Genomic DNA, 57,138 nt, shown 5'->3' with positions numbered 1-57,138 from the left:
AACACGTCGCCGGAATAGCCGAACGCTACGCAGACATCGCCGTTCGCAAGGTCAGAGACGTACTTGGAGGAGTGGAAGTAGGTGATATAGGGGCGCAGTTCGAGCAGGCGGGCCTCGGCCTTGGCGTAGTCGCCCGGTTTTTCGCTGCGCGGGTCCATGCCCAGGTAGTTGAGCACGGCCGGGAACAGCTCGTCAGGCGAGTCCATGAATGCCACGCCGCACTGCTTGAGCTTTTTCAGGTTCTCGGGCTCGAACAGCACCGCCCATGAGTCGATATGGTCCACACCCAGTGCCGCCTTGACCTTGTCGACGTTGTAGCCGATGCCATTGGTGCCCCACAGGTAAGGCACGGCGTACTGGTTGCCGGGGTCGTTCTGTTCAAGTTGCTTGAGCAGTTTGGGGTCCAGGTGCTGCCAGTTCGGCAGCTTGCTGCGGTCCAGCGGCAGGAAGGCGCCGGCCTGGGCCTGGCGGGCGAGGAAGTGGTTGGACGGTACCACCACGTCATAACCCGTACGCCCGGCCAACAGCTTGCCTTCAAGGGTTTCGTTGGAGTCGAACACGTCATAGACCACCTTGATTCCGCTGCTGGCCTGGAAGTCGGCCAGGGTGGTGTCACCGATGTAGTCGGTCCAGTTGTACACACTGACCGTGGGCGCGGCCTGGGTGGTGGTGGTGGCGAACAGCAGGGTGAATGCAGCGGGGATCAGGGCTTGCAGATGACGCATGGGAACACCTCGTTGGTCTTGTTCTTGGAGTTCAGAGCAGGCTTGCCTGTGCATGGGGTGCAAAGCACCCCTCGCGGTGGATCAGACACTCAGCATCAGGAATTCACGCTCCCATGAGCTGATGACGCGCTTGTAGTTCTCGTGCTCGGCGCGCTTGACCGCCACGTAGCCCTGGACGAACTGCTTGCCCAGGTACTGCTGCACGGTTTCGCAGTCTTCCATGTGCTGCAGCGCATCCTCGATGGTGATCGGCAGGCGCAGGTTGCGTCGCTCATAGGCGCGGCCCTGCACCGGTGCGCTAGGGTCGATCTGCTCGACCATGCCCAGGTAGCCGCACAGCAGGCTGGCAGCGATGGCCAGGTAAGGGTTGGCATCGGCGCCCGGCAGACGGTTTTCCACCCGCATCGCCTCAGGGCTGGACGTGGGCACACGCAGGCCGGCTGTGCGGTTTTCTTCGCCCCACTCGACGTTGACCGGTGCCGAGGTATCCGGCAGGAAGCGGCGGAACGAGTTGACGTTGGGCGCGAACATCGGCAGCAGCTTGGGGATGTACTTCTGCAAGCCGCCGATGTGATGCAGAAACAGCGGGCTCATGCTGCCGTCTTCGTTGGCGAAGATCGGTTTGCCAGTGGCGATGTCGACCACGCTCTGGTGCAGGTGCATGGCACTGCCTGGTTCATCGGTGATCGGCTTGGCCATGAACGTGGCGGCCACGTTGTGCTTGAGCGCGGCCTCGCGCATGGTGCGCTTGAACACGGTGATCTGGTCGGCCAGGTCCAGCGCGTCGCCGTGACGGAAGTTGATTTCCATCTGCGCCGGGCCGTCTTCGTGAATCAGCGTATCCAGGTCCAGGCCTTGGATCTCGCACCAGTCGTAGACGTCTTCGAATAGGGGGTCGAATTCGTTGGCGGCGTCGATCGAGAACGACTGACGGCCACTTTCAGCACGACCGGAACGCCCCAGTGGCACCTGCAGTGGCAAATCCGGGTCTTCGCAGCGCTTGGTCAGGTAGAACTCCATCTCGGGCGCGACGATCGGCTGCCAGCCCTTGTCGGCGTACAGCTTGAGCACCTTCTTCAGCACGTTGCGTGGCGAAAGCTCGATAGGGTTGCCTTGCTTGTCGAAGGTGTCATGGATCACGATCGCGGTTGGCTCGATCGCCCACGGTATCTGGTAAACGGCGGTGGGATCGGGGCGGCAGACCATGTCGATGTCGGCGGCGTCGAGCAGGTTGTAATAGATGTCATCGTCGACGTAGTCGCCGGTGACCGTCTGCAGCAGCACGCTTTCTGGCAGGCGCATGCCTCGCTCATGGAGGAACTTGGCGGTGGGCGCAATCTTGCCGCGGGCGATGCCGGTCAAGTCGCTGATCACGCATTCGACTTCGGTGATCCGGTGTTCTTTCAGCCAGGTGGACAGCTGATCGAAGGGGGCGTTCATACAGACCTCTTGGTTGGGTTTTAGTGGGGGAGCGTGGGCGCTTGCGAAAACCGTTGAACAGTTGCGAAGGCGTTACGCTTCCCAGGTGACGCGCTGCAGACTATCTTGGTCGCAGTCCCCCGGGGCAATCTATCCACTTTCTTCAGTATCGAATGCACCAAAAGAGTGCATACAGGACGATGTGTGACAACCGCCAATGCGTTGAAGGTCCAGGCTTTCCACACCACTGATGTCACCGAGCAAGTGCGCGCCACCCCTGGCTGGCAGCAGCAGTACCGGCAGATGTCGCCCGGCTACTTCAGCGGTGAGCTGCGTTGTCTGGGGCTGGAGGGTGTGGAGGTGTACGAAGAGCGCCTGAACACCCGGGTGGAGCAGTTTTTCCGCGCGCCAAGCGGCTCGCTGGCGTTTTGCTTCGACCGCAGCGAGAACAGCCTGTACCTGCTGAACGAACAAAGCCGCAATATCTGGATTACGCCGGAGAACTACCACGAAGTGGCGGTCGTGTTCGACCAGGCGTTCCTGGCCCGCCATGGGCTAGACCCGCAGCGTCTGGAAGGGTTGTTCATGGTGCCATTGGGTAGCGGCCAGAATGCGCTGTTCGGCAGCTGGCTCAGCGCCACCTTGACCCGGCTGGGCGAGGAGGGTTGCCCGTCGCAAGGGCAGGCCCTGGCTGAGCAGTTGCTGGAGGACTGTCTGTTCATTCTCGACAACGCCAGCCAGCGTTTACAGGGCGTGGCCTTGGGGCGGCGGGACGAGGAAAGGGCGATCATGCACCGGGTCAGCGAATGGGCGGCCGACTGCCCGGAAGAGACGCTGAACCTGCTTGAGCTGGCAGATGTGGCTGGCGTTTCCCTGCGCCAGTTGCAGCAGGCGTTCAAGGCGTTTACCGGCATGCCGCCGGCGCACTGGCTGCGCCTGCGCCGGCTCAACGGTGCGCGGCGTGATTTGTTGCGCGGTGGCGGCGTGACCGTGGCCGAGGTGGCGATGCGTTGGTCGTTCTGGCATTTAGGAAGGTTTTCAGAGAGTTACCGGCAGTTGTTCAAGGAGTTTCCCAGTGAAACATTGAAGCGCTGCAGGGTTTGAGGTGGAGGCGGGGCTGCCGGCCTCTTCGCGGGCTCGCCCGCTCCCACAGCGCCAGCATGGTTACGTGAATCGCACGTAGCCTGGGGGGCGGGCAAGTCCGCGAAGAAGCCAGCCCAGGCAACACTGAGCCCAGCATTCCACGCCGAAAGTTGCTATCGTGCCGCCCTGATTTCACCCGAGGTGCCGATGTTCTACCTGCCTTTGCCCTGCGACCAGGCCGACCGCCTCGCCAGCGCGGCCGTTACCGAGTTCTTCACCACCGCCAGTGTTGTCGATGCCGCTACCGTGCTGTTCGTGCAAAATCTGCCACGCCAGCCTGCCACCGCGTCGGCCGACGCGCAGGAGCGTCGTTTCGCCGAAATCGTGCGCATCGCAAACGAAGTCGAAGGTGTCGCCCCCGGGCGCTTCCAGGCCCAGGTAGCGCAGCAATTCGATCGCGAAGCGTTCGCCATGGGCCTGGGCATGCTGGGCGAAAATGGCATTGCACTGCTGTCGGCCGAAGTGGAGTACCAGGCGGACGAATGGCTGGACGACGAAGGCCAGTGGAACTTCCAGTTCGCCGACCGCTACCGCCAACGGGCCACGCCGCTGCACCCAGTGTACCTGCCGTCGCTGGCCAGTGACTTGATGCTCAGCGACCAGCAGAACCGCCTGCTGCGTGAATTCCTCAGTGGCGTCGACGAGTCGGTGGCTGTGCAAGGTTTCGCCGGCACCGGCAAGACCTTCCTGATTCACCAGTTCGCCCGGCTGCTGGAGCCACAGCGCACCTTGCTGCTGGCCTTGACCGAAGGGCAGTTGCGCGCGCTGCAGGCGCGGGTCAAGGACGCTGCCGCCTATACCGCGCTGACCTTCGGCCAACTGGCTGACGAGCTGCTCAACCGTGACCTCACCAGCAACGGCTGGCGATTGCGCGATCCATACCGCACCAAGCTGTCCTGGCGCCCCCAGGAAGCGCAAGTGGTGCGCTGGCTGGCCATCCCTGATATCGGCCCGCTCGCAGCGCGTGACGTGGTTGCCTTGTGCATCCGCGCCGTGCGCACGTTCTGCCACAGTGCCGATACCCAGCTTCAGCTGCACCACTTGCCCTGGGCCGGGCCTGGCACCTCGCCGCTGGATCAGGAGGTGCTGCTGGAAAAGGCGCGTCTGTACTGGCAAGAGCTGATTCGCCCGTCGGCGCGGGACATTCAGCTACCGGTGCGTGACTACCACCGGGTCAAGCTGCTGTCGCTGACCGAGCATGTGATCGACAGCCGTTACACCCATGTCATCGTCGACGAGGCCCACGAGCTGTCGGCACCGATGCTGGCGGTACTCGATCGCAGTCCGCAGTCGATCATTACCCTGGGTGACGAACTGCAAAACCTCAACGGCCTGAGCCCGCACCATGGCAGCTTCATCCGGCAACGCTGCATTGACCATTCACTGCGCGCCGGGCCGGCAATGGACAACGTGCTCAACCCGCTGATCCAGGCGCACCCGGCCACGATCCAGGCGGCCTTCAGTGGCAACGCCGAGCACTACACCCGGGTCAGTTTCTTCGATACGGTGATGGTGCCGGAACAGCCCACGGCGCTTATCGTCGATGATGAATGGGGCCTGTTTGGCTGGTTCCAGCGCCTGACGCATCAGGGGGTGCCGTTCTTGTTGCTGAAAAGCGCTCGCAAGGACTTTGAGCTGTTCGTCGAGGACTGCATCGAGCTGTACCGCTACGGCACCCGACCGCGCCACCCGATGCTGTTCCGCTATGCCAGCTGGCAGGCGCTGGAACAGGACAAGGGCGATGACAAAGCGTTCGTCGCCGTGGCCAATATGCTGCGCAAGGGCTACACGCCGGAGCACTTTGCCAAGGCCAAGAGCCGTTACCGCTGGGACAAGGCGCCGAAGCTGTTTCTGGGGCGAGTACGGGATGTGAAGAACATGGAGTTTGCCCGGGTGATGGTGTCGCCGGAGCTGATGGTGGCGCCACAGGTGGCGGGTAACCGCAATGAGCGGGCGCGTATGCTGGCGGGGTTGTATACCGCCTGTTCGCGGGCGCGGCATGAACTGATCGTGCCGGGGGGGATGCTGGACTGGGTCAAGGACCAGGTTCGGGATTGACGCAGCTGGGGCTGCAAAGCAGCCCCAGGGTCATGAATCAGTTACGGTCCAGCCACACCGTCTGGGCATTGGTGAACTCACGCACACCAAAGTGCGACAGCTCACGGCCGAAACCACTCTTCTTCACGCCGCCAAACGCCACGCGGGGGTCGGAAGCGCAGTAGCCGTTGATGAACACGCCACCGGTATCCAGCGCGGCGGTCATGCGTTCGGCCAGCGCATAGTCGGCTGTGTAGATGGTCGAGGCCAGGCCAAACTCGCTGTCGTTGGCCAGCTCCACGGCATGGTCGGCATCGCGTGCAGTGATGATCGCCGCTACCGGGCCGAACAGCTCCTGCTTGAACGCGGTCATGTCCGGGGTGACATTGGCGAACACGGTCGGCGCGTAGAAGTTGGCCACGCCTTCGACCTTGTTGCCGCCCAGCAGCAACGTGGCGCCTTCGGCCAACGTCGCCTGAACCTGGCCGTCCAACTCGTCGCGCAGGTCATAGCGGGCCATCGGGCCGATATAGGTGTCGTCCTCCAGCGGGTTGCCGATTTTCAACTGGCGAGTGGCTTCAACGAACTTGTGGGTGAACGCGTCGACGATGCTGGCTTCCACGATCAGGCGCTTGGCGGCGGCGCACACCTGGCCGGTGTTCTGGTAGCGGCCTATCACCGCGGCCTGGACGGCAGCATCCAGGTCGGCATCGGCCAGCACGATGAAGGGATCGGAGCCACCCAGCTCCAACACGCACTTCTTCAGCGCGGCACCGGCCTGTGCACCAATCGCCATGCCGGCACGCACGCTGCCGGTCAGGGTCACGGCGGCGATGCGCGGATCGTTGATGGCGCGGGTGACGCCATCCGGGGTCACGTTCAACACTTCGAACACGCCTTCCGGCAGGCCGGCATCCTTGAACAGCTCACCCATCAGGTAGGCGCTGCCCATTACGTTCGGTGCGTGCTTGAGCACGTAGGTGTTACCCGCCAGAAGCGCCGGCACGGCGCCGCGCAGCACCTGCCAGACCGGGAAGTTCCACGGCATCACGGCCAGGATCGGGCCCAGCGGGCGGTATTCGATACGGGCTTTTTCGACCTGGGTTGGCTCGGCGGCGAGCATGGCCGGGCCGTGCTCGGCGTACCAGCGGCACAAGCCAACGCATTTGGCGACTTCACCACGGGCCTGGGCGATCGGCTTGCCAATTTCACGGCTGATCATGTGCGCGAAAGCTTCAGCCTTGGCTTCGAGGGTGCCGGCCAGGGCCAGCAGGTACTCGCTGCGCTGACCCAGCGACACCTGGCGCCACTGGCGATAGCCAACCTTGGCACGTTGCAGCGCCGCTTCCAGTGCGGCGTCGGTGTCGAACGGGTAGGCGCCAATCTGCTCGCCGCTGTACGGGTCGAGGGAGATGGCGTGGGTCAGGCTGCTGATCGCGCTCATGGCGGGACACTCTCGTTGTTGTTAATCAATGAGGCCAGACTAGTGGGCTATGGCTTTAATGAAAACTGAATAATAATGAGCGAAACATTCACGTTTGGAGAATGCCTGTGGACCTGGTGCAACTGGAGATCTTCAAGGCCGTGGCAGAGCAGGGCAGCATCAGCGCCGCCGCCCAGCACATCCATCGGGTGCCGTCGAACCTGACCACGCGCATCAAGCAACTGGAGGAGGACTTGGGTGTAGAACTGTTCATTCGGGAGAAGAGCCGCCTGCGCCTGTCGCCTGCGGGTTGGAACTTCCTCGAATACACCCGGCGCATCCTCGACCTGGTCCATGAGGCGCGGCTGACCGTGGCGGGTGAAGACCCGCAGGGCACCTTTGCCCTCGGATCGCTGGAAAGCACGGCGGCGGTGCGCATCCCGGCGCTGCTGGCCGCCTACAACCAACGCTACCCCAAGGTTGACCTTGACCTGTCCACCGGGCCCTCCGGGACCATGCTCGAAGGCGTGCTGTCTGGCCGCCTGGTGGCCGCGTTCGTCGACGGCCCGGTGCTGCACCCGACGCTGGAGGGCATACCGGTGTTCGAGGAAGAGATGATGGTCATTGCGCCGCTCAACCATACACCGGTGACCCGCGCCCAGGACGTGAACGGTGAAAGCATCTACGCCTTCCGTGCCAACTGTTCATACCGCCATCACTTCGAAAACTGGTTCGTGCAGGACCAGGCGGTACCGGGCAAGATCCACGAAATGGAGTCGTACCACGGCATGTTGGCCTGCGTCAGTGCGGGTGCCGGCCTGGCCATGCTGCCACGCAGCATGCTCGACAATATGCCCGGGTGCAGCACCGTCAGCGCCTGGCCAATGTCGGAGGACTTCCGCTATCTGAAAACCTGGCTGGTATGGCGACGGGGTACGGTCTCGCGCAGTTTGAGCATGTTCGTGAAGTTGCTTGAAGAAGGCCGCGCAAGCTGATGTTTTCACTCGATAACCTGATTATCTGAAGTGAATTTCATCTCCATGACCAGGCATCAGCACGAACACCCCTTCGCTGGGAGGATCAAATGCTAGGTAAGCCATCCTCGAAAGGAGGGTCGTACCATGCGTAACCATCACTATGCGCTCGGCGCAGCCTTACTGATCACCCTGGCCCTGCCATGGACCCTGGCCGCCGCCGCCGACCTCAATGCCCCCATCGACATGCAGGCCGTGCAGTTGCAACCGCAGGAGCAGAATGGCGTGCGCTACCTGCAGGGCGGTATCGGCCAGGACGAGGCCAATGCCCTGCGCAAGACCACGGGTTATGACCTGCACGTAGAGCTTTCGACCGGCCCGGAAGGCAAGTTCCAGAGCGGGGCCACCGTCGATATCCAGACTGCCCAGGGCCAGCCCGTGATCAGCGTCAGCGATGCCGGGCCACTGCTGTATGTGCAGCTGCCTCCCGGCAAATACAAGGTCATTGGCAATGCCCAAGGTCAGGCGGTGCAGCAGTGGGCGGCCGTCACGGGCAAGGCCCCCACGACCGTTAGCCTTAATTGGCGTTGATGAAGAGGCAGGCAGGAGTACGGATGTACTCCTGCCTGGGGTAAGGTCACGCCTCGCGAATGCCTGTGCCCGGCAAGCACATCTTTACCGAGTGTTTTAGCCAATAGTGGCAATACACTTCCAACTTTCTGATTATCTGGACAATAATCAGAAAAGTATTACTTCGTATGACCGGTCTGGATGCACCGGTCAGCGCAAACATCGAGGGGCCCAAGCCCCCGCTTGCCGTGTAGACCATCAGGAGAGTCGTTGATGAAAACCCGTCTAGCCGCTTCGCTGGCCGTTGCAGTGCTGGCCTTTGCCGGGGCCGATCTGGTTCAGGCTGCGCAGATATCAGGCGCCGTGGGCGCCACTGGCCAAGGTGACATGACGTACCGTATCGGCCTGTCGTTCGACTGGGACAAGACATGGCTGGAAAGCAGCGCCGGCCATGTGAGCGGTTACTGGGATGCGGCCTACACCTATTGGGAAGGTGGCGATGCCAGTGGTGCGCACTCGCTGTCGTTCAGCCCGGTGTTCACGTATGAGTTCAGCGGCTTTACCTACACGCCTTACATCGAGGCAGGTATTGGCCTGGCAGCGTTTTCAAAGACCGACGTGGGCGACCAGCGACTGGGGTCGGCGGTCAACTTTGAAGACCGTATCGGCTTTGGCCTGAAGTTGCCGGGAGAACAGAAGGTAGGCATCCGTGCCATGCACTACTCCAACGCCGGTATAAAGCAGCCAAACGACGGCATAGAGTCGTACTCGCTGTTCTACAGCACAGCGTTCTGACATGACGGGGCCGCGGCGCGGCCCCGGCAATTCAGAAGGTATACGAAACGCCGGCCTGCACCGTGCGCGGTGCGCCGGGGTATACGTAGCTGTTGAACGCCCCTTCGTCATACCCCTTGTTGAACACGTTTTTCACGTCCAGGTTCAACCGCACGTGTTCGTTGACCTTGTAGAAGCTCAACAGGTCGACCACGCTGTAGCGTTCCATCGTGTAGGTGGCTGCCGATGTCTGCCCGGCACGGTCGTCTACATACTTAACGCCTACGCCCAGGCCAAGGCCTTTGACCAGGCCATCCTGGAACTCGTAAGTGTTCAGCAGGCTAAAGGTGCTGCGCGGGATATTGGCCAGGCGCGTTCCCTTGGGCAGGGTGGTGTCCTTGGTGACTTCGGCGTCCACGTAGGCATAGCCACCGATCATGCGCCATTCGGGGGTGAGGTTGCCGGCGACGTTGATGTCCAGGCCACGGCTGCGCACCTCGCCGGCCGCGATCTTGTAAGTACCAGTAAGGTCGCTCGGGTCGTTGGTCAGTACGTTTTCCTTGACGATGTGGTAGATCGCCGCGTCGACACTCAACTGGCGGTCGAGTGACTCCCATTTCACACCCAGCTCATAGGACTTGCCCTTTTCCGGGTCGAAACCACCGCCACTGGCCGGCGTGCCCGTATTGGGTTTGAACGAGCGTGCGGTGTTGGCGTAGACCGCCAGGGTATCGGTCAGGTCATAGATCAAGCCAAGGCGGGGTGTGACGCCGTTTTCGCCCTTGCTGAAATCGCCGGCATTGTTCAGCTTGTTGTCATAGTCATGCTCGAAACGCTCGAAGCGCACGCCTGCCAATGCCTTCAACCGCTCGGTCAGGGCCACTTGGTCCTGAATGAAGAACGCCCACGTCTGCAGGTTTTCCTTGTCCCAGGTGGTGGTGCGGTTCAGGGCCGGACGCGGCTGGCCCAGTACCGGGTTGTAGATGTCGATCGGGTAGGCTGCCGAGGAACGCTGGATGATCGAGTTGTAGTCGTAGTTCTCGTATTCGACCCCGGTCAACAAGGTATGGCTGAAATTGCCGGTGTCAAAATGCCCGGTCAGGTTCAGCTGCCAGTCGCGGTCGGTCCACTCCAGCTTGCGGTAGTTGAAGTTGCGCTGCAGCGTGCGTCCATCTGCCGGTGCGCCGTCGGCTTCGACAGCGTTGCCCTTGAGCGAGCCATCGAGGAACTGGAACCCGCCAGCCAGCGACCAGTTGTCATTGAGCAGGTGCTCGAAGCGCACCTGCGCCATGTTGTTGTCATTGTGCAGCAGGTTGTCGCTGCCTTTTTCCCAGATATAGGTATCGCGCGAGGCGCTGCCGGTCTGGGTGGGGTAGCGGGTCAGGCCGCGATCGAGGGGGTGGTTGTTGCGCATGAAATCGCCTTCGAAGGTGATCTTCGTGGCGTCATTGACCTGCCAGCTGATGACCGGAGCGACATCGTAGCGCTCGCTTTCGACATCGTCGCGGAAGCTGTCGCCGCCTTCGCCCAGTACGTTCAGGCGGTAGGCCAGCGAGCCGTCCTGGCTCAGCGGCCCGGTGGCATCAAGGGTGGCACGGTGCATGCCCTGGTCGTCGAACTGGCTGCCAAGGGTGACCTTGGACTCGGGCAACGGCTGCTTGCTGACCACGTTGAACGTACCGCCGGGGTCGCCACGGCCGTACAGGCTGCTGGCCGGGCCACGGATGACCTCCAGGCGCTCGACGGTGTTGGCATCCGGAGCATTGGGGTAACCGCGGTTGATCGGAAAGCCGTTGCGATAGAACTCCCCGGTCGTGAAGCCACGCACGGTGAACGTTGTCAGGCCCTGGCCGCCGAAGTTGTTGGCGCGGCCGACACCCCCGGCGTAGTCCAGGCCGTCCTGCAGGCGCGTGGCGCCCGTGTCTACCAGCACATCCTTGGGCACCACGCTGACCGATTGCGGGGTTTCGTGCAGCGCCGTGTCGGTGCGGGTGGCACTGGCCGAGCGGGTGGCCTTGTAGCCTTCGACCGGGCCGTCGGCGCGTTCACCGTCGGCAGTACTGGTGATGCTCAGGGCCTGGAGTTCGATCGGGTTAGGGTCGTTGAGCGGTTCAGGCTCGGCAAAGGCCAGCGGGGAGACAGCATGAAGCACACAAAGCGAGACGAACGTGCGGCGCATCGACGGTACGGTCCTTGAATAGGGCGCTAAGGGCTGGGTCGGGAAATGCCGCGAACATACTACGAATCATTATCAAATGCATTAATTTTGAGTGGCACTGGTGTACCAGATACCAGCGAAGATAAAGCGTCAGTGACAACAGTGCCTGCAGGGCACTGCGAAGGGGCCGACAGGTTAGAAGCTGCTCTGTGGGTGCAAGTGCCTCTTCGCAGTACAAGGTTATTCCTGCCTGGCCCCTGGGCAGGCTGCTGAAGCTCAGCGAACAGCCTTGATCGCCAGCACATTGCACAGCGGGTGTTCCAGCACATGCGCCGTTGTCCCGCCCAGGAATGTCTGCATGGCGTCATGCCTATGGCTGCCCATGACGATCACGTCCACCCGGTTGTGGCCGACGAACTGGGCAATGGCCCTGATCGCGGCCCCTTCGAGGAAGTGCCGGCGCTCCAGCGGGATCTGGTGATGGTCGCCCAGGCGGTTGAACGCCGCCCGCTGCGCGGTTCGCACACTGCTGTCGAAGCCGGGCATGGTGACCGTACCGGCGCCGAAGTCGGCGATGTGGGTCTTGGCCGCGTCGCACACATGCAGCAGGTGCAGTTCGGCGTTGCACTGCAGGGCCAGGTCATGGGCGCAGTGGATGACCTGCTCGTCCAGGTGCTCGCCAGCGCCATGGCTGTTCAGGTCCACCGCAGCAGCGATCTGCCGTGGCAGGGGCAGGCGAATGTCGCTGACCAGGTGCACGGCGACCGGGCTGTCCTTGAGCAACTGCCAGTCCAGCGGCGTGACCAGCAGGCGTTTGAGTACGGGCTCGTGCTGTACGTCCTTGACCAGCAGATCGCAGCCCAGCCGTTCGACCCGTTCCAGTACGCTGCCCAGCGGGTCGCGGGTCAACAACAGCTCGGTGGACACGTCCACGCCGGCATCGCTCAGCTGTTCGGCCTCATCCGCCAGCCATTGGCGGTTGTCGCTGAGCAGCCGCTCACGCTCACGACCATCGCTCATCAAGCCAAAAGTGTCGACGTCGTCGACGAACACATTGATATCCAGCAGGGCACCGCTGGACTCTGCCAACGCCGCCGCGCGTTGCAGCGCAGGCGTATGACGCATTTGCGGGCCGAGCATGACGAACAGACGTTTGAACTGGCTCATCGCACACCTCCACGTGTGGCAGCCCCCCGGTGACCTGATCAGTTTCAGTCTAGACTGCCGCAGCGTACACCGGGGCGATGTGTCGGGTATGATGCGTGCCCCATCATTGTCACGAGGCCCGTCCCATGTCCCTGAGTGCTGAACAGATCGTTGAGTATCGCGCCTTTGCCGAGCAATTGGCCGATGCTGCCGCTGCAGCGATCGCGCCGTACTTCCGCGCCAGCCTGGATGTCGAGGACAAGGGCGGGCGTCTGTACGACCCGGTGACCGTGGCCGACAAGGCCGCTGAAGACGCCATGCGTGAGTTGATCCAGGCACGTTACCCCGAGCACGGCATTCTTGGCGAAGAGGCCGGCGTTGCAGTGGGCAGCAGCCCGTTGACCTGGGTGCTCGACCCGATCGATGGCACCCGCGCCTTCATTACTGGCTTGCCACTATGGGGCACGTTGATCGCGCTGAACGACGGCACGCAGCCGGTGGTGGGGGTGATGAACCAGCCGTTCACCGGCGAACGTTTCGTCGGCACCCCGGAAGGCGCCTGGCGCAGCGGCACACCGCTGCAGACCCGTGCCTGCGCCGACCTGGCGTCGGCCACGCTGATGTGCACCACGCCGGACATGTTCGACACCGCCGAGCGCAAGGCGGCATTCGAAGCGGTCGCCGGCAAGGCGCGATTGATGCGGTACGGCGGTGATTGCTATGCCTACTGCATGCTGGCCTCGGGCTTTGTCGACGTGATTGTCGAAGCGAGCCTTCAGCCGTATGACGTACAGGCACTGATGCCGATCATCGAAGGGGCGGGTGGCGTGATCACGGCGTGGGATGGCAGTTCGGCGCAGGATGGCGGGTGCGTGGTGGCCTGTGGTGACCCTGCGCTGCATGCGCAGGTGCTGGAGATGCTGCGCCACGCCATGTGATCCGGGCTCGTCGGCCCTGGCCTCTNGGAGCGGGTTCACCCGCGAAGAGGCCGCCACAGGTTTGCATTCTCTCCAGCCACCGCACTTTTTCCCATTTTCGGGCTCTATGCTTGGCCAGGCCGCGCTGACTCCCAGCGCAGCCGCCGAATATCGACCCGGTGCCGATGGTTGCAAGCTACCCGAATTTCCTCCCCCGCCTGCTTCTGACAAGTGCCCTGGCATGCCTGTGCGCCTGTACGCAGCAGCAGGGCCGTGACATGGTCAACCAGCTCGGCAACGGTAAACCCAGCGAGCTGTTCCAGACCAGCGTCGACCGCCTGGCCACGCTGTCGATGCGCGACAACCTGCAAAGCCTGTACCTGCTGATGAACAAGCTGTACCTGCGCAACCCCAGCCAGTGGAAGATGTCTGGTTACCTGGACGCCGCCACTGCCGAGCGACAGATCCGCATTGCCATCGAACAGCGCCGGCCGCTGCCACAACTGGGCAACCGCCGTGACCTTGCAGCCTTGAGCTACGCCCTGAGCCCCGAGTTTCGCGGGGACCGGGTCGGCGCCTTCATCTACGCCATTGGCAGCATGCTGATCACCGCGCATGGCGGGCGTACCGAGTTCTACATGACCGATACCATCGACCCCCTGTTCGTCAACAACGCCGCGCGCAATATCGAGAAGGCAACATGGATGCTCAGCCAGCGGCAAGATGCCAATGGGGTGTTGCTGCTGTTCTCGAACGAGATCTCGGAGGAGGGCAGCAACCTGAGTTTTGCCGTTGAATTCGGCAAGATCGTCGCGCGGCTGGACTTGCTGGCCGAGTTGCTGGATGAGCGTTATCGGCGCATAGGCTTGAATTACGCGCAGAGCCTGTTGCTGATGAACTTCCTGCCGGTGCAGTGAATGACGGTCGTTGCAGGAGCGCTTGTTCCGCCGTCACGTGCAGGCCACGCGAGTACCGGAAGATACTGTTCGATAAACGAACACGCATGACGCCTGACCTGTCCGCTATCCGCCCAGCCAATCCCATCGTTGCATTGCCCAACCCCCGCCTTTTTGCTGTAGTGTCCCCTATCCGCCGGCTGTCGCCTGCCCCTGCGACGCGCTGCCAGCCCGATAGAATGACCGTGATGACCGCAACCACAGCCCACAAGGCGGTAGGGCGCGGCGACCAGAACAATAACGATACCGAGTGCCTTGCCTATGGAAAGCCGCCTGCTGAGCGAGCGCAGTAGCGTGTTTCACCACGCCGACCCTTACGCTGTGTCCGATTATGTGAACCAGCATGTAGGCCAGCATTGCATCGGTTTGTCCCGCACCACCCACCCCCAGGCCAGCCTCAGCCATCGCAAGTTCGCCGAGCTCGACCTGTGCCGTATCAGCTATGGCGGCAGTGTTCGCGTGACGTCGCCTGCGCTGGAAACCATCTACCACCTGCAAGTCTTGCTCAATGGCAACTGCCTGTGGCGCGGGCACAAGCGCGAGCAGCACCTGGTGCCGGGCGAATTGCTGCTGATCAACCCGGACGACCCGGTTGACCTGACTTACTCAGAAGACTGCGAGAAGTTCATCCTCAAGGTGCCAACCCGGCTGCTGGACTCGATCTGCGATGAACAGCGCTGGCAGCGGCCTGATGGGGGCGTGCGGTTCTTGCGCAATCATTACCGGCTGGAGGAGCTGGATGGCTTCGTCAACCTGCTGGCCATGGTTTGCCACGAGGCGGAAGTGAGCGATTCGCTGCCAAGAGTGCAGGGCCATTACAGCCAGATTGTCGCCAGCAAGCTGCTGACCCTGATGAGCACCAACATCCGCCGGGAGAGCCTCAGCTCACCGGGTGCAAGCCTGGAGCGGATCATCGACTACATCGACCGCAACCTTAAGTTCGAGCTGACAGCGGAGGCGCTGGCGGAGCAGGCGTGCATGAGCCTGCGCTCGTTGTATGCGCTGTTCGACCGGCACCTGCAGACCACACCCAAGCAGTACGTGCGACAACGCAAGCTGGAACAGGTGCGTGCCTGCCTGGGCGATGCCAGTTGCTCGGTACGTAGCGTGACCGAACTGGCCATGGATTATGGTTTTCTGCACCTCGGGCGCTTCTCCGAGGTGTATCGACAGCAGTTTGGCGAATTGCCGTCCGAAACCTTGCGCAACCGGCGTTAAACCGTACCGGTCTCTCGCGGGTACGCCCGCGAAGAGACGCTTGAACCTGTCACCTCAACCTGCACAAAACGGATAGCACCCCGCACAAACCGGATATTGCGACCCAATCCCAGCCTCTAACCTGACCAGGTCTAAACAATAACAAGGGAGACCCTGGCCATGTCCCTGGGATTCGACTACCTCAATGCCATGCTCGAGGACGACCGTGAAAAGGGCATCTACCGCTGCAAGCGGGAGATGTTCACCGACCCACGGTTGTTCGACCTGGAAATGAAACACATCTTCGAGGGCAACTGGATCTACCTGGCCCACGAAAGCCAGATCCCCGAGAAGAATGACTTCCTCACCCTGACCATGGGGCGCCAGCCAATTTTCATCGCGCGCAACAAGGACGGTGAGCTCAATGCCTTCCTCAACGCCTGCAGTCACCGCGGTGCCATGCTGTGCCGGCACAAGCGCGGCAACCGTTCCAGCTATACCTGCCCGTTCCACGGCTGGACGTTCAACAACAGCGGCAAACTGCTGAAGGTGAAAGACCCCAGCAACGCCGGCTACCCCGACAGCTTCAACTGCGACGGCTCCCACGACCTGACCAAGGTGGCACGCTTCGAGTCGTACCGGGGCTTTTTGTTCGGCAGCCTGAACGCCGACGTGAAACCGCTGGTCGAGCACCTGGGCGAGTCAGCGAAGATCATCGACATGATCGTCGATCAGTCGCCTGAAGGCCTGGAAGTGCTGCGCGGTGCCAGCTCGTACATCTACGAAGGCAACTGGAAGCTCACCGCCGAAAACGGCGCTGACGGCTACCACGTAAGCTCCGTGCACTGGAACTACGCCGCCACCCAGAACCAGCGCAAGCAGCGCGAGGCGGGTGACGAGATCAAGACCATGAGTGCGGGTGCCTGGGCCAAGCAGGGCGGCGGTTTCTATTCCTTCGACCACGGCCACCTGCTGCTGTGGACCCGCTGGGCCAACCCGGAAGACCGCCCGGCCTATGAGCGCCGCGACCAACTGGCCGCCGACTTCGGCCAGGCACGCGCCGACTGGATGATCGAAAACTCGCGCAACCTGTGCCTGTACCCCAACGTGTACCTGATGGACCAGTTCAGCTCGCAGATCCGCGTCGCCCGGCCCATTTCGGTGAACAAGACCGAAATCACCATCTACTGCATCGCGCCGAAAGGCGAGAGCGCCGATGCCCGCGCCAAGCGTATCCGCCAGTACGAAGACTTCTTCAACGTCAGCGGCATGGCCACCCCGGACGACCTGGAAGAATTCCGCTCGTGCCAGACCGGCTATGGCGGCGGCACCGGCTGGAACGACATGTCCCGCGGCGCCAAACACTGGGTCGAAGGCGCCGATGAGGCAGCCAAGGAGATTGAACTCGAACCCCTGCTGTCGGGCGTGCGCACCGAGGACGAAGGCCTGTTCGTGCTGCAGCACAAGTACTGGCAGGACACCATGATCCAGGCCCTCAAGGACGAACAGCAGCTGATCCCCGTGGAGGCCGTGCAATGAGCCTGTATGAAACCGTGCGCGACTTCCTGTACCGCGAAGCGCGCTACCTGGACGATGCCCAGTGGGACCAGTGGCTGGAACTGTACGCCAGCGATGCCAGCTTCTGGATGCCGAGCTGGGACGATGACGACACCCTCACCGAAGACCCACAAAGCGAAATTTCGCTGATTTGGTACGGCAACCGTGGCGGCCTGGAAGACCGCGTGTTCCGCATCAAGACCGAGCGCTCCAGTGCGACCGTGCCCGACACCCGCACCTCGCACAACATCAGCAACATCGAGATCGTCGAGCAGGGCGAGGGCAGCTGCCAGGTGCGTTTCAACTGGCACACCCTGAGCTTCCGCTACAAGACCACCGACAGTTACTTCGGCACCAGCTTCTACACCCTCGACCTGCGCGGCGAGCAGCCGCTGATCAAGGCCAAGAAGGTGGTGCTGAAGAACGACTACGTCCGCCAGGTCATCGACATCTACCACATCTGATACTGGGTTTTGCGAGCATTGCCCGGTGCGTCTTGTGACGCGCCGTGGCCCGGCTCGCCCGCGAGGTGCAACATGAGCTACCAGATCGCACTGAATTTCGAAGACGGGGTTACCCGTTTCATTGAGGCCACCGGTCAGGAAACCGTGGCCGACGCCGCTTACCGCCAAGGCATAAACATTCCGCTGGACTGCCGTGACGGCGCTTGCGGGACCTGCAAGTGCAAGGCTGAGTCCGGTCATTATGACCTTGGCGACAACTTCATCGAAGACGCCTTGAGCGAAGACGAAATCGCCGAAGGCTACGTGCTGACGTGCCAGATGCGCGCCGAAAGCGACTGCGTCATCCGCATCCCGGCTTCGTCGCAGCTGTGCAAGACCGAGCAGGCCAGTTTCGAGGCCGCCATCAGCGATGTCCGCCAGCTGTCAGTCAGCACCATTGCCCTGTCGATCAAGGGGGAGGCCCTGAGCCGTCTGGCCTTCCTGCCGGGGCAGTATGTCAACCTCAAGGTGCCGGGCAGCGAGCAGAGCCGGGCCTACTCGTTCAGCTCGCTGCAGAAGGACGGCGAAGTCAGCTTCCTGATCCGCAACGTACCAGGTGGGCTAATGAGCAGCTTCCTGACCAACCTTGCCAAAGCCGGCGACAACCTGAGCCTGGCCGGACCGTTGGGCAGCTTCTATCTGCGGCCAATCCAGCGCCCGCTGTTGCTGTTGGCCGGTGGTACCGGGCTGGCACCGTTCACCGCAATGCTGGAAAAGATCGCCGAGCAGGGCAGTGAGCACCCGTTGCACCTGATCTACGGCGTGACCAACGACTTTGACCTGGTCGAACTCGACCGCCTGCAAGCGCTGGCGGCACGTATCCCCAACTTCACCTACAGCGCCTGCGTCGCCAACCCGGACAGCCAGTACCCGCAAAAGGGCTATGTCACCCAGCACATCGAGCCACGCCACCTCAATGACGGCGATGTGGACGTCTACCTGTGCGGGCCGCCCCCCATGGTGGAAGCGGTCAGCCAGTACGTGCGCGAACAGGGCATTACCCCGGCCAACTTCTACTACGAGAAGTTTGCGGCTGCGGCCTGACAGCCCCTCTGATTCAAAGCAATACGCCGACCCTGTGGGAGCGGGCGAGCCCGCGAAGCAGGCAGCGCGGTGGATGGCACGGGTTTCGCCCGTGTTCGCGGGCATGCCCGCTCCCACAGTGATCGCGCAGCCTTTCCGGCTTTGAGCAAGACAATTGCTGCCACAGGGTCTCTCGCGAACTGGAGATTTGCATATGAACAACAGATTCCAAGGCAAGGTCGCCCTGGTCACCGGTGCCGCTCAAGGCATCGGCCGGGGTGTGTGCTGGCGGCTCAAGGCCGAAGGTGCGCAAGTGGTGGCCGTAGACCGTTCCGAACTGGTCCACGAGCTGGCCGGCGAAGGCATGCTCACCCTCACCGCCGACCTGGAGCAACACACCGATTGCGCCCGGGTCATGGCCAGTGCGGTGGAAACCTTCGGCCGCCTCGACATCTTGGTCAACAACGTCGGCGGCACCATCTGGGCCAAGCCTTTCGAGCACTACGATGTCGAGCAGATCGAGGCCGAAGTGCGCCGTTCGCTATTCCCGACACTGTGGTGCTGCCATGCCGCGCTGCCCTACATGCTTGAGCGTGGCAGCGGCGTCATCGTCAACGTTTCGTCCATCGCCACCCGTGGCGTCAACCGTGTGCCCTATGGCGCGGCCAAAGGCGGCGTCAATGCGCTCACCGCCTGCCTGGCCTTCGAAACGGCTGGCCGTGGGATCCGTGTCAACGCCACCGCGCCGGGTGGCACCGAAGCGCCGCCCCGGCGCGTACCCCGCAACAGTGCAGCGCAAACCGAGCAGGAAAAGCACTGGTACCAGCAGATCGTCGACCAGACCCTCGACAGCAGCCTGATGCACCGCTACGGCAGCATCGACGAGCAGGTGGGGGCCATTCTGTTCCTCGCGTCCGACGAAGCCTCGTACATCACCGGCGTGACCCTCCCGGTTGGGGGCGGCGACCTCGGCTGAACTGCAACCTCAAGGCAAAAGCTTTCTTCCAAAACAAAAACAAGAGCGACAGATGCCATGCGAACCCTTGATGTACACCCGATCATCGACAATGCGCGCTTTTCCCCGTTTCACTGGATGGTCATGGCCTGGTGCGGCCTGCTGCTGATTTTCGACGGCTATGACCTGTTCATCTACGGTGTGGTACTGCCGGTCATCATGAAAGAGTGGGGCCTGACCCCGTTGCAGGCTGGTGCACTGGGCAGCTATGCGCTGTTCGGCATGATGTTCGGCGCCCTGGCCTTCGGCAGCCTGGCCGACCGCATCGGGCGCAAGAAGGGCATTGCCATCTGTTTCGCCTTGTTCTCGGGGGCGACCATCCTCAACGGCTTTGCCAGCAGCCCGAGCGAGTTTGGCATCTACCGCTTCATCGCCGGCCTGGGCTGTGGTGGCCTGATGCCCAACGCCGTGGCACTGATGAACGAATACGCGCCCAAGCGCCTGCGCAGCACGCTGGTGGCGATCATGTTCAGTGGCTATTCGCTGGGCGGCATGCTGTCGGCAGGTGTCGGCATTTTCATGCTGCCGCGTTTTGGCTGGGAGTCGATGTTCTTCGCCGCAGCGGTGCCTCTGCTGCTGTTACCAGTGATTCTTTACTACCTGCCTGAATCCATCGGCTTCTTGGTGCGCCAAGGCCGTATCGAGGAAGCACGCACATTGCTCAAACGGCTGGACCCGGACTGCGATGTCCAGGCCGATGATGTGCTTCAGGCGGCCGACCGCAAAGGCAGCGGCGCTTCGGTGCTGGAACTGTTCCGCAATGGCCTGGCGATTCGCACCCTGGCGCTGTGGGTTGCGTTCTTCTGCTGCCTGCTGATGGTCTACGCCCTGAGTTCCTGGCTGCCAAAGCTGATGGCCAACGCCGGCTACAGCCTGGGCTCAAGCCTGTCATTCCTGCTGGCCCTGAACTTTGGCGGCATGGCCGGGGCAATCCTCGGCGGCGGGCTGGGCGACCGCTACAACCTGGTCAAGGTGAAGGTGGCGTTCTTCATTGCCGCCGCACTGTCGATCAGCCTGCTGGGGGTGAACAGCCCGATGCCGGTGCTGTACCTGCTGATCTTCATTGCCGGCGCCACCACCATTGGTACGCAGATTCTGCTGTATGCCGGCGCGGCGCAGATGTACGGCCTGTCGGTGCGCTCTACCGGCCTGGGCTGGGCCTCGGGCATCGGCCGTAATGGCGCCATCGTCGGCCCGCTGCTGGGCGGTGCGCTGATGGGCATCAACCTGCCACTTCAACTCAATTTCATCGCCTTCGCCATTCCTGGCGCCATCGCCGCGCTGGCCATGGCCGTGCACCTGGCCAGTGGTCGGCGCCACGCCCAGGCCCTGGCGGCGCAGGCCTGAACCGAACAGAACAAGACGAGGTAACCCCCATGACCGTGAACATTTCCCATACTGCCGAGGTACAGCAGTTCTTCGAGCAGGCCGCAGGCTTTGGTAATGCGGCCGGCAACCCACGCCTCAAACGCATCGTGCAGCGCCTGCTGCAGGATACCGCGCGGCTGATCGAAGACCTGGACATCAGCGAAGACGAGTTCTGGCACGCCGTCGACTACCTCAACCGCCTGGGCGGTCGTGGCGAGGCTGGGCTGCTGGTGGCGGGGCTGGGCATCGAACACTTCCTCGACCTGCTGCAGGATGCCAAGGACCAGGAGGCAGGGCGCGTTGGCGGTACCCCACGCACCATCGAAGGCCCGTTGTACGTGGCTGGCGCACCGATTGCCCAAGGTGAAGTGCGCATGGACGACGGCAGCGAGGAGGGCGTGGCCACGGTGATGTTCCTGGAAGGCCAGGTGCTGGGCCCGCACGGACACCCGCTGCCGGGTGCCACGGTCGACCTGTGGCATGCCAATACCCGTGGTACCTATTCGTTCTTCGACCCAAGCCAGTCGGCGTACAACCTGCGTCGGCGCATCGTTACCGATGCCCAAGGGCGTTACCGCGCGCGCTCCATCGTGCCATCGGGCTATGGCTGCGACCCGCAGGGGCCAACCCAGGAGTGCCTGGACCTGCTGGGCCGTCATGGCCAGCGCCCGGCGCATGTGCACTTCTTTATCTCGGCGCCCGGGTACCGGCACCTGACCACGCAGATAAACCTGTCGGGGGACAAGTACCTGTGGGATGACTTTGCCTGTGCCACACGGGACGGGCTGGTCGGGGAGGTGGTGTTCGTCGAAGGGCCGGAGGGTCGGCATGCCGAGCTGAAGTTCGATTTCCAGTTGCAGCAGGCCCAGGGCGGTGCCGATGAGCAGCGCAGCGGGCGGCCGCGGGCTTTGCAGGAGGCCTGATCCACCGAGTGGGCTTTTCGCGGGCATGCCCGCTCCCACAGGNGGGAGCGGGCAAGCCCGCGAAGCAGCCAACACCCAAACAAGAGCCCGCCACAAAGGCCGGCCGCTGGCTTGCGAGAAGCTTCATGAAAACGCTGATCAAGGACTGCTCTGTGTCGGCCATCGTCGCCGGTAGCATTGCCACGACGATCTCTTACGCCGGCCCGTTGGTGATCATTTTCCACGCCGCCGAAGCGGCCGGCCTGTCGCACCAGCAGTTGTCATCCTGGGTCTGGGCCGTGTCCATGGGCAGTGCGGTGCTCGGTGCGCTGCTCAGCCTGCGCTACCGCGTGCCGGTAGTGATCGCCTGGTCGATCCCGGGGTCGGCGCTGTTGGTCACCGCCTTGCCGCAACTGGGCCTGGCGCAGGCCGTGGGCGCCTACCTGGTGGCCAACCTGGTCCTGCTGCTGATCGGCATCAGCGGGGCCTTCGACCGCATCATCGCGCGCCTGCCGGGTTCTATCGCTGCCGGTATGCAGGCCGGGATCCTGTTCAGTTTTGGCATCGAGGTGTTCCGCGCCTTGCCGGTGCAACCGCTGCTGGTACTGGCGATGTTCGTCACCTACGTGCTGATGCGTCGGGTGCAGCCGCGCTATGCCGTGGCTGCGGTGCTGGGCGTGGGCATGCTGGTGACCGTGGCCGGCGGTACGTTGCGCAGCGAGGCACTGGTGCTGGAACTGGCCTCACCCCAGTGGGTCACCCCCCAGTTCAGCCTGTCGGCGGTATTCAGCCTGGCGCTGCCGATGGTGCTGGTGGCGCTGACCGGGCAATTCATGCCGGGTATGGCGGTACTGCGCAACGCTGGCTACCCCACGCCGGCCAGCCCGCTGATCAGCGCCAGTGCCCTGGCTGGGGCGCTTCTGGCGCCGTTCGGTTGCCACGGGCTGAACCTGGCGGCGGTTACCGCCAGCCTGTGCACCGGCCATGAAGCCCATGAAAACCCGCAACGGCGCTATGTGGCCGCGGTGGCTGGCAGTGTGTTGTACCTGCTACTGGGCATTGCCGGGGCCACCTTGATGTCGCTGTTCGCCGCCTTTCCCGCCGTCCTGATCGCGGCCCTGGCCGGTTTGGCCCTGTATGGCGCCATCAGCGAAGCCCTGGTCCGCAGCCTGGCAGAACCGGCCGAGCGCGACGCCGGGCTGTTCACCTTCCTGGTCACCGCTTCGGGGGTGGCTTTCCTGGGCCTGTCGGCGGCGTTCTGGGGGCTGCTGTTCGGCCTGCTGGCGCACGCGCTGCTGAGGCTGCGCCAACCACGTGCCCGGGAGGTGCTGCGCCGTACCCCATGAACTGCCGTTTTTCCAACGCTTTACCCATAAAAACAAGATCAAGAGAGCTTCGGAATGAACCACACCCCTTGCGTTGCCCTGGGCCTGACACTGCTCAGCCAGCCACTGCTGGCTGCCGAAGGCGGCTTCTTCGAGGACTCGAAGGCCACCCTGAGTGCCCGTAACTACTACTTCAGCCGCGATTTTTCCGACATTGTCGGGGCCAACAAACAGTCCAAGGCCGAGGAGTGGGCCCAGGGTTTCATCCTCGACTTCAAAAGTGGCTACACCCCGGGCCCGGTCGGCTTTGGCGTGGACGCCCTGGGCTTGCTGGGGATCAAGCTGGACAGCAGTCCAGACCGCACCAACACCGGCCTGTTGCCGGTGCATGGCGACGGCCGTGCTGCCGATGAGTACAGCCGCCTGGCGCCGACCTTCAAGGCGCGGATATCAAAAACCGAACTGCGTGCAGGTGAACTGCAACCGAACCTGCCGGTGCTGACCTTCAGTGATATTCGCCTGTTGCCACCCACCTATCAGGGCGTGAGTTTGAGTTCGGCAGAAATCGACGGGCTGACTATGCAGGCCGGGCACTTGAAAAGCACCCACCTGCGCAACGAAGGTGGCGACGGCAAGATGAACGCGATGCTCGGCCATGTGCCGATGCGACAGGCCGAAAGCGACGCGTTCAACTATGTGGGAGGGGACTATGCGTTCAATGCCAACCAGAGCAGCGTCAGCCTTTGGTACGGTCAGCTGGAGGACATCTACCAACAAGGCTTTGTTGGCCTGAAGCACAGCAAACCCGTCGGGGACTGGGTACTCAGCGCCAACCTGGGTTATTTCACCGCGCGTGAGCAAGGCGATGCGCTGCTGGGCAACATCGACAACCAGGCGTTCTTCTCGCTGTTCACTGCCCGGCATGGCGGGCACAGCTTCCACGCCGGCTACCAGGGCATTTATGGCGATAGCCCGTTCCCACGGGTATTCGCCAACATCTCGCCGCTGGGCAACGAGGTGCCGACCTATGAGTTTGCCTACACCGACGAACGTTCGTACCAGGTGCGTTACGACTACAACTTCGCCGCCATGGGCGTGCCGGGCCTGACAGCGACTGTGCGCTACATAACCGGTAACAATGTCGACACCGGGCTGGGTTACGAAGGGCGTGACCGCGAGCGTGACCTGGATATCGGCTATGCGGTGCAGAGCGGGGCACTGAAAGGGTTGGGGATACGGGTGAGGAACGCCATGGCGCGCTCCAACTACCGCAGTGATATCGACGAGAACCGCCTGACGCTGGTGTACACCTGGCAGCTGTTCTGAGCCTTCCAGGAGAATTGCGCATCAGGGGTGTATGGGGGTAGCGTGCGGAAACGACTCTTTCAGGAATCCCCACCTTGGACTCCATCACCCAAGCCGTACTCGGCGCGGCGCTGCAAGGGACCGTGCTCGGGCGCATCCAGGGCCGACGCTCGCTGCTGTATGGTGCAGCACTGGGCACGCTGCCGGACCTGGATGTGATCATTCGCTATGCCGACCCGGTGTCGCAGATGACTTATCATCGCGGCTTCTCTCACTCGTTGTTCGTGCTCACCGGCCTGGCCTTGCTGTTGGCCTGGCTGGTCAACAGGCGCTGGCCCGGCAAGGGGTATACCTTGCCCAGGCTTTTTTTGGCGTTCTGGCTGGTATTGGTAACCCATCCGGTGCTCGACGCCTTCACGGTTTACGGCACGCAGTTGTTCTGGCCTTTGCACACCACCCCGGAAAGCTGGGCGGCGGTGTTCATTATCGACCCGGTCTACACCGTGCCGCTGCTGGCTGCGGTGGTCTTCACCCTCATGAAGGGCGTGACCCGCAGGGCTACCCGCCTGCTGACCATGGCCCTGGTGTTCAGTACCTGCTACCTGGGTTTCGGCCTGGCGGGGCGCATGGCTGCCGAGCAGCGCTTCCAGTCGGCACTGGACCAGCAAGGTATCGTCGTGAGCGAGGTACGTGCCGTGCCGATGGCATTCAACAGCCTGGTCTGGCGGGTGTTGGCCAAGGCCCCGGATGGCGATTACTACGAAGGCATCAGCAGCGTGCTCGACCAGCAACCACCCGAAATGCAACGCTTGTCGCGCAATCTGGAACTGGCGCAAGCACTGAACAATGACCCTTTGCACCAGCGCTTGCGCTGGTTCACCGATGACTGGCTGCGTTATGACCAGATTGGCGACGCACTGGTGGTCACCGACCTGCGCATGGGTATCCCGGGGAATTACACCTTCCGTTTCAACATGGCTCAGCGCGATCATCAAGGGCAGTGGAGGGTCGGTGTCCCTTCGCCGTGGCGAGGCAGCGGGCCTGGCTCGCTGTTCAACGCTCAAGAGCTGATGCTTATCTGGCGACGCATTGTCGACCAGCAGCCGCCACTGCCGCTGGCTAACTGGACCGATCGCTACCTCGGGCAAACGGAAGCTGCAAGGCAGCCCCACTAGATCAGGAACCTTGCATTGCCTGAAATCGCACCCATCTATGGCGGTTCGATCAGCGTCAGGAAAACACCATGGAACCCAACCGCTTCGGCGACATCGCCGCTTTCGTCAGCGCCGCGAAGGCCGGTAGCTTCACCGCTGCGGCTGCCAGCCTGGGCCTGACGCGTTCAGCGGTGGGCAAGAGCATCGCCCGCCTGGAAGCCCGCATGGCGGTGCGCCTGCTCAACCGCACTACGCGCAAGCTGAGCCTGACCGATGAAGGCCTGGTGGCGTTCGAGCGCTGGCGGCAGATTCTGGATGACCTGGACGAGGTCGAAAGCACCATGGCCCTGCGCCGCGGCAAGCCCACTGGCACCCTGCGCCTGACCGCACCGCTGTCGCTCGGGCAGCGCCATGTATTGCCTATCCTCGACCAGTACCTCAAGCAATGGCCCGAACTACGGGCGGATATCCGCTTCACCGACCGTTTCGTTGATCTGGTCGAAGAGGGCGTGGACGTCGCCGTGCGTATCGGTGCACCCAAGGAAGATTCGCAATTGCTGACGCGCACCGTCGCCTGGCAGCAGTTCGTGACCTGTGCTTCGCCTGCGTATCTGGAGAAGCGCGGTGTACCGCAGATGCCCGGCGACCTCTATGGCCATGACAAGATCGCCTTCCTGGCGGGCGAGAAGGCCATGCCCTGGCGCTTTCACACAGAAGCCGGGCTGCACCTGTGCGAAGATCCCGGGCGGCTGAACATCGACAGTTCCGAAGCCATGCTTGACGGCGCCCGGGCCGGTTTTGGCCTGATTCACCTGCCTACCTATATCACCGGTGACGACCTGCGCGCTGGCAATCTGGTGGAAGTACTGCACGCTTACCGCCCCCCGGCAGACCCCATTCGCATCGTCTACCCAAGCAAGCGCCACCTGTCCCCTCGGGTACGCGGCTTCATCGACTTGTTGGTGGCCAGCTGGGAGCCGGGCGTGCCTTGGGAATACTGATTGGGGAATGCCAGGCCCCTATGCCGGGCCTGAAATTGGGTTTATCGCTGGCGGCGCAGCATGGAAACTGGCAGCCACTGATAATCCCTCTGGAGACCCCATGACTGCACTGTCCGTACTGGATCTGGTCATGATCGGCGAAGGCAAGACCTTCGCCGATGCGATCGAAGAATCCCGCCAGCTGGCGCGGCATGTCGAGCAACAGCACTACCGCCGCTACTGGATCGCCGAACACCATGACATGCCGGGCATTGGCTCGGCTGCCACTTCGCTGGTGATCAACGAAATCGCCAACGCCACCCGACACATTCGTGTGGGGGCTGGCGGCATCATGCTGCCCAACCATGCGCCGTTGGTGGTGGCCGAACAGTTTGGCACCCTCGATACATTGCACCCGGGCCGTATCGACCTGGGCCTGGGCCGTGCGCCAGGCACGTCCGGGCCGACCGTGCGTGCATTGCGCGGCGCCGCGCCAGAGCGAGATTTCAGCCAGGACATCGCCGAGCTGCGTGATTACCTGGCGGACAACGGCAAACGCCGGGTGCGCGGCGTACCGGGTGCGCACGATGTGCCGGTGTGGATCCTCGGTTCCAGCCTGTTCGGTGCTGACCTGGCGGCGAAGCTGGGCCTGCCTTATGCCTTCGCCTCGCACTTTGCCCCGCGTTACCTGCTGCAGGCCATTGCCCATTACCGCGCCAACTTCCAGCCTTCCGCGCAACTGGCCAAACCGTATGTGATGGTTGGCATGAACCTGTTCGCCGCTGCCAGCGATGCTGAGGCGGACTACCTGGCCAGCTCCCACCGCAAGTGGATGCTGGACCTGCATGTCGGGCGCTTTGGCTTGCTGCCCAAGCCGCAAGAGGGTTACATCGAACGCTTGCCGGACCACGAGCGCGCCGTGCTCGAGCAGGTGATGGCCTGCACCGTAGCCGGAGGGCCTGAACGGGTGAGGGAAGGGCTGCGCTCGCTGATCGAGCAGACCGGGGCGGACGAGCTGATGATCGACTGCCGCATCCATGACCCGCTGGCGCGGCAGCGGTCACATGCCTATGCCGCGCAGGCGCTGGCTGAACTGGGCTGACACGACAAAAACCGGGCGCCCGCAAGAGCGCCCGTTTTTGCATCAAGCCTGCTTCAGGAACGGATAATCCGTATACCCTTCAGGCCCATTGGCATAATCGAACTTCGCCCGGTGCTCATTCAGCGGCGCTTGCAGCCGCAGACGCTCCACCAGATCGGGGTTGGCAATGTAGGCGCGCCCGAACGCCACGGCATCGATCAAACCCCGCCCGATGAGGTCTTCGCCTTTCTCGGCGGTATAGGCACCGGCCGCGATGATCACCCCGGGGTAGGCGGCGCGAATGGCCTGGCGGAACTCGTCACGCAGTGGCTTGCCGCCGGCCCAGTCCGGCTCGGACAGGTGCAGGTAGGCGAGGTTGCGCTTGGCCAGTTCGCGGATCAGGTACAGGCCGGCGGCCTCCTGGTCTTCGCCATTGTCCACACCATTGAAACCACCCAGCGGGAACACGCGAATACCGACCCGGTCGGCGCTCCAGTTGGCAATGGCCGCATCCACCGCCTCCAGCACAATGCGCGCACGGTTTTCAACGCTGCCGCCGTAGCGGTCTTCGCGCTGGTTGGCACTGGGGGTGAGGAACTGGTGCAGCAGGTAACCGTGGGCGGCGTGCAACTCGATGAAGTCGAAACCGGCTTCACAGGCATTGATCGCGGCCTGGCCAAAGTCAGCGACGATGTCAGCGATCTCCGCTTCGCTGAGCGCCCGGGGTGCGGAGGTTTCCACGCGCGTCAGGTTGCCTTGCGCGTCACGCAGGGTGGTGCGTGCGTCCGCCGGCAGCGCCGAAGGGGCCACGGGTGCCTCGCCGCCAGGTTGCAGCGAGGTATGCGACACCCGCCCGGTGTGCCACACCTGCACGGCGCTGTGGCCGCCATCGGCATGGATGCCTTGGTTGATGTGCTTCCAGGCAGCGATCTGTTCGGCGCTGTGAATGCCGGGCGAGCCAGAATAGCCCTTGGCCTGGAAGGAGATTTGCGTGGCTTCAGTGATGATCAGGCCAGCACTGGCGCGCTGACGGTAGTACTCGGCCATCAGCGCGGTGGGTACATCACCCGGCTCCAAGCTGCGCAGGCGGGTGAGGGGGGCCATGAATACGCGGTTGGGCAGGGTGAGTGGGCCGATTTGCAGCGGTTGCAAGAGTTTCATTGCAGCTCCAGAGGTGGAAAACCAATGGTGCGCACGATACCGAGGTGATTGGGGAAAGGGGGGACCGGGAGCCCGGCTCAGGGCTCCCCAATGCGTCAGCTGCGCGCCAGCCGCCCACTCACATAATGCGCCACGTCATTGAAGCCCGGCGTGGACGCATGCCCTGGCGTTACCAACGAATCGATGAACGCCTCATCCTCCGCGGTAATCTTCACCGCCAATGCGCCGCCATAGGTATCCCACTGCTCCTCGGTCCGCGGCCCGACAATCGCCGAACTGACCCATTGGTTATTCAACACCCAGGCAATGGCGAATTCGACAATACCCACCCCCTTGGCCTCTGCGTACGTCTGAATCTGCCGGGCAATGGTCAGCGACTCCTGGCGCCACTCCACTTCCATGATGCGTTTGTCCTGCCGCCCAGCGCGGCTGCCGGCGTCCGGCACCGCGCCCGGCGCATACTTGCCACTGAGCACGCCCCGGGCCAGCGGGCTGAAGGGTACGACGCCCAGACCATGGGCGGCGGCGGCCGTGAGCTGTTCGGGCTCGGCCTGGCGGTTGACGATGTTGTACAGCGGCTGGCTGACTACCGGCCTGGGCACACCAAGGCGCTCGGCAACATGGCAGGCCTCGGCAATGCGCCAGCCACGGAAATTGGACACCCCCCAGTAGCGGATCTTGCCCTGGTGCAACAAGTCGCCAATGGCCTGCACGGTCTCCTCCAGCGGTACCTTGTGGTCTTCGCGGTGCAGGTAGTAGATGTCCAGGTAGTCCATGCCCATGCGGGTCAGTGTGGCATCCACGGCATTGAAGATGTGCTTGCGCGACAACCCGCTGCGGTTGGGCAGGCCGTCGGCCGGGCCGAAGCCGACCTTGCTGGCGATGACCCAGTCATGGCGATGGCGCGCCACGGCTTCACCGACGATTTCTTCCGAGCGCCCGGCGTTGTAAACGTCGGCGGTGTCGATGAAGTTGATGCCTTGGTCCCAGGCCTTGTCGATGATGCGCAGGGCATCCTCGGTACGGGTCTGCTCGCCGAACATCATGCTGCCCAGGGTAAGGGCGGAAACCTGCAGGCCACTGTGGCCGAGGGGGCGGTAGATCATGCGCGTGGGTCCTTATGCAGTCAGCTGACCTGCCTGTTTTACACACAACCTGGATGCATTGAAAGGCACCCCTCAGCCAATGAGCGCCAAAGCCTCCTGCAGGCTCAAGGGGCGCTTCAGGCGTTGCGACAGCGTCGCCATGGCATCGGAGTAACCCTTGGCGATAACGGCCTCGACGCGTTCATCCACACACTGCAGGGCAACAAAATCGCCGTTTTCCGGGTCACCGACGAATTCGATCCGGTTCCAGTCTCTGGCATGGCCTAGCACTTCATAGGTACGGCCATGCTGGTAGGTCCAAAAGAACGGTACATCGGCATAACGGCGTTGTTCGCCAAGCATGTTGGCGGCGGCGATCACCCCGTGTTGCTGGGCCAGGCGCCAGTGCTCGATGCGCACCGGGCGCCCCGAGAGCGGGAACGTGGCAATGTCACCGGCGGCCCACAAACCGTCAGCTGCGCGCATTTCGGCGTCGACCCTCACCGATTTGTCTTCGCCAAGCGGCACCCCTTGAAGGAACGCGGTGGCGGGTTTTACCCCGGTGCCGAGCAGGACCAAGGGGGTCTGCAGCCGTTCACCATTGGCCAGTTGCACCGCTTCGACCTTGTCCTGGCCTTCGATCCGCTCGACCTCGGTGGGGCCGTGGAAGGTGATGCCTTTTCGTTCATGCAGCGCGCGAATGCAGCGCCCGATACGCTCGCCCAACTGTCGGGCCAGAGGGACTTCGTGGCGCGAGACCACGTGCACCTGCACGCCATACTTGCGCAATGCCGAGGCTGCCTCCAGGCCGATGAAGCCGTCACCGACGATGACCACCGGTTGGCCAGGCTCGGCTGCGTCGAGCAACTGTGCAGCATCTTCCAGTGAGCGGAGGGTGAACACCCCGGGCAGGTCGGCGCCGGGAATGTCGGGGCGCAGTGCTTTACCGCCGGTTGCCAGCAGGCAGGCGTCGTAATCGATCTGCTGACCATCGGCGAGGGTGACCTGGCGCTTCTGGCTGTTCAGGGTGCGCACCTTGCCGTGCTTGCGCTGCAGTTGGCCCTTGCGCAGGGCGTCGGCTTCGAGCAGCGCGGGGACCTCGTCGGGCGGCATCTGCCCGGCAATCACGAATTTGCTCAGTGCTGTGCGATCGTAGGCCGGCTGGCGCTCCTGGTCGATCCATACCAGCCTGCCCGCGAAGCCATGAGCCAGCAGCGTGGCGACGGCGGCGCTGCCGGCGGCCCCGGCGCCGACCACCACAAAACAGCGGGCATCGCTGTGCCTGGGCGGTTCGGTTGCCGACAGGGGCTGGTCATCGACCCAGACTTCATCGCCCTTGATCCACGCCTTGTAGCGGCGCAGGTCGGCGAGTGCAGGCGGCTCACAGACCACGCCATCGTCAACGGCGAACGCAGCTTTGTGCCAAGGGCAAACCAGCAAACCGCCGCAAACCACGCCTTCATCAAGGGGGGCGCCTGCGTGGGGGCAGTTGCCCTGGTAGGCGTGTACCTGATCGCCTTGGCGGATGAGGATGAGTTCTTCGTTGCCGGCCTGGACGCGCAGGGGACGGTGCTCGTCGAGCTGGGCCAAGCGGGCCACGGCGTACTGGGTCATGGGGCTTCTCCAAAGGGGCCTTTGGAACCATTTGACGCCTGGGGCGGGAAGGGGATGCGTTGAGCTGACGATCGGTGGCGGGTGTGGATTTGGTGTGGCTTGGGTGGGCATCATTGCAGGCAGGCCTGCGCCCACAGGCTTGAAACCTGTGGGCGTGGGCAAGCCTGCGAATGCCTCAACTCACCCGTGCAGTACTCAGCGAACCCGCTCGCGTTACACGCAAGGCCACCAGGCTACCCAATACGATCAACGCGGCGAGCGTATACAGTGCGGCATCGGTTGAACCGGTCTGGTCCTTGATGAACCCGACCAGGTATGGGCTGAGAAACCCCGCCATCTGGCCTACCGAGTTGATGATCGCCAGACCTGCCACGGCGGCTCCGGCACTGAGCAGCGCAGTCGGCATTGGCCAGAACATCGGCAAACCGGTAAGCGCGCCCATGGTGGCGATCGACAAGCCAAGAATGGCAATGCTCGGGTTGCCGGCGAAGTTCACCGCAATCAGCAGGCCGACGGCGCCCATCAGCATTGGCACCACCAGGTGCCAGCGGCGCTCGCTGCGCAGGTCAGCCGAGCGCCCGCAAAGAATCATGAACACACCTGCCAGCAGGTACGGGATGGCGCTGAGCCAGCCGATCAGCAGCGGGTTGTCGAAGCCCATGCTCTTGATGATCGAGGGTAGCCAGAAGTTGATCGCGTATACACCGCTCTGGATGCAGAAGTAGACGAAGCCGAAGGTCCAGATCAGCGGGTTGGTCAACACGGCCAGCACGCTGTCGCTGGTGGTGCTCGGTTTGCTTGCAGCATCGGCCTGCAGGTCGGCAGCGATCAGCTGACGTTCAGCCGGGCTCAGCCAGGCGGCTTTCTGGTAGCCGTCACTGAGCAGGAACACCGCCAGTACGCCCAAGGCCACGGTCGGCAGGCCCTGGATCAGGAACATCCACTGCCAGCCGGCCAGGCCGTGCTGGCCGGCGGCGAAATGTTCGAGGATCCAGCCGGAGAACGGCCCGCCAAGCAGGCCCGATACCGGGATCGCCGACATGAAAAGGGCCATGATGCGGCCGCGCCGGGCCGCCGGGAACCAGCGCGAGAGGTACAGCACCACACCCGGGAAGAAGCCGGCTTCGGCAGCGCCGGTGAGCAGGCGCAGGGTGTAGAACTCGGTAGGGGTGGTGACGAACAGCAGGCAGGTGGACAGGCTGCCCCAGGCGATCATCATCAGCGCGATCCAGCGCCGTGGGCCGAAGCGATTGAGGGCCAGGTTGCTTGGCAGGCCACACAGTACATAGCCGATGAAGAAGATGCCGGCGCCAAGGCCGTACACCGTTTCGCTGAATTTAAGGGCGTCGAGCATCTGCAGCTTGGCAAAGCCGACGTTGACGCGGTCCAGGTAGTTGAACAGGTAGCAGATGAAAATGAACGGAATCAGCCGCAAGGTGATGCGCCGGTACAGCGCGTTGCGGGTGGTGTCCGTGCCTTGGTCAGGGGCGGGGCTGTGTGCCATGATCGGGTTCTCTGTTGTTATGGTTTTCGCCGCGTCGCCTGTTCCGGCGCTCGCCCTGACGAGTCTCGGGGACTGCGGCTAGCCTGTCTTTGTGCTTTTGCACAGCGCTTGGCCCAGGCTGCTGTGCCCGAGCCCAAAAGCCAAACACCTAAAGGACCCCGCAATGTTCGAACTCGACCATGACCTGGCGCAGGATATCGTTGACCGGGCAATGGCCATCTTGCCTTGCAACGTCAATGTCATGGACAGCCAAGGGTTGATCCTGGGCAGTGGTGAGCCTGAGCGCATCAACACCCGTCACGAGGGGGCGCAGCTGGTCTTGGCCAATGGCCGGATCGTCGAACTGGATACCGACGCGGCCAAGTGCCTGAAGGGCGTGCAGCCCGGCGTGAACCTGCCATTGATGCTCGATGGGCGGCTGATGGGCGTGTTGGGCCTGACCGGCGACCCGCAGCAGGTGCGCACCTATGGCGAGCTGGTGCGCATGACCGCCGAAATGCTGCTGGCCCAACGCAATTTACAGGCTGACCAGCAATGGCGAAGGCAGCGCTGTGACGACCTGCTGGCGCTATTGCTCGGCGGCAGCGGTAACTCGCCGCGCTTGCTGGACGAAGCCCGTCAGTTGGGCTTGAAACCTCAGCTGGCGCGGATACCGTGCCTGTTCGAGATTACGTCGGGGCCACCTGCCGAGGCGCTGGCCGCATGGTTGATGAGCCGTTATCCGGATAGCTGGTGCGTCAGCCCGGCCCGCCAGTCGTTGCTGTGGTGCCGCCCGGCAGGCGTGGCACTGGATGAACTGCGCCTGCTGGAGCGCCTGCAACGCCACGGCTGGGACATTGAGCGACTGGCCCTGGGCAGTGCAGCGCAGAGCCTGGAGCAGTTACGCCGTGGTTACCGCCGGGTGCGTGACTTGCTGGCCTATGGCCGCGAAGTGTTGCCCAGCGAACGATTGCTCAGCCTGCAGCGCTACCGGCTGCCGGCGCTGCTGTGGCGCCACCGTAACGACGACGCGCTGGACGAGCTGTTGGAGCCGTTGCAGCGCATCCGCGCCAAGGACAGCAGTGGCCAGTTACTCACCACCCTGCGCGCCTGGTGTGCACATGACGGCCAGAGCCAGTCCTGTGCCGATGCCCTGGGCATCCACCGCAACAGCCTGCGCTATCGACTGGAGCGAATAGCCGAGCTAAGTGAGGTCGACCCGCTGCGCCTGGAAGGGATGCTTAGCTTGTATCTGGGGTTGCAGCTGTTGCCCGCTGACTGAAGTATTCACTTGCCGGCGATTGGGCCAGAACAGGCAAAAAGGCATCTGCCCAAACAACCCGGCCGGCGTTTTGTGCATTTGACCGAGGCCACCTGGGCAGCCACCTGTCAGCATGCCGCTCATCAGGACAGGAGAAACCCCATGAAGATCGTCATTGCCCCCGACTCGTTCAAGGACAGCCTCGACGCTGCCGGTGTCGCCCGCGCCATCGCTGCGGGCCTGAGCGAAGCGTGGCCCGAGGCTGAACTGGTCGAGTGCCCAATGGCCGACGGTGGCGAAGGCACCATGGAGGCGATCCTGGCCGCCAGCCAGGGTGAACTGCGCCGCCAGTCCGTGCGCGGGCCATTGGGGGAGCACGTCGAGGCCGGCTGGGGCTGGTTGCCGCAAAGTCGCACCGCAATCATCGAAATGGCCCAGGCCAGTGGCCTGCAACAGGTGCCAACAGGCCAGCGCGATGCTTGCCGCAGCAGCACCTGGGGTACCGGCGAGCTGATTGCCGCAGCCCTCGACGCCGGCGCCCGGCGTGTGGTGCTGGCCATCGGTGGCAGCGCCACCAACGATGCCGGCAGTGGCATGTTGCGAGCGCTTGGCCTGCGCCTGCTGGATGCTGACGGGCAAGCGCTGGAAGAGGGCGGCCTGGCCTTGGCCAAGCTGGCCCATATCGACGCCAGCGGCCTCGACCCGCGCCTGGCCGGGGTGCAGTTTGAAGTCGCGGCGGATGTCGACAACCCCTTGTGTGGCGCCAACGGCGCATCGGCGATCTTCGGCCCGCAGAAAGGTGCCAACCCGCAGCAAGTGGAGGCGCTGGACCACGCGCTGAATCATTTTGCCGACCATTGTGCGCTGCTGTTGGGCGCGGATGTGCGCGATTACCCTGGTTGTGGTGCGGCCGGTGGCATGGGCTTCGCTGCCCGGGCATTCATGGACGCGCAGTTCCGCCCTGGGGTGGAAGTCGTGGCTGAGCTGGCTGGCCTTGACGCCCTGGCACAAGGGGCAGATCTGGTGGTGACGGGCGAGGGGCGTTTCGATGCCCAGACACTGCGCGGCAAGACTCCGATGGGGGTGGCGCGGGTTGCCAAGCGCCATGGCGTGCCGGTGGTGGTACTGGCCGGGACCTTGGGGGAGGGGTATCAGCAGTTGTATGCCCATGGGGTCGACGCTGCATTTGCACTGGCCAGTGGACCGATGAACCTGGAGCAGGCGTGTGCAAATGCTGCCGAGCTGTTGCAGGCCAGGGCTTGTGATATCGGCCGGCTGTGGCGCTGCGCGAAGCGAGGCTGAACACCCTGTAGAAATGGCCTTATTGCTGCGTCTCGAACATGGCAATGAAGTTGGCCAGCGCTGGCGAAGTATTTTGGGCGCTCCATTTCATGTACAGCCCAAGCCCTGGGGCGGGCTGGTCATCAATAGGGCGGATTGGGCAAAACCGCACGCGTTCGCGCGGGGTCGAGCGGACGAACGACTCCGGCACCAGGGCCACGCCAAAGCCGCAAGCCACCAGACCCAGCAGGGTGTGGATCTGCGCCGCCTCCTGCACGACCTTGGGGTAGAACCCGGCCGATTCGCACAACGCAACCAACTGTGCGTGGTAGCCGCCGCCCAGCGCTTGTGGGGTGAACACGAAGTCCTCATCGGCAAACTCGCGCAAGTCGACGGCCTCGTGCTGCGCCTTGGGGTGGCTGGCAGGCAGCGCCATGACGATCTGCTCGTCAAGCAGCAAGCGTGCCTCCAGGGTGCCGGCTGGTAGCGGAAGCCTGCGCATGAAGCCGATATCCGCCTCACCGGCCAGCAAGGCCTTGGCCTGGGAGGCGGATGGCATCTCGCGGATGGTCAGCTGCACGTTCGGATAAGTCTCCCGAAAGCGGCGCAAGCGGTTGAGCAGCGAGTCGTAATAGGCGATGGAAATGGCCGTGATGGTCAATTTGCCGCTGACCCCCGCCGAAACGCTGCGCGCGTACTCGATCCCTTGTTCCAGTTCAGCAAGCGTGCGGTAGGCGGTGTCGAGAAACGCTGCACCCGCTGCGGTCAGGCGCACCCCGCGCTTGTTGCGCAGAAGCAGGCCGAAACCGAGCTTTTCCTCGAGCCGGTTGATCGCCTGGCTCAGCGGTGGTTGTGCCATGTGCAGGCGCTGGGCGGCCTTGTGAAAGTGCAGCTCTTCGGCCACGGCGATGAACTGCCTGAGCAAACGTGTTTCGATCATCCAGCAATCCTGCAGCGTGGCGACTCAGCGGTGATATCCATGGGATATCAAAGTTGCATGCTTTTAATATTAAGTCATTGATTTTTTTGTTGATATCGTAAGAAAGGAGAATTGAAGGTAGCCAGAAATGCCCGTTACTCATCTGGCCGGTGCGCTGTGCCATCCCACTGATTGCACCTTGCGCACCAGCATTAGCCAGCACATCGCCACGCGCTTCAACGAATACAGCAGTGTCAGCTACCCTCGGGACCTCGGCCGTGTGCAGGTGGCCGAGCGCTGGCGCCGCATCAAGGAATGCAATTACGTGCCGGTCAAAGTGGCCAACACGCGCGCGGACCTTGGTGAAAGCCTGGTCTGGGATGAACGCAGTGGCGTGCTGTACTTTGTCGATATCTCTGGCGGGCGCATCAACGGCCTGGCACCTGATGGCGAAGTCGATTGCCTTTACGAGTCTGCCGCGCGCATTGGCGCCCTGGCGCTGACCGACCGGGGTAACCTGATTTTCACCGAGGATGCCAGCGTGGCCATCTTCGATGTGCCAACACGCAAGGTGAGCCAGCATTCGGCATCGGTCCATCCGCGCTCGACTTACCGCTTCAACGACGGCGCCTGCGACCCTCAGGGACGCTTCGTCACCGGCCTGATGGACGAGGCCCTCAGCGGCAATACCGGGGCGCTTTTTCGCTTTGACTGGCAATTGAGCGACCAGGTGATTCACGATGACATGGCTTTGCCCACCGGCCTTGCCTGGTCTCAGGACGGCCACACGGTGTACTTCGTCGACTCGGCGGCGCGTGCGATCTACCGCGCCGAGTACCTCATCGAAGGCCGGCTGGGCGCTGTTATGCTGTTTGCCGAAACCCCCGCCGAACTGGGCCGGCCGGATGGCCTGGCGCTGGACCGCGAAGGCGGGCTGTGGGTGTGCCAGTACCATGGCAGCTGCCTGCTGCGCTACGACCGCCACGGGCACCTGACCGACCAGGTGTTGATGCCAGTACCGTGCCCCACCAGCTGCTGCTTTGGCGGGCCCGGGATGAACACCTTGTACATCAGTACCGCGCGTTACGACATGACGCCAGAAGACCTGCACCATTATCCGGACGCTGGCGACCTGTATGCCATTCGCCCGGAAATTGGCGGCGTCGCCAAGTACAGCTTCAAGGAATAAGCGGTTGCACCTGACTGGCCGGTAGCACGGCCAGATCGCCAAAACGCTGCGCCGAGTCGATGTAGCGCAGCGCCGACTTGGCGTCTTTCCAGCCCACATAGCTCATCAGCGACTTCAGTTCCCAACCATTGGCCGTGGCCCAGGTGGCGAAGCCACGCCGTAGTGAGTGGCCGGTATACAGTGCCGCCGGCACCCCGGCGCGTTCCAGCATGCGCCGCAGCAGGCCCACCAGGCTGTTGCTGTTGAGCGCGTTGTCGCCAAGGTTGCCCCAGCGGTCGAGTTTGCGGAACACCGGGCCATGGGCAATACCGGCGACTTCAAGCCATTGCAGGTAGGCAGTGACAGGGCATAAGGCCTTGAGGGCAGGGGTGCGGTGCTGTACGCCCAAGGCTTCGCGGTCGCCCTTGCTGCGCGGCAGGAAAAGCGTGATGCCGACACCGGCTTGCGCCTGAATGTGTTCGATGCGCAGGCGTGCCAGCTCATCGCCGCGAAAACCACGCCAGAAACCCAGCAACAGCAAGGCGCTGTCACGATGAGCCCGGCGCAGGGCTGCCAAGTCATGGTACTCGCGGGCTTGTCGGGCTTCTTCTTCAAAACACGCTACAGCGGTTTGCAGGTGTTGCAACAACAGCGGGGCAGCCTGCTTGGGCGGCGTCGGGTGCAGGGTGCGGATGCCGCGTAGCACCTGACGTACCAACGGCGCCTTGGTCGGATCGGGGAAACCTTGGGCGACGTGCCATTGGCTGAGCGCGGCCAGGCGTTGACGCAGGGTGCTGACTGCATGCTGGTCGGCATGATCGGCCAGGTAGCGGGCGATACTCTCGGCGGTGGCCGGGAGAAAGCCGCCCCAATGGCTTTCGAAGTGCTCGATGGCGGCCTGGTAGCTGCGCCGGGTGTTGTCACGGGTGGCGGCGCGAAGGTAGCGCTCGATATCGGTCATGGTGCGGGTGTCGGTGTGTGATCGGTACACGATAAACCGAAATGCGTTGCCTGTCCTTGCCCAACGCCATCGGCAAGCCTGCCGTTGCGCTCAGTACACGCATGCCTTGTCCTCGATACCGTTGAAGGGCGGGTAAACCCACAGCTGCGGCAGCGACAGTGGCCGGCTGAAGTGGTAGCCCTGGGCGATATCGCAGCCGGCAAGCTTCAGGTACACCACCTGTTCACGGGTTTCCACCCCCTCGGCCACCACTTCCAGGCCCAGGCGCTTGGCCAGGATGATGGTGGAGGACACGATCGGGCTGTCGTCATGGCTGTTGGACAGCGCCGCGATCAGCGAACGATCGATCTTCAGCTTGCTCAGGGGCAGTGAATGCAGGTGGGCAAAGCCGGCGTAGCCACGGCCAAAATCGTCCAGGCTGATACCCAAACCTGCGCCGCGCAACGTATGCAGGTGCGTCAACGCCGTGCTTTCGGGGTCGAGGATGGTGGTTTCGGTAATTTCCAGCTCCAGCTGCTGGGGCGCGATGCCATGATGCTGCAATTTGCTCAGCAGCCGGTCAGCGAAATCGGCTTGACGCAGCTGCAGGGCGGAGACATTGACGGCCAGCCGTGTCTTGCGGCCTTGGGCATTCCAGCTCGACAAGGCTTCACAGGCCAGCCGAATGACCTCCCAACCCAGTTCGACAATGAAACCACTGCGCTCGGCCAGGCCGATGAAGCGGTCCGGGTACAGCAGGCCGAAATCAGGGTGGTCCCAGCGCACCAGCGCCTCGTAGGCCAGCACCTGGTGGGTGTCCAGGCGCATCTGTGGCTGGTAGTGCAGCACGAACTGGCGTTCGGCCAAGGCACTGCCGAACGCTTGCTCAAGGGTGAAAGCCTGGATATCGGCCAGGTTCAGCGAGGGGTCAAAAAAGCGATACTGCGCGCGTCCAGCCTGCTTGGCCGAGTACATTGCAGCATCGGCACTGCGTATCAGGCTGTCGATGTCCTGGCCATCACGCGGGCAGATGCTCACCCCTACGCTGGGGCTGGTGTTGACCTCTTGGCCATCCAGGGCGTACGCGGCCGATAGTTTCTGCACCAGTTCGTGGACCCAGGCGTTGATCTGTTCCTCGCTGCGCTCGCCGGCCAGCAGCACCACGAATTCGTCGCCGCCAAAGCGCGAAGCCTCGTCGCCGGGCTCCAGCAGGCGCTGGATACGCCCGGCCACAGCCTGTAGCAGCAGGTCACCAATCTTGTGTCCGAGCGAGTCGTTGATCGACTTGAAACGGTCCATGTCGATGAACAGAATCGCCATCAGTCGGCGCTTGCCACGTTGCCGAGTCAGCGCCTGGCTGGCCACTTCGACGAACTGGCGGCGGTTGTGCAGGCCGCTGAGGTGGTCCGTGGCGGCGGCGTGGCTGCTGCGCCGGTGTTCGTCCTCCAGGCGCACGATCAGTTGCTGATTGACCTGCTGGGCATGTTCCAGCGCGTCGAAGGCCTCCTGGCGCTTGCGTAGCAGGCGCAAGGTCCATAGCAGGCTGGCCAGGATCATCAGGGTCATGCTCAGGTTCAACCAGAACTGCCGGGAATAGGCCAGCGTCGAGGGTGCGAGTATTTCTGCCTGGCGCTGGCTGACCACCACGCTGAAGCCGTGCTCGGGTACATGGCGGTACAAGCTTTGGTAGGCATCACCCGCTATGTATTGGGTCAGCATGCCTGCTTCGGTGTTTAGCACCGGCAGCGGTGGCTGCAATAGGTCGCCCGCAGTCACCACGCCGCTGTTGTCGATGCGCAGCCGCTCCAGGCCGTCATCCTGCAGCAGACGCACCAGGCCACTGTTGCCCAGGTCGATAGGCTGGAACAGCACCGCCAGGTAGCCGACGTCCAATTGCACCACCAAAAGGTTGTCGATTTCCCGGCCGGTCGAATTGGTCAACGGCAGCAGGAAGGGCAGGCGCCCAGTGGGCAGGGCAGCGGTTTGGCTGACAGGCTGAATGCTCGGCAGGAAAGGTTTGAAACCGTAGCGGTCAATGTGCCGCTGCAGTTGGTGCAACCAGTCTGCCGGCAACTCGGCGGCCTCATCGGTGTGGCTGGCCGCTAGCAGCCGGCCTTGTCGGTCGTACAGGCTCAAGCGCTTGAACACTGGGTCTGCGGCCAGGCTGGGTACCAGGCTGAAGTTGCCTTGGCGCCGCGCGTTCATGTCGTCCTGGGTAACACGACCCACCGCCTGGGCGCGGTCGACAAGCTGTCGCAGGTTTTCGCCCACGATGCTGGCCAGGTTCAGGTGCTCGACGGCCTTGGCCGACAGTGCACCCTGTCGGGCGGTGGCTTTCTGCGTGACGTGCAGCCCCCAGAGAAAGGCCAGGGTCGCTGCACAGAGCATCAGGATCAGCAGTCGCAGAAGGCTGGAGGAGGAAAGCGAACGGCGAATCACTGCTGATAGTTCCCGACCCTGGGTAATGCTCGGAAAATACGACAATAAGATGACAGCCTGATGACTGGTGGCCAATAGCCTTTAGGGGATTTCCCTATTAGCCATGGGTGTTTGCAAGCGAGCCGTTTCCTCTTCGAGGTAGCTCATCAATGCACTGACTTCGGCATCGCCCAAGCGCATGTTGGGCATGGCCAGGCGGTTGTATTGTTCGAACAGCAGCATGGCCAAGGGGTCTTTTTCGGCCAGCATCTGGTCGGGCACCTTGAGCCAGCGGGCCAGCCAGTTGGCGTCACGCTGACGGGTCACGCCCAGCAGGTCGGGGCCGATGCCTGGCTGGCCTGGCTCGGTGTTGCCCACGGTATGGCAGGACGAGCAGCGGGTACGGAATATCTGCTCGCCGCTGCTGGGTGAGCGGATTTGCGGAGCCTGAGCGTAGTCATTGCTCATGGCGCTGGCCTGCTTCCAGTTGTGCAGGCTGTTGCCCAGGCGGTCGGCAAGGATGTACGGGCTTTCGAAAGGTGAGGCTTTCATCCAGCGGCCGGTGGACTGGTTGCCGATGATGAGGCTCAGGTTGTGGTCTTTTGAGCGGCCGTTTTCCAGGCCATCGATCCACAACCCCAGGCTGCGGCGTAGTTGCTCGATGTCGTCGGGTTCGCCGGTCAGCAAGGTCCAGCCTGGGCCGATGCCGAACTTTTCGGCATAGCGCTTGAGGGTGGCGGGGGTGTCGTTATAAGGGTCGATGCTGATGGAGTAGAGGAAGATGTCTTTGCCGACCCGGTCACCGAGGATTTTCTGTACCTGGCGCAGGCGAGCGGTTTCCACTGGGCAGGAGTCGGAGCAGCCGGTAAAGATGAAGTTGATGGCGACCACCTTGTCCTTGATCAGGTCGTCGAAGAAATGCACTTTTTCGCCGTCCTGAGTGAGCAAGGGGATGTTGGGGAAATAGCTGGCCCCCCAGGGAGAGGCCGCTGCTTCGGCCACCGTTCGTTGGGGTTGCAGCGGCCAGAACGGAATGCTGGCGGCGAACAACGCGAGTACCAGCAGGAAACGCCATGAGCTGGGCATGATGCGGTCCTCGTGGGTTGGCTGATGGGGGCCGCATAGCGGCCCCGCTTTGCACTCACTTGTATGTGACTGGCGCTGTCACCGTCTGGCCCAGCGTCGATTTCACCGTGACCGTCGCTGGCGTGGCCGGGCCAAAGCCGGTGGTGGTCACCGCTACCCGCCAACGGGCCCCCGTGGTCGTGGCAGTCAGCGTCGCGTTCCCCAGGCTTACCGGACCACCAGTGGTTGCTGCAGTCACGCTGATGCTGTTGCCCGTGGCGACCGTGGTAGTCCCCTGCACATCCCAGGTGAAACGGTTGCCGCTGCGTACCTGCACCGTGGCACTGGTGACCTTGAGCTCGTCGGCCGCCGCTGCTGCGGTTACGGCGATGCTGACCGTGGCCGGGGTCACCGACTCGGCTCCCTTGGTATCACGCGCCGTGTAATTGAAGCTGGCCGTGAACGGCGTGGCGACCGTAGCGGGTGGGTTGTACGTCACGGTGGTGCCGTCTGTGCTGACGGCTCCCTGGCCGGAGTCTGGCTGGCTGAGGCCGGTGACCGTGAGCGGTACGTTGCCGTCCGGGTCGCTGTCGTTGGCCAGCACGTTCAGGGTGATCGCCTTGCCTGCAGTCGTTGCGGCACTGTCATTGGCCACGACAGGTGGTTTGTTGGCCGGGTCGTCATTGTCGTCATCGATTTTGGTGCGGAACGTTGGCAGGCCTACCGAGGCCATGTAACGCACGCCATCCCATCCTGGCAGCGGGGTGGGCATCACCTGGAACTGCCCCGGGTGTTCAAGGTCCCAGCGCAGCAGCATCGAAGAGTCCTCGTGCTGGGTGTTGTGGCAGTGCTCCATGTAGGTGCCGGCGAACTCGCGGAAGCGGATGGCCATTTCCACCTCTTCGGACGAATCAGGTTCCGACCCGATACGGTACACATCCTTGCGCGCCCATTTTTCCCATTCTGGCGGGGCCTTGCCGTCGCGGCTAAGAATCACGCCTTCCTCGAAGTGCACGTGTACCGGGTGGCTCCAGCCATTGCCGCCGTTGACGATCTTCCACACTTCCAGGGTGCCGTCGCCGCTAAAACCACCGTCGGTGGATTGGTTGGCCAATTGCGGCGCGGCACTGATGCGGCGCGGGTCCATGCTGTAGCCAAAGCCGCCGTCGGTCTTGATGGTCCACGGGGTGGTGTCCGTACCGTCAGAGCGGCCAAAGATGAACTCGCGGTGGCGGGCATCCTTGAGTTTGGCCTGGTCGGCTGCGGCGTCGCGGTCAATGGGCAGGGGCAGCATTTTCAGGCCAGCAGCTTTGCCTGGCTTGGCCGGCTCATAGGCTACCGGGTCCATGCTCAGGTCCTGGCCGGTGTACGGTTGCACCCACAGTTGCAGAAACTTGCCGACAGCCGGGTCGCCGTTGTCCCACTGCGGGCCTTTGCTGGTCTGCTTGATTACCGCCTTGTATTTTTCCGACAGCACGTCGGCCAACGGGATAGCTTGATTCGGACCTTTGCCGGAGTCGTGCTCCATCTGGTTGACGAAGTACAGCTTGTCGCCGGCCTTGATGCCGTTCTTGGCGAAGTTGATGATGATGTCGTAGCGCTCGGCAATGGCCTGCAACGGCAAGACGCCGTTGTTGTCTTGCAGGTTGCCGTCACCATTGAGGTCCATCGTGCCGTCGAATGGCACCGCGTGTTCCATGATATTGCCGTCGTTGGCGATCATGTGGAACGGCACCCGCGCATACGACAGGTTGGAGCCGGATGGGCCTTTGAACTCACCACTGGTACCGGCAATCTCCCGCACCACGGCGAACTTGAAGTAGCGCGACACCGAGCCGTTGAGGAGACGGAAGCGGTAACTGCGCGCACGCACCTTGAGCCTGGGCTTGTACTGCCAGTTGACCAGAATCTGGTCAGCGAGGAAGCCGTCCGTGTTGAACGGGTTGAACCACAGCTGGCCATTGGCATCCCAGGCTTTGTCGGCAATCACCAGGTTGACGTCATAGTCACGGTTCCCCCAAGGCATGGCTGACCCGCTTGGGAAGCGCAGGTTGACACCGTCCTGCAGGGCCTCGTTGCCGCGGTCCAGGGCGCTGTAGTAGTTCATCATCACGGCGTTGCCCTTGTAGACGTTCTGCGCCGTGAAATCCATCATGTGGTCGTGGAACCAGTGGGTACTCATGGTTTCGCGCCAGTCGCCACGAATCTTGATACTGCCGTTCTCGCAGGTTTTCAGGCCCGGTGAACCATCGTTGACGAACAAGGTTTCACCCGGCGAGCAGGGGAAAGCTGCACGCGGGTCCTGGGCACGGGTGTTGATGGTGTCGTAGCCGGCCAGCTGCACCGGCCAGCGGTAGTCGTAGTACTGGCCGGGGAAGAAGTACGCGTTGGCAAAGCCGTCGCTTTCGGCCGGCGAGTGGCCGTTGTGCTCGTGGGTCGAGATGGTATGCAGGCCAAAGCCACCGTTGGCCGAGGGGTCAATCGGCAGGGCGTTGTAATGGCGCATCAGAATTGGCTGGCCGTAGCGCACCATCAGCAGTTTGGGCGGGAAGGTGCCGTCGAAGGTCCAGAGCGATTTGTGGTTTTGCAGCGGCATGTTCGGATGGAAGCGTGTGTCGATGCCCTTGGTGGTGCCCAGCGTGGTCGGAATGTCGGAGGTCTGGTAGTACAGGCCGCCCGGGGCAAATTCACCGACGGCATAGTTGTGCAGTTGCTTGCGGTCGCGCAGGCCGAGGTTGATGCGCGCACCGGCCTGGGCGGTCTTGAACGCTGCCTGCGGGTAAAACTCGTTCCAGCGCTGGTGCGACCAGCCTTTTCCTGGTGGCCGGCCTTCAGCGGGCGAGCCGACCGGCTGGCGGTTGAGGAACATCTCGATCTGCGCCTTCCATGGGTTGCGGTCCAGCACGTTGGCGTACTGGGTCGGAAACGGGTACAGGCCGGGTTGCTTGAGGAACGCTTCCAGTGCGTTGCCACTGGGGCCGCTGCGTGCCACCACGTTGGGGTCTTGCGCGGGTGCCGCGCCGAGGGTCGGTACCGGGAAGGTCAGATCGGGCACCGGCGTAGTCGGGTCGAGCTTCTCTGGTCCGAATTCTTCGAACAGCAACAGTTGCTGGGTGAAAGGTTGCGCACCGAACAACGGGCTGGGTTTGCCGTTGGTAGGGTACTTGTCCGATGTTTGCAGGGCCGGCGGCAGCACGTTGTCGGTGCCTACCGTGTTGCGGTCGCCATACGCGCCATCGGTCAGCTCCAGCGAGCCTTCGTTGGCCTCCGGCATGGTGTTCAGCTCAAGCAAGGCAGCGGTCGGGTCGTCCGGCTGGTCGGTGTAGGCCGAAGGGTCGGTCGGCGGTGGCATGCTGTTGTCGTCGAGGGGGGCTGCCATGGCCGTGATCAACCCGAGGCTGATCATCAGTGCCGTGACGGAGGACAGATGGAACACGCGTCTGGACGCGTGACTCGCAGCAGGTGTTTTCATTGGCTTAAGCCTCTTTTGCGGCCTTAGGGCCTTAAGCCATCAATGGCGTTTTGCCCGTTAAATGGCCATCAGCAACAGCTATGCCAATAGATATTTCAGTAATGCTTTGACATACATAACCTTGCAGCGACTGGCGTGCACTCAAAGATGGCGCGTCAAGAATGGGGACAGATACCCATTAGCGGGTCACCATTGCCCACAGTTTGGGGCGTGACAGCCGCGGCGCCCTCGGGTATACCTGAGCGCTACCAAGGGGAGCCCGGCAATGGGCTGAGAAACCGCTGAACGCTGCAGCGCGGTGACCCTTCGAACCTGATCCGGATCATGCCGGCGAAGGGATGGGGCTTGTAACCTGCCTTTTTGCCGGCCTCACTGCGAGGCCAGTCCATGCCAACTTTCAAGGTCTCGCTGTCACCCTCATCAAGGACAGCAACATGACCGAACGTTTCAGCCAGTCCCTGCGCCGCCAGAGCGAGCCGACCTGGTCGGCGGCCGTTGGCCACCGTTTCGTGACCCGATTGTGCGACGGCAGCCTGCCGGACCCGATCATGGTCGACTACCTGGTCCAGGACCACCGTTTCCTCGACAGCTTCGTGACCCTGCTAGGCGCGGCCATCGCCACCGCTGACACGTTTGAAGCCCGCCTGCGCTTCGGCCGCTTTGCCGGGATGATCTGCAGTGACGAGAACACCTACTTCCTGCGTGCCTTCGAGGCCTTGGGTGTCAGCCCGGCGCAACGCAGTGAACCGGCCGATACCGCGCCTACCGCAGGTTTCAAGGCGATCATGCGCGAAGCGGCAGCCACCCGTTCCTACGCAGCGGCACTGGCGGTGCTGAACGTTGCCGAAGGCCTGTACCTGGACTGGGCGCTCAAGGCGCCGAAACCGATGCCGGACAACTTCGTCCATGCCGAGTGGATTACCCTGCATGACAACCCGGCATTCCAGGCATTCGTCGCTTTCCTGCAGGCCGAACTGGACCGCGTCGGCCCGCAGGAGGCCGCATTGGCAAGTGACTTCTACCAGCGCACCGTGGCGCTGGAGCTGGCTTTCTTCGATGCAGTGTACCCGGAGGGCAAATGAGCATGGATATCTTCGAGCGCCTCAAGACAGCTGCCTCGCCACAATGGAACCGCTACGTAGACCATGACTTCGTGCGTCAAATGGGCGAGGGCACGCTAAGCGAGGAAGCGTTCCGGACCTACCTTGTGCAGGATTACCTGTTCCTGATCCAGTTCGCCCGCGCCTGGGCGTTGGCTGCCTACAAAAGCCGCCGCCCGGCCGACATTCGCGCGGCGCAGGCCGGGCTGGCGGCGATCCTGGATGAAACCGAGCTGCACTTGCGCCTGTGCGCGCGCTGGGGCTTGACCCAGGCAGACATCGAGGCCGCGCCAGAGCATCAGGCCACGGTGGCATACACCCGTTATGTGCTGGACTGCGGCGCAGCCGGCGACCTGCTGGAGCTGCACGTGGCACTGGCACCTTGCGTGATCGGCTATGCCGAAATCGGCCGGACCCTGGCCGAGCGTATTGGCGACTTGAGCAATCACCCCTACCGCGAGTGGATTGGCGAGTATGCCGGGGAGGGCTACCAAGGGGTGGCCGCAGCAGCGCGCAAGCACCTGGATGAACTGGCGGCGCGCAGCATGACCGAGCAGCGGTTCGCCGAACTGGCAGGGATTTTTGGCCAGGCCTCCAGCCTGGAGGCTGATTTCTGGCAAATGGGGTTGGACGGGACCGTGTAAACCGCCGTGGGCTGGGTGNCCCAGGCCCGCTTTGGTGCATGAGCGCCTCAAAATAAGTCGTCACGCACACTCCAGATCGTCAAATCGCAGCTTTAATGTGCACAGTGCATAGGGAATTCTGGGCGAGCAGCCCGATTTCTTCCGGGTGGCGGCGCAGGAAAAAGCGGCCCGCATATTGCTCTTTCCGCTCCCAACTACTCACCCGGAGCCCCGTGCAATGAGCTCACCCAGCGAATTTCCGCTCAGCGAAGCCCCCCAGTCCGCCCGCAAGGGCCTGCTGCCGATCGCGATGGTCTTGTTCAGCTTCACCTTCTTTACCGGCACGATGTTCGCCGGCGGCAAGCTGGGCATGGCATTCAGTTTTGTCGACATGCTGTGGGTGGCTACCCTCGGCAACAGTTTGCTTGCCTTGTATGCCGCAGTGCTGGCCTTCATCGCCTCACGCAGCGGGCTGAATACCGTGTTGATGGGACGCTTCTGTTTCGGTGAAGCGGGGAGCCGGCTCTCGGACTTTCTGCTGGGTTTTGCCGAACTGGGCTGGTATGCCTGGGGTACGGCCACGGTGGCCATCGTGCTGGTCAAGCTGCTGGGGCTGGCGGATGGTTTCGGCATGCCGTTGATGGTGCTGTTCGGGCTGGGTTTCAGCATTACGGCCATCATCGGGTTCAAGGGGCTGGACCTGTTGTCGCGGGTGTCGGTGCCATTGATGTTCGTGCTGCTGTTGGTGTCCATGTACATCGCCACCCGCGATGCCGGTGGCTTTGCCGGCCTGGCTGCAGTCGTCCCGCATGAAACCATGACCTTTTCGGCGGCAGTGACCATGGTCTTCGGCACCTTCGCCAGTGGCGCCACCCAAGCCACCAACTGGACACGGCTGGCACGCAGTGGCCGGGTAGCGGTGATCGCCAGCGTGGTGGCATTCCTCCTTGGCAACGGCCTGATGGTGGTGGCCGGAGCGTGGTGCGCGATGGTTTACCAGCAGGCCGATATCGTCGACGTGATGATGCTGCAGGGCCTGTCGTTCGCGGCCGTGGTGATGCTGTGCCTGAACCTGTGGACCATTCAGGGTCCGACCATCTACAACGTGTCGGCCGCCGCCTGCCACTTGTTGCGCAGCGAGCGCCGGCGCACGGCAACGCTGGTGGCGGCCGGGGTTGGCATTGTGCTGGCGATGGGTGGCATGTACGAAATGCTGATCCCGTTCCTGGTGCTGCTGGGGTCGATCATTCCGCCGGTGGGTGGGGTGATCATGGCTGATTTCTGGTACCGCCACCGCGGCAAATACCCGGCACTGGGTACGGCAAACCTGCCACGCTACAACCTCACCGGGCTGTTTGCCTATGCCGTGGGCGCAGTACTGGCCTATGCCTCACCGTGGGTCGCGCCGCTGGTGGGCATCGCCGCCTCGGCAGTGTGCTACATCGTCATTCTAGAGCTGGGCGCACGCCGCCGGGCGCCCGGCCAGGCGGGCGTCGAACCGTGAGCCTGGCGCTGGACGAGCTCCTGCATTTGCCCGGTCTGCACGAAATGCAGGTGCGGGCCGGCGCGCGCAACCTGCAGCGGCGGGTACGCTGGCCTTACGTGGCGGAGAACGAGGGTATCGCCGAATGGGTGATGGGCGGTGAACTGGTATTCGTCACCGGCATCAATCACCCGCGCGGCGAAGCCAACCTGCTGAGCCTGGTGGAGGATGGCGACGCCGTGGGCATTGCCGGCATGGTGATTCTCACCGGCGGCAGTTTCATCCAGAGCATCCCGGCGCCCGTTATCGCGCGCGCCGAGCAGCTGGGCTTGCCGCTGATCGAACAGCCCTACGCGCTGAAGATGGTGGTGGTCACCCACCTGATCGGCACTGCACTGGTACAGATGAGCCAGGCGCGCCGCTCGCGTAACGACATCCTTGGGCAACTGCTCACAGGCGACTACCCGAGCCTGGCGATTGCCCGGCAGCGGGCAGCACACCTGCAACTGGCCCTGGATAAACCGCGGCGCCTGCTGGCGTTGCGCCTGACGGGCGTGGACGCCTTGTTCGAGCGCCAAGGGCTGGCCCACGGCGAGCGTACCTGGCAAGCCACCCGGCAGGCCCTGGAAGACCAGCTCGAAGCCTGGTGCCGTCAGCGGCCCGGCAGTGTGACGGCGCAGTTGCCGGGCGACCTGTTCGTGGTGCTGCTGGCCGATACACAGGACTTACCCGAGACGTTGGGCGCACTGTACCGGCAGTTGCAAGCCGCGACTGATGAACTGGGCCTTTACATGGGCCTGTCGAGCCTCGCTGACGATTGCGCGCACTATCGCCAGGCCCTCAACGAGGCACGCCAGGCGCTGGATGTGGCGCAGCACCTGCGCCCGGCCAACGGCTATTGCAACTTCAGCGAGCTCGGCGTATTGCGCCTGCTGCAAGGTATTGTCGACCGCTCGCTGGTCGACGATTTCGTCAGCCGCACCCTCGGCCCGCTGATCGCCCCTGGGCGCAAACACGCCCATGCTTTGGTGCATACCCTCGACGCCTTGCTCATGGAAAATGGCAACGGGCTCAAGGCCGCACAGCGTCTGGGGCTGCACCGCAACACGATCAATCAGCGCATCCAGCGCATCGAACAACTGAGCGGGCAGTCGCTGGACGACCCGCTTTTTCGCATGAATGCTTCGGTCGCCATGCTGGTATGGCGCATGAGCGAAGCCCACGGCAAGGAGTAACAGCATGAACATCATCAACGCACGCCTGCGCGGCAAGCCTGGCCTGTTCCGCGTCGAACTGAACGGCGAGCGCATTGCCGCCATCGTGCCCCAGACCGACGTCGTGGCGCCCGCTACGGTCAATGACCTGGACGCCGGGCAAAACCTGGTGGTCGCGCCCTTTGTCGAGCCGCACATTCATCTTGATGCCACGCTGACCGCGGGTGAGCCGAAGTGGAACATGAGCGGCACGTTGTTCGAAGGCATTGAGCGCTGGTCGGAGCGCAAGGAAATCACCACCCACGACGACATCAAGACCCGTGCGAAAAAAACCATCGGCATGCTGGTGGACCACGGTATCCAGCATGTGCGCACCCATGTCGATGTGACCGACCCAAAACTCACCGCGCTCAAGGCCATGGTCGAGGTACGTGACGAGGTGCGTGAGCTGATCGACCTGCAGATTGTCGCCTTCCCGCAGGAGGGCATCGAGTCGTACGCCAACGGCCGGGCGCTGATGACTGAAGCCGTGGCGATTGGCGCCGACGTCGTCGGCGGCATTCCGCATTTCGAAAATACCCGCGACCAGGGGGTATCGTCGGTGAAGTTCCTGATGGACCTGGCCGAGCGTACCGGCTGTCTGGTAGACGTGCACTGCGACGAGACTGACGACCCGCAATCACGTTTCCTCGAAGTGTTGGCCGAAGAAGCACGGGTACGCGGCATGGGGCCCCGGGTCACGGCCAGCCACACCGTGGCCATGGGCTCGTATGACAATGCGTATTGCTACAAGCTGTTCCGCCTGCTCAAGCTGTCGGGCATCAACTTTGTGTCATGCCCGACCGAGAGCATTCACCTGCAAGGGCGCTTTGACAACTACCCGAAACGTCGTGGCGTTACCCGCGTGGCCGAGATCGACCGCGCCGGCATGAACGTGTGCTTCGGCCAGGACTCCATCGTCGACCCGTGGTACCCACTGGGCAATGGCAATATCCTGCGCATTCTCGAAGCCGGCCTGCATATCTGTCACATGCTCGGCTATGAAGACCTGCAGCGCAGCCTGGACCTGATTACCGACAACAGCGCCCGCACCCTGAACCTGGGCGAGCGCTATGGCATAGAGGTAGGGCGGCCGGCGAACCTGTTGCTGCTGTCGGCGCCGGATGATTACGAGATGGTGCGCAGCCAGGGGCACGCATTGGTATCGGTACGCAATGGCAAGGTGCTGATGCAGCGCACGCCAGCGCAGGTGCAACGTTTGCGCTGACGCTGTTGTCGCCTCAGGTGCACAGGGCTGCCAAGGCGTAGCTTGCGATTTGTGCATCCTGCACTGCCACACCGGTCAGGTCCGCCAAGGTAATCTGGCCGTCGTGCTCACGCCCCTTGGCGCGGCCAGCCAGCAGCGTACCCAGCTCGATCAGCTGGTGAGCGTTGATCTGGCCACTGCCGAGGGCATGGGCCACTTCGCCGTACTGGCTGCACTGGGCGATGGCGTCGACGATGATACGGTCTGCCCTGGCCACCAGTGCCGGGTCCAGTTCCTGCTTGCCGGGCGCATCGGCACCGACGGCGGTGATATGCGTACCCGGCTGGACCCAATCACTGTGCAACAGCGCCTGGCGAGAAGGGGTGGTGCAGACGATCAGGTTTGCAGCGCCCGCAACCTCGGCAGCATCCTGCGTACTGTGCACCCCGAAGCCCAGTTCGCGGGCAAATGCGGTATAGGCCGCAAGCCCGCGTTCATGCCGGCCCCAGACAATGACCTGGCGGCAATCGGTCACCGCGCGAAGCTGCTCAAGCTGCATCTGCGCCTGCATGCCGGTGCCGAGGATACCAATGGCCTTGACCTGGGCCGGCGCCAGCAGCCGGGCGGCGATACGCCCGGCCAACGCGGTGCGCATGGCAGTCAGCCAGCCTTGGTCCTGCAGCAGTGCCAGCGGCTGACCGGTGTGTGCAGACAACACAAGCATCAGGCCGTCATTGCTCGGCAGGCCCTTGGACGGGTTGTCGTAGAAGCCTGTCGAAAGCTTTACGGTGAAGGTCGGGCTGCCTTCGATGTAGGCCGACTTCACGCAACAGTCACCGTTCGCGCCCTTGAATGCGAAGCCCTGCACGGGCGGCACCTGCACCTTGCCTTCGGAATAGGCGATGAAGCCTTCCTCCAGTTGGCTGACCGCGAGCTCGGGGTTGAAGCGGGCGATGATCTGCGCCTTGCTGAAAACCCTCATTGAACGGCCTCGAGGAACTTTTCCAGCAGGATGTTACGGCCACACAGGATCACCGCGACACGCTTGCCCTGATAGCGTTCGGCGAGCTTCTGCATGCCGGCGACCGCAACCGCTGCAGCGCCTTCGATGATCCAGCGCTCACTGTTGGCGATATCGCGCATGGCGCAGCGGATTTCGTCCTCGCTGACCAGCACGGTATCGGTGAGCAGCGCCTGGCAAAGCGGGAAGGTGATGGAGCCTGGCTCGACGCCGCCAGCCGTGCCGTCCGACAGCGTTTCGCAGGCATCCAATTCGATGATTTCACCAGCCTTGAGTGATTGCTGCAGCGTTGGGTCATTTGCCGGCCAGCAGCCGATGATCTCAGTACCCGGCTTGAGGACGCGCAGGGCGGCGCCGATGCCGGAAATCATCCCGCCACCGCCCACGGCAACGAACACCGCGTCCAGGTCTGGCGCCTGCTCGAACAACTCCATGCCTATGGTGCCCTGGCCGGCAATGACTTGCAGGTCGTTGTAGGGGGACACGAAGGGTACGCCGTGGGCCTTGGCTTGCCTGGCGGCTTCCAGCTCTGCACTCAGCGGGTCGGTGGGCAGGCAGACCACTTCGGCGCCCAGCGCGCGCATTGCCTCTGTTTTGTATGCCGATGCGCCGGTGGTGGTGTAGACCTTCACTGGCACGCCAGCCATCTTGCCGGCCAGGGCCAGTGCCTGCCCATGGTTACCGGAAGAGGCAGCTATCACCCCCTGCTTGCGCGCCTCGGCCGGCAGCAGGCGCATCTTGTTGCTGGCACCGCGAAACTTGAATGAACCGGTGTGCTGCAGGTGTTCGCATTTGAGCAGCACTTCACAGCCGGTCAGTGCCGACAAACGGGGGCTGCGAGTCAGCGGTGTGATGCTGACGACAGGGCGAAGCGCGCTGTGGGCTTCTTTTATGGACGCAAATAGTGCGTCGAGGTATCGGGTATCGACAATGGTCGGTGAAACAGTAGCGACTGGCATGCTGCGCTCCTTGTGGAATATTTGTCTACAGTAGAATATCCATCCATTCACCGCAAGTGGGCGAGCGCAAGCGCTGGCAACACCCTGACAGGCTCCCAGTTCGGCCAAGCGGAGGGGAGTTAGCCCTTGAGCTCTTTCAGGTACTTGTACACGGTGGCCCGCCCCATGCTCAGAACGTTGGCGACATAGTCAGCACCACTTCGCCCTTCGAACGCGCCTTCAGCGTACAGCGCCTGCACCAGGCTGCGCTTGTCTTTCATCTGTAGCGTCTGCAGCGATAAGCCGCGCGCTTGCAGCCAGGCATGCAGAAACGTGTTGATGCGTTCCTGCCAGTCGTTGCGGAACAGCGAGTCAGGTTGCGGTACCAGCCGGCTCATCTGGAAGAACGCATCGAGTGCCACGCGGGCTTGCTCCAGTACTGACACGTTCAGATTGATGCACATCAGGTATTCGGGGTCGCCCTGCGAGTCGCGCAGTACGGTACTGATGGAGCGGATCTTCTGGCCGTTCCAGTTGAGCTTCTCGTAAGGGCCAAGGTTGGCACCGGCAAGCACATCGTCCAGTTCGTGATCGATCGCCGAATCATCGCCCAGCTTGCGCCGGGAGAAGTTGTTGGCGATGTGCACGACCGTCTGGCTGTGCAGCTCATGGACGATGACTTCAGCGTGCGGATACAGCAGCAGGGCGATGCTGTCGGCGATTGCCTTGTAGTTTTCCAGGGTCATTTTCTGTCGGTGATCGGTGCTGGACTTCCATGGTGGCGGCAAAGCGTTACCGACACAAGGTGGCGAGCCTGCAGCTTCCGTTGCCGGTCACCACTTCAGCAATGCCGGTTTCGGTGGCTGCATCGACGGAATCATCGGAGTGTGGGTATGGCGCTGACTTCAACCATTGATGAGTTGTAGCACTTTAGCGGGCTCGAGTATCGGCAGCGGCAAAACGACCGACGCCCAATAATAATAATGATCGTCCTCAATATCTCTCGCCAGCCAGACGGTAAAAGGGCTAGGTTGGTCAGCGGCAGGGGTGAAAACGCCACTTTTATCGATATTGCCATTTCCTGTGATTCTGACCCATTGGGTATTTTCCGCACTGACTTCAATCGGTTCATCGTGTTCGAAACTTGAGTAGAACAGGGTGAGTTTGACTTTTCCTGAAGAAAGGGATGCTTTAAAAAAGTGGGTCTCCCCGAACAAGGGTGTCAAGAACGTCGACGTCGCGTATTGACTGCCAACTTGGGCCTTGATTACATCGGCGACCAATGGGTATTCAGGCACTGTCGCCGACAACGCTGCGGGGACATTGGTTTTGTTGTTTACCTCAAGTATGACAGCAGGGTCAAGAGGGGCGGGCGGGTAGTAAAACCAGCTTCCGCTCTCTTGTTTCAGCTCACCCAGTGCCTCACCGTCAAAGGTGAATTGGCTATTGGGGGTTGCAGGCTCCAACGTGAGCGCCTGCTTTTCAGCACCCGCATACACTTCCTTCAGTAGTGGGTAGATTGACGCAGGCACTGCAGGTTCAGAGGCGCTATCTGTAGCCTCGAACGCGCTATTCAGCGCGAATTCGGCAGAATAAGCACCGCTCGCTGGATAGTAGGCGCCATTCATGAAATCTATCATTTCCTTCGGCGCGAACAATGACACAGCCGTGTCCCTGTCTCGGGGTGGGTGACCCTGCTTCAGCTCGGGGAAGGCGGTGTCCTGATAGATAATCCCAAACCCCACAGGTCCGGTTAGTCGTTCGCCGTTAACGCTCAAGGTGTCCGGGCTTGAGGGCGTCGAGGGCGCTGGAACCTGGAACAGCATGAGGGGATCGCCGTCTGTGAACTGGCCGATGGTATCGCCCAATAGTATCCCGGTGGGTGGCACGGCAGAGGGTAGCTTAATACCGCGCTCTTGTATGAGGTCGTCCACCATTTCTTTAGGGTAACCACTGCCGTTATGGTGAATTGTAGCCCCAGCGGGTAGCCTAAGCGTAAGGCTTCCTTCATTGTCGATTGTATACTTGAGTGGCGCTGACAAGGTCATCATCACGACAACGTCGGCGTCAGAATACCAAGCCTGATTGATTTCATAAATGCGCTGGGTGATGGTGCCTGAGCGTATTCTTGTGCGAAACCCCATGTACCTCAAAACGCGCTGAACGACCAGTAACTGGTTCTCGCCGAAGCGCATGAAGGCGGTGCCTAGATCGAGCGCCCCAAACTTGTAAACGCCGAAGTCTGCCTCCTCGTCATAGATGATTTTTTCGCTAAGGGTGTTGCGTTTGCGTGACGCATGGTGGTCCCAGTACTCGTTTAAATCTGGTTTGGACAATATCGTCATGATCGAGGGTTGACTCAGGTCTCTGGGGGGCATCGCGATTCACCAATGCTGGGGACTTGTAGGCGATTAACCTCCGAAAGTGGATTGCAGTAAACTGTTAGAAATGACAGTTGACCTGGGGGCATATTTGCGACCAATGCACCAGGCGCGCACATGCAAAAAGGTGATTATGAGGCGGTAGGAATTATTTGCAGGTGCCATGCGTTATCTCCATAATTGGCATGTCATTACGTGGTACATAACATAGTACGAATTTTTAGGAGCACGCATGGCCCGGGGCGGTATCAACAAAGTGGTAGTGCAGCAAGCGCGTCAGGCGCTGATTGCCCGGGGCGAGAACCCCAGCATTGATGCCATACGTATCGAATTGGGCAATACCGGTTCCAAAACCACGATTCACCGCTACCTGAAGGAACTGAACGGCCAGCAGCCGATGGCTTCCGAAGGGGGCGCCGCGCTGAGCGATGTGCTGAGCCGCCTGGTTGGGCAATTGGCAACCCAGCTGCAGGACGAGGCCGACCTGAAGATCGAGCAGGCCGAGAGCACCTTCACGCAACAGCGCGAGACGCTTGAGGCGCAGCTGGAAATCGCCCAGCAGGCACTGGCTGCAGCGCACCAGCAACACAAGATCGATGCAGCGGCATTGGCTGCAGAGACCGAAAAACTGTTGTCCACGCAAAGCACGCTGCAAGCTGAACAGCTGCGCAGTGCCAGCCTCAACCAGTCGCTGGGTGAGTTGCAGGTGCGCCTGGCTGACAAGGACGAGCAGGTCAGATCGTTGGAAGACAAGCACCGCCATGCCCGCGACGCCTTGGAGCACTACCGCAATGCCAGCGGTGAACAGCGTGAGCAGGAACAGCGCCGCCACGAAGCGCAGTTGCAGCAGATGCAGGTGGAATTACGCCAGTTGCAGCAGGGCATGATCATCAAGCAGGACGAGCTTACCCGCTTGCACCGTGACAATGAGCGTTTGCTGGGAGAGCATCGTCAGGCGGCCAGTGAATGCCGGGCGCAGGATGAGTTGCTGGAACAACGCGATGCGCAGATCCAGGGCCTGCGCACGATCCTGGCCCAGGCACAAGGCGCCAGCGAAGAGATGCGCCGGCAGCTGGATGTGCAAGCCCAGAACCTTGAAACCAGGCGCGACGTGTGCGCCGAGCAGGCGCGGCAGTTGCAGTGGCTTGAGGAACAATTGAAGGCACGCGACGAGGCGCTGGCGCAGTGTCGCGCGCAGTTGGCCCCGGTCGCAGATTAATCAGACGTTTCCTGGCGGGTGGTTTCTTCCCTGTCTTTCCTGATTGCTGGCCTTTATCGCCGGCAAGCCATGTGCTATCCCTTGGGAGCGGGCTTGCCGGCGACGGCCACAACAGGCAACGGTCAGCCTTCGGCGCGCCTGGCGGCCTCTACGCCTGCTGCCGACAGCTTGATCGGGTAGTGCACGCTGATCTGATGATCACTGCTCACCGCCACGCTACCGTCGTGAATCAGACCGGCTTCTTGCAGCGTCTTGAGCATGCCGGCCACCGCCTTTTCGCCGCGGTAGTTGTCCAGCACTTCCTTGCCTAGCCCTTCGGGATGCGCATGCAGCAGACGGGTAAGTACTTCGGTCTTCAATGCATCGTTACTCATGTGGGGCCTCACTTGCCGTG

The 57,138-nt window shown here is 62.6% G+C and carries 48 protein-coding genes and 1 riboswitch (2 of these 49 cut by a window edge); of the genes, 28 read left to right on the top strand and 20 right to left on the bottom strand.

The window, feature by feature from the left end:
* Nucleotides 1-725 carry the 5' portion of a polyamine ABC transporter substrate-binding protein gene (locus ACTJJN_RS07490; RefSeq protein ID WP_192907413.1) on the bottom strand. The gene continues 367 nt to the left of window position 1, outside the view, so 725 of the gene's 1,092 nt are visible here — the first part of the coding sequence; the start codon lies at nt 723-725; its stop codon lies beyond the left edge, outside the window.
* A gap of 81 nt (nt 726-806) precedes the next feature.
* Complete coding sequence (locus ACTJJN_RS07485; RefSeq protein WP_004374294.1) at nt 807-2,165, bottom strand: glutamine synthetase family protein; 1,359 nt, start codon at nt 2,163-2,165, stop codon at nt 807-809.
* Nucleotides 2,166-2,348: 183 nt separating this feature from the next.
* Between ACTJJN_RS07485 and ACTJJN_RS07480 the strand changes: the two genes are divergently transcribed.
* Both ACTJJN_RS07480 and ACTJJN_RS07475 read left to right on the top strand, forming a co-directional pair.
* Complete coding sequence (locus ACTJJN_RS07480; protein WP_014756660.1) at nt 2,349-3,248, top strand: helix-turn-helix domain-containing protein; 900 nt, start codon at nt 2,349-2,351, stop codon at nt 3,246-3,248.
* Nucleotides 3,249-3,434: 186 nt separating this feature from the next.
* Nucleotides 3,435-5,345 (top strand): AAA family ATPase, encoded by a 1,911-nt coding sequence (locus ACTJJN_RS07475; protein WP_012052366.1) that lies wholly within the window; start codon nt 3,435-3,437, stop codon nt 5,343-5,345.
* 37 nt (nt 5,346-5,382) lie between these two features.
* Here the strand turns inward: ACTJJN_RS07475 and ACTJJN_RS07470 are convergent, their stop codons facing one another.
* The gene (locus ACTJJN_RS07470; protein ID WP_088513210.1) at nt 5,383-6,768 is read right to left on the bottom strand and encodes an aldehyde dehydrogenase family protein; all 1,386 of its coding nucleotides are present in this window, start codon (nt 6,766-6,768) and stop codon (nt 5,383-5,385) included.
* Nucleotides 6,769-6,875: 107 nt separating this feature from the next.
* On the opposite strand from ACTJJN_RS07470, the gene ptrR reads away from it, so the two are divergent.
* The 3 genes from ptrR (at nt 6,876) to ACTJJN_RS07455 (ending at nt 9,086) form a co-directional block, all read left to right on the top strand.
* Nucleotides 6,876-7,742, top strand: coding sequence for a putrescine utilization regulator PtrR (gene ptrR / locus ACTJJN_RS07465; RefSeq protein ID WP_004374302.1), 867 nt, complete (start codon nt 6,876-6,878; stop codon nt 7,740-7,742).
* Nucleotides 7,743-7,868: 126 nt separating this feature from the next.
* Entirely contained in the window at nt 7,869-8,312 is a 444-nt protein-coding gene (locus ACTJJN_RS07460; protein WP_014859588.1) for a hypothetical protein, read from the top strand.
* A 252-nt stretch (nt 8,313-8,564) separates the two neighbouring features.
* Entirely contained in the window at nt 8,565-9,086 is a 522-nt protein-coding gene (locus tag ACTJJN_RS07455) for an acyloxyacyl hydrolase (protein ID WP_004374308.1), read from the top strand.
* Between the two features lie 31 nt (nt 9,087-9,117).
* Here ACTJJN_RS07455 and ACTJJN_RS07450 read toward each other — a convergent pair whose 3' ends face one another.
* Together ACTJJN_RS07450 and ACTJJN_RS07445 are read right to left on the bottom strand one after the other, a co-directional pair.
* Entirely contained in the window at nt 9,118-11,244 is a 2,127-nt protein-coding gene (locus ACTJJN_RS07450) for a TonB-dependent siderophore receptor (protein WP_440781171.1), read from the bottom strand.
* Nucleotides 11,245-11,499: 255 nt separating this feature from the next.
* Nucleotides 11,500-12,390, bottom strand: a complete 891-nt coding sequence (locus tag ACTJJN_RS07445; RefSeq protein WP_014756665.1) for a universal stress protein — start codon at nt 12,388-12,390, stop codon at nt 11,500-11,502.
* A gap of 125 nt (nt 12,391-12,515) precedes the next feature.
* Here ACTJJN_RS07445 and hisN point away from each other — a divergent pair, with 125 nt between their 5' ends.
* The 14 genes from hisN (at nt 12,516) to ACTJJN_RS07375 (ending at nt 27,673) form a co-directional block, all read left to right on the top strand.
* Nucleotides 12,516-13,307, top strand: coding sequence for a histidinol-phosphatase (hisN, locus tag ACTJJN_RS07440; protein ID WP_440781170.1), 792 nt, complete (start codon nt 12,516-12,518; stop codon nt 13,305-13,307).
* A 164-nt stretch (nt 13,308-13,471) separates the two neighbouring features.
* A complete protein-coding gene (locus ACTJJN_RS07435; RefSeq protein WP_012052361.1) occupies nt 13,472-14,203 on the top strand; it encodes a hypothetical protein in 732 nt (243 codons plus the stop codon).
* Between the two features lie 300 nt (nt 14,204-14,503).
* A complete protein-coding gene (locus tag ACTJJN_RS07430; RefSeq protein WP_014859584.1) occupies nt 14,504-15,460 on the top strand; it encodes an AraC family transcriptional regulator in 957 nt (318 codons plus the stop codon).
* 159 nt (nt 15,461-15,619) lie between these two features.
* Nucleotides 15,620-16,978, top strand: coding sequence for a benzoate 1,2-dioxygenase large subunit (benA, locus tag ACTJJN_RS07425; RefSeq protein WP_004374325.1), 1,359 nt, complete (start codon nt 15,620-15,622; stop codon nt 16,976-16,978).
* Nucleotides 16,975-17,460 (top strand): benzoate 1,2-dioxygenase small subunit, encoded by a 486-nt coding sequence (gene benB, locus ACTJJN_RS07420; protein ID WP_004374327.1) that lies wholly within the window; start codon nt 16,975-16,977, stop codon nt 17,458-17,460. The genes benA and benB overlap by 4 nt, the downstream gene beginning before the upstream one ends.
* Before the next feature lie 72 nt (nt 17,461-17,532).
* Nucleotides 17,533-18,543, top strand: a complete 1,011-nt coding sequence (benC, locus tag ACTJJN_RS07415) for a benzoate 1,2-dioxygenase electron transfer component BenC (RefSeq protein WP_440781169.1) — start codon at nt 17,533-17,535, stop codon at nt 18,541-18,543.
* A gap of 193 nt (nt 18,544-18,736) precedes the next feature.
* Entirely contained in the window at nt 18,737-19,498 is a 762-nt protein-coding gene (locus tag ACTJJN_RS07410) for a 1,6-dihydroxycyclohexa-2,4-diene-1-carboxylate dehydrogenase (protein WP_004374331.1), read from the top strand.
* 57 nt (nt 19,499-19,555) lie between these two features.
* Nucleotides 19,556-20,884 carry an MFS transporter gene (locus ACTJJN_RS07405; protein ID WP_440781168.1) on the top strand — a complete coding sequence of 443 codons (1,329 nt, stop codon included), beginning with the start codon at nt 19,556-19,558 and terminating at the stop codon, nt 20,882-20,884.
* Between the two features lie 29 nt (nt 20,885-20,913).
* Entirely contained in the window at nt 20,914-21,828 is a 915-nt protein-coding gene (gene catA, locus ACTJJN_RS07400) for a catechol 1,2-dioxygenase (RefSeq protein WP_440781167.1), read from the top strand.
* 125 nt (nt 21,829-21,953) lie between these two features.
* Nucleotides 21,954-23,153, top strand: a complete 1,200-nt coding sequence (locus ACTJJN_RS07395; RefSeq protein ID WP_144000094.1) for a benzoate/H(+) symporter BenE family transporter — start codon at nt 21,954-21,956, stop codon at nt 23,151-23,153.
* Between the two features lie 54 nt (nt 23,154-23,207).
* Nucleotides 23,208-24,458 carry an OprD family porin gene (locus tag ACTJJN_RS07390; protein ID WP_012052355.1) on the top strand — a complete coding sequence of 417 codons (1,251 nt, stop codon included), beginning with the start codon at nt 23,208-23,210 and terminating at the stop codon, nt 24,456-24,458.
* A 74-nt stretch (nt 24,459-24,532) separates the two neighbouring features.
* Nucleotides 24,533-25,612: a metal-dependent hydrolase gene (locus ACTJJN_RS07385; RefSeq protein WP_004576269.1), complete on the top strand. Its 1,080-nt coding sequence runs from the start codon at nt 24,533-24,535 to the stop codon at nt 25,610-25,612.
* A 68-nt stretch (nt 25,613-25,680) separates the two neighbouring features.
* A complete protein-coding gene (locus ACTJJN_RS07380; RefSeq protein ID WP_004374343.1) occupies nt 25,681-26,592 on the top strand; it encodes a LysR family transcriptional regulator in 912 nt (303 codons plus the stop codon).
* A 100-nt stretch (nt 26,593-26,692) separates the two neighbouring features.
* Nucleotides 26,693-27,673, top strand: coding sequence for an LLM class flavin-dependent oxidoreductase (locus ACTJJN_RS07375; RefSeq protein WP_012052353.1), 981 nt, complete (start codon nt 26,693-26,695; stop codon nt 27,671-27,673).
* 42 nt (nt 27,674-27,715) lie between these two features.
* Here the strand turns inward: ACTJJN_RS07375 and ACTJJN_RS07370 are convergent, their stop codons facing one another.
* From ACTJJN_RS07370 to ACTJJN_RS07355, 4 genes are all read right to left on the bottom strand, one after another.
* Nucleotides 27,716-28,813 (bottom strand): alkene reductase, encoded by a 1,098-nt coding sequence (locus ACTJJN_RS07370; RefSeq protein ID WP_047602856.1) that lies wholly within the window; start codon nt 28,811-28,813, stop codon nt 27,716-27,718.
* 95 nt (nt 28,814-28,908) lie between these two features.
* Nucleotides 28,909-29,919, bottom strand: a complete 1,011-nt coding sequence (locus tag ACTJJN_RS07365; protein WP_274083506.1) for an aldo/keto reductase — start codon at nt 29,917-29,919, stop codon at nt 28,909-28,911.
* A 72-nt stretch (nt 29,920-29,991) separates the two neighbouring features.
* Entirely contained in the window at nt 29,992-31,512 is a 1,521-nt protein-coding gene (locus tag ACTJJN_RS07360) for an apoptosis inducing factor family protein (RefSeq protein WP_047602854.1), read from the bottom strand.
* A gap of 175 nt (nt 31,513-31,687) precedes the next feature.
* Nucleotides 31,688-33,016 (bottom strand): MFS transporter, encoded by a 1,329-nt coding sequence (locus tag ACTJJN_RS07355; protein ID WP_440781166.1) that lies wholly within the window; start codon nt 33,014-33,016, stop codon nt 31,688-31,690.
* A 163-nt stretch (nt 33,017-33,179) separates the two neighbouring features.
* On the opposite strand from ACTJJN_RS07355, the gene ACTJJN_RS07350 reads away from it, so the two are divergent.
* Together ACTJJN_RS07350 and ACTJJN_RS07345 are read left to right on the top strand one after the other, a co-directional pair.
* The gene (locus ACTJJN_RS07350) at nt 33,180-34,277 is read left to right on the top strand and encodes a sugar diacid recognition domain-containing protein (protein WP_440781165.1); all 1,098 of its coding nucleotides are present in this window, start codon (nt 33,180-33,182) and stop codon (nt 34,275-34,277) included.
* A 141-nt stretch (nt 34,278-34,418) separates the two neighbouring features.
* A complete protein-coding gene (locus tag ACTJJN_RS07345; protein ID WP_440781164.1) occupies nt 34,419-35,558 on the top strand; it encodes a glycerate kinase in 1,140 nt (379 codons plus the stop codon).
* A gap of 19 nt (nt 35,559-35,577) precedes the next feature.
* Here ACTJJN_RS07345 and ACTJJN_RS07340 read toward each other — a convergent pair whose 3' ends face one another.
* Complete coding sequence (locus ACTJJN_RS07340; RefSeq protein WP_012052346.1) at nt 35,578-36,477, bottom strand: LysR family transcriptional regulator; 900 nt, start codon at nt 36,475-36,477, stop codon at nt 35,578-35,580.
* A gap of 127 nt (nt 36,478-36,604) precedes the next feature.
* Here ACTJJN_RS07340 and ACTJJN_RS07335 point away from each other — a divergent pair, with 127 nt between their 5' ends.
* Entirely contained in the window at nt 36,605-37,645 is a 1,041-nt protein-coding gene (locus tag ACTJJN_RS07335) for an SMP-30/gluconolactonase/LRE family protein (RefSeq protein WP_440781163.1), read from the top strand.
* Here the strand turns inward: ACTJJN_RS07335 and ACTJJN_RS07330 are convergent.
* From ACTJJN_RS07330 to ACTJJN_RS07315, 4 genes are all read right to left on the bottom strand, one after another.
* Nucleotides 37,635-38,615: a site-specific integrase gene (locus ACTJJN_RS07330; protein WP_440781162.1), complete on the bottom strand. Its 981-nt coding sequence runs from the start codon at nt 38,613-38,615 to the stop codon at nt 37,635-37,637. The two genes, ACTJJN_RS07335 and ACTJJN_RS07330, sit on opposite strands and share 11 nt — an antisense overlap.
* Nucleotides 38,616-38,675: 60 nt before the next feature.
* Nucleotides 38,676-41,003, bottom strand: coding sequence for a putative bifunctional diguanylate cyclase/phosphodiesterase (locus ACTJJN_RS07325; RefSeq protein ID WP_440781161.1), 2,328 nt, complete (start codon nt 41,001-41,003; stop codon nt 38,676-38,678).
* 81 nt (nt 41,004-41,084) lie between these two features.
* Complete coding sequence (locus ACTJJN_RS07320) at nt 41,085-42,068, bottom strand: SCO family protein (RefSeq protein ID WP_004374374.1); 984 nt, start codon at nt 42,066-42,068, stop codon at nt 41,085-41,087.
* A 55-nt stretch (nt 42,069-42,123) separates the two neighbouring features.
* Nucleotides 42,124-45,519: an Ig-like domain-containing protein gene (locus tag ACTJJN_RS07315; protein WP_440781160.1), complete on the bottom strand. Its 3,396-nt coding sequence runs from the start codon at nt 45,517-45,519 to the stop codon at nt 42,124-42,126.
* Between the two features lie 241 nt (nt 45,520-45,760).
* Nucleotides 45,761-45,875: riboswitch (TPP riboswitch) on the top strand.
* Nucleotides 45,876-45,953: 78 nt separating this feature from the next.
* On the opposite strand from ACTJJN_RS07315, the gene ACTJJN_RS07310 reads away from it, so the two are divergent.
* From ACTJJN_RS07310 to codA, 5 genes are all read left to right on the top strand, one after another.
* The gene (locus tag ACTJJN_RS07310) at nt 45,954-46,601 is read left to right on the top strand and encodes a TenA family protein (RefSeq protein ID WP_004374380.1); all 648 of its coding nucleotides are present in this window, start codon (nt 45,954-45,956) and stop codon (nt 46,599-46,601) included.
* Nucleotides 46,598-47,263, top strand: coding sequence for a thiaminase II (tenA, locus tag ACTJJN_RS07305; RefSeq protein ID WP_012052339.1), 666 nt, complete (start codon nt 46,598-46,600; stop codon nt 47,261-47,263). The genes ACTJJN_RS07310 and tenA overlap by 4 nt, the downstream gene beginning before the upstream one ends.
* A gap of 217 nt (nt 47,264-47,480) precedes the next feature.
* The gene (codB, locus tag ACTJJN_RS07300; protein WP_014590990.1) at nt 47,481-48,746 is read left to right on the top strand and encodes a cytosine permease; all 1,266 of its coding nucleotides are present in this window, start codon (nt 47,481-47,483) and stop codon (nt 48,744-48,746) included.
* On the top strand, nt 48,743-49,960 hold the full coding sequence (locus ACTJJN_RS07295; protein WP_012052337.1) for a PucR family transcriptional regulator: 1,218 nt from the start codon (nt 48,743-48,745) through the stop codon (nt 49,958-49,960). The genes codB and ACTJJN_RS07295 overlap by 4 nt, the downstream gene beginning before the upstream one ends.
* A 4-nt stretch (nt 49,961-49,964) precedes the next feature.
* Nucleotides 49,965-51,206 carry a cytosine deaminase gene (gene codA / locus ACTJJN_RS07290; RefSeq protein ID WP_440781159.1) on the top strand — a complete coding sequence of 414 codons (1,242 nt, stop codon included), beginning with the start codon at nt 49,965-49,967 and terminating at the stop codon, nt 51,204-51,206.
* A gap of 13 nt (nt 51,207-51,219) precedes the next feature.
* On the opposite strand, the gene ACTJJN_RS07285 is transcribed toward codA, so the two are convergent.
* From ACTJJN_RS07285 to ACTJJN_RS07270, 4 genes are all read right to left on the bottom strand, one after another.
* The gene (locus ACTJJN_RS07285) at nt 51,220-52,167 is read right to left on the bottom strand and encodes an ornithine cyclodeaminase family protein (RefSeq protein WP_012052335.1); all 948 of its coding nucleotides are present in this window, start codon (nt 52,165-52,167) and stop codon (nt 51,220-51,222) included.
* Nucleotides 52,164-53,165: a threonine/serine dehydratase gene (locus tag ACTJJN_RS07280; RefSeq protein ID WP_012052334.1), complete on the bottom strand. Its 1,002-nt coding sequence runs from the start codon at nt 53,163-53,165 to the stop codon at nt 52,164-52,166. The genes ACTJJN_RS07285 and ACTJJN_RS07280 overlap by 4 nt, the downstream gene beginning before the upstream one ends.
* Before the next feature lie 119 nt (nt 53,166-53,284).
* A complete protein-coding gene (locus tag ACTJJN_RS07275; RefSeq protein ID WP_012052333.1) occupies nt 53,285-53,890 on the bottom strand; it encodes a helix-turn-helix transcriptional regulator in 606 nt (201 codons plus the stop codon).
* 159 nt (nt 53,891-54,049) lie between these two features.
* On the bottom strand, nt 54,050-55,489 hold the full coding sequence (locus tag ACTJJN_RS07270) for a hypothetical protein (RefSeq protein ID WP_014756690.1): 1,440 nt from the start codon (nt 55,487-55,489) through the stop codon (nt 54,050-54,052).
* A gap of 268 nt (nt 55,490-55,757) precedes the next feature.
* On the opposite strand from ACTJJN_RS07270, the gene ACTJJN_RS07265 reads away from it, so the two are divergent.
* Nucleotides 55,758-56,744, top strand: coding sequence for a DNA-binding protein (locus ACTJJN_RS07265; RefSeq protein ID WP_014756691.1), 987 nt, complete (start codon nt 55,758-55,760; stop codon nt 56,742-56,744).
* A 122-nt stretch (nt 56,745-56,866) separates the two neighbouring features.
* Here ACTJJN_RS07265 and ACTJJN_RS07260 read toward each other — a convergent pair whose 3' ends face one another.
* Both ACTJJN_RS07260 and ACTJJN_RS07255 read right to left on the bottom strand, forming a co-directional pair.
* Nucleotides 56,867-57,118, bottom strand: coding sequence for a hypothetical protein (locus ACTJJN_RS07260; protein WP_004374436.1), 252 nt, complete (start codon nt 57,116-57,118; stop codon nt 56,867-56,869).
* A gap of 8 nt (nt 57,119-57,126) precedes the next feature.
* Nucleotides 57,127-57,138, bottom strand: partial view of a DUF4142 domain-containing protein gene (locus ACTJJN_RS07255; protein WP_088513193.1) — the final stretch only. The gene runs 489 nt beyond the window's last position; 12 of the gene's 501 nt are visible here — the last part of the coding sequence; the start codon falls outside the window, past its right edge; the stop codon is at nt 57,127-57,129.

The sequence above is a fragment of the Pseudomonas sp. 22515 genome (assembly GCF_052044625.1).
Taxonomy (GTDB): domain Bacteria; phylum Pseudomonadota; class Gammaproteobacteria; order Pseudomonadales; family Pseudomonadaceae; genus Aquipseudomonas; species Aquipseudomonas alloputida.
Note: the sequence above shows the minus strand (reverse complement) of the source record. Positions and strands in the feature narration are given on the sequence as shown.

What these genes read in the sequence shown, in the direction of transcription:
- ACTJJN_RS07485 (WP_004374294.1), bottom strand. Translation starts at nt 2,165, where the DNA reads ATGAACGCCCCCTTCGATCAGCTGTCCACCTGGCTGAAAGAACACCGG.
- ACTJJN_RS07475 (WP_012052366.1), top strand. Translation starts at nt 3,435, where the DNA reads ATGTTCTACCTGCCTTTGCCCTGCGACCAGGCCGACCGCCTCGCCAGC.
- ACTJJN_RS07470 (WP_088513210.1), bottom strand. Translation starts at nt 6,768, where the DNA reads ATGAGCGCGATCAGCAGCCTGACCCACGCCATCTCCCTCGACCCGTAC.
- ACTJJN_RS07460 (WP_014859588.1), top strand. Translation starts at nt 7,869, where the DNA reads ATGCGTAACCATCACTATGCGCTCGGCGCAGCCTTACTGATCACCCTG.
- ACTJJN_RS07455 (WP_004374308.1), top strand. Translation starts at nt 8,565, where the DNA reads ATGAAAACCCGTCTAGCCGCTTCGCTGGCCGTTGCAGTGCTGGCCTTT.
- ACTJJN_RS07450 (WP_440781171.1), bottom strand. Translation starts at nt 11,244, where the DNA reads ATGCGCCGCACGTTCGTCTCGCTTTGTGTGCTTCATGCTGTCTCCCCG.
- ACTJJN_RS07445 (WP_014756665.1), bottom strand. Translation starts at nt 12,390, where the DNA reads ATGAGCCAGTTCAAACGTCTGTTCGTCATGCTCGGCCCGCAAATGCGT.
- hisN (WP_440781170.1), top strand. Translation starts at nt 12,516, where the DNA reads ATGTCCCTGAGTGCTGAACAGATCGTTGAGTATCGCGCCTTTGCCGAG.
- ACTJJN_RS07435 (WP_012052361.1), top strand. Translation starts at nt 13,472, where the DNA reads ATGGTTGCAAGCTACCCGAATTTCCTCCCCCGCCTGCTTCTGACAAGT.
- ACTJJN_RS07430 (WP_014859584.1), top strand. Translation starts at nt 14,504, where the DNA reads ATGGAAAGCCGCCTGCTGAGCGAGCGCAGTAGCGTGTTTCACCACGCC.
- benA (WP_004374325.1), top strand. Translation starts at nt 15,620, where the DNA reads ATGTCCCTGGGATTCGACTACCTCAATGCCATGCTCGAGGACGACCGT.
- benB (WP_004374327.1), top strand. Translation starts at nt 16,975, where the DNA reads ATGAGCCTGTATGAAACCGTGCGCGACTTCCTGTACCGCGAAGCGCGC.
- benC (WP_440781169.1), top strand. Translation starts at nt 17,533, where the DNA reads ATGAGCTACCAGATCGCACTGAATTTCGAAGACGGGGTTACCCGTTTC.
- ACTJJN_RS07410 (WP_004374331.1), top strand. Translation starts at nt 18,737, where the DNA reads ATGAACAACAGATTCCAAGGCAAGGTCGCCCTGGTCACCGGTGCCGCT.
- ACTJJN_RS07405 (WP_440781168.1), top strand. Translation starts at nt 19,556, where the DNA reads ATGCGAACCCTTGATGTACACCCGATCATCGACAATGCGCGCTTTTCC.
- catA (WP_440781167.1), top strand. Translation starts at nt 20,914, where the DNA reads ATGACCGTGAACATTTCCCATACTGCCGAGGTACAGCAGTTCTTCGAG.
- ACTJJN_RS07395 (WP_144000094.1), top strand. Translation starts at nt 21,954, where the DNA reads ATGAAAACGCTGATCAAGGACTGCTCTGTGTCGGCCATCGTCGCCGGT.
- ACTJJN_RS07390 (WP_012052355.1), top strand. Translation starts at nt 23,208, where the DNA reads ATGAACCACACCCCTTGCGTTGCCCTGGGCCTGACACTGCTCAGCCAG.
- ACTJJN_RS07380 (WP_004374343.1), top strand. Translation starts at nt 25,681, where the DNA reads ATGGAACCCAACCGCTTCGGCGACATCGCCGCTTTCGTCAGCGCCGCG.
- ACTJJN_RS07375 (WP_012052353.1), top strand. Translation starts at nt 26,693, where the DNA reads ATGACTGCACTGTCCGTACTGGATCTGGTCATGATCGGCGAAGGCAAG.
- ACTJJN_RS07370 (WP_047602856.1), bottom strand. Translation starts at nt 28,813, where the DNA reads ATGAAACTCTTGCAACCGCTGCAAATCGGCCCACTCACCCTGCCCAAC.
- ACTJJN_RS07365 (WP_274083506.1), bottom strand. Translation starts at nt 29,919, where the DNA reads ATGATCTACCGCCCCCTCGGCCACAGTGGCCTGCAGGTTTCCGCCCTT.
- ACTJJN_RS07360 (WP_047602854.1), bottom strand. Translation starts at nt 31,512, where the DNA reads ATGACCCAGTACGCCGTGGCCCGCTTGGCCCAGCTCGACGAGCACCGT.
- ACTJJN_RS07355 (WP_440781166.1), bottom strand. Translation starts at nt 33,016, where the DNA reads ATGGCACACAGCCCCGCCCCTGACCAAGGCACGGACACCACCCGCAAC.
- ACTJJN_RS07350 (WP_440781165.1), top strand. Translation starts at nt 33,180, where the DNA reads ATGTTCGAACTCGACCATGACCTGGCGCAGGATATCGTTGACCGGGCA.
- ACTJJN_RS07345 (WP_440781164.1), top strand. Translation starts at nt 34,419, where the DNA reads ATGAAGATCGTCATTGCCCCCGACTCGTTCAAGGACAGCCTCGACGCT.
- ACTJJN_RS07340 (WP_012052346.1), bottom strand. Translation starts at nt 36,477, where the DNA reads ATGATCGAAACACGTTTGCTCAGGCAGTTCATCGCCGTGGCCGAAGAG.
- ACTJJN_RS07335 (WP_440781163.1), top strand. Translation starts at nt 36,605, where the DNA reads ATGCCCGTTACTCATCTGGCCGGTGCGCTGTGCCATCCCACTGATTGC.
- ACTJJN_RS07320 (WP_004374374.1), bottom strand. Translation starts at nt 42,068, where the DNA reads ATGCCCAGCTCATGGCGTTTCCTGCTGGTACTCGCGTTGTTCGCCGCC.
- ACTJJN_RS07315 (WP_440781160.1), bottom strand. Translation starts at nt 45,519, where the DNA reads ATGAAAACACCTGCTGCGAGTCACGCGTCCAGACGCGTGTTCCATCTG.
- ACTJJN_RS07310 (WP_004374380.1), top strand. Translation starts at nt 45,954, where the DNA reads ATGACCGAACGTTTCAGCCAGTCCCTGCGCCGCCAGAGCGAGCCGACC.
- tenA (WP_012052339.1), top strand. Translation starts at nt 46,598, where the DNA reads ATGAGCATGGATATCTTCGAGCGCCTCAAGACAGCTGCCTCGCCACAA.
- codB (WP_014590990.1), top strand. Translation starts at nt 47,481, where the DNA reads ATGAGCTCACCCAGCGAATTTCCGCTCAGCGAAGCCCCCCAGTCCGCC.
- codA (WP_440781159.1), top strand. Translation starts at nt 49,965, where the DNA reads ATGAACATCATCAACGCACGCCTGCGCGGCAAGCCTGGCCTGTTCCGC.
- ACTJJN_RS07285 (WP_012052335.1), bottom strand. Translation starts at nt 52,167, where the DNA reads ATGAGGGTTTTCAGCAAGGCGCAGATCATCGCCCGCTTCAACCCCGAG.
- ACTJJN_RS07280 (WP_012052334.1), bottom strand. Translation starts at nt 53,165, where the DNA reads ATGCCAGTCGCTACTGTTTCACCGACCATTGTCGATACCCGATACCTC.
- ACTJJN_RS07275 (WP_012052333.1), bottom strand. Translation starts at nt 53,890, where the DNA reads ATGACCCTGGAAAACTACAAGGCAATCGCCGACAGCATCGCCCTGCTG.
- ACTJJN_RS07270 (WP_014756690.1), bottom strand. Translation starts at nt 55,489, where the DNA reads ATGACGATATTGTCCAAACCAGATTTAAACGAGTACTGGGACCACCAT.
- ACTJJN_RS07265 (WP_014756691.1), top strand. Translation starts at nt 55,758, where the DNA reads ATGGCCCGGGGCGGTATCAACAAAGTGGTAGTGCAGCAAGCGCGTCAG.
- ACTJJN_RS07260 (WP_004374436.1), bottom strand. Translation starts at nt 57,118, where the DNA reads ATGAGTAACGATGCATTGAAGACCGAAGTACTTACCCGTCTGCTGCAT.